Source organism: Streptomyces sp. NPDC029956 (assembly GCF_055574655.1).
Window position 1 is genome coordinate 1 of record NZ_JBVHZJ010000014.1, and the last position, 55,387, is coordinate 55,387.

Annotated in this window: 55 protein-coding genes and 1 pseudogene (1 of these 56 cut by a window edge); 20 read left to right on the forward strand and 36 right to left on the reverse strand. The window is 71.8% G+C overall.

The genetic code is table 11. From position 1 onward, the window contains the following. Positions 1-91: 91 nt before the first annotated feature. Complete coding sequence (locus ACZ4XX_RS13675) at positions 92-769, reverse strand: NADPH-dependent F420 reductase (protein WP_468508118.1); 678 nt, start codon at positions 767-769, stop codon at positions 92-94. A 156-nt stretch (positions 770-925) separates the two neighbouring features. Between ACZ4XX_RS13675 and ACZ4XX_RS13680 the strand changes: the two genes are divergently transcribed. Then, on the forward strand, positions 926-1,435 hold the full coding sequence (locus ACZ4XX_RS13680; RefSeq protein WP_468508119.1) for a GNAT family N-acetyltransferase: 510 nt from the start codon (positions 926-928) through the stop codon (positions 1,433-1,435). Positions 1,436-1,469: 34 nt separating this feature from the next. On the opposite strand, the gene ACZ4XX_RS13685 is transcribed toward ACZ4XX_RS13680, so the two are convergent. Continuing rightward, positions 1,470-2,021 (reverse strand): YdeI/OmpD-associated family protein, encoded by a 552-nt coding sequence (locus ACZ4XX_RS13685; protein ID WP_468508273.1) that lies wholly within the window; start codon positions 2,019-2,021, stop codon positions 1,470-1,472. A 248-nt stretch (positions 2,022-2,269) separates the two neighbouring features. On the opposite strand from ACZ4XX_RS13685, the gene ACZ4XX_RS13690 reads away from it, so the two are divergent. After that, positions 2,270-3,208 carry a carbohydrate kinase family protein gene (locus ACZ4XX_RS13690; RefSeq protein ID WP_468508120.1) on the forward strand — a complete coding sequence of 313 codons (939 nt, stop codon included), beginning with the start codon at positions 2,270-2,272 and terminating at the stop codon, positions 3,206-3,208. Here ACZ4XX_RS13690 and ACZ4XX_RS13695 read toward each other — a convergent pair. The 3 genes from ACZ4XX_RS13695 to ACZ4XX_RS13705 form a co-directional block, all read right to left on the reverse strand. After that, positions 3,186-4,475: an ATP-binding protein gene (locus ACZ4XX_RS13695; protein ID WP_468508121.1), complete on the reverse strand. Its 1,290-nt coding sequence runs from the start codon at positions 4,473-4,475 to the stop codon at positions 3,186-3,188. The two genes, ACZ4XX_RS13690 and ACZ4XX_RS13695, sit on opposite strands and share 23 nt — an antisense overlap. Positions 4,476-4,772: 297 nt before the next feature. Continuing rightward, positions 4,773-5,126, reverse strand: coding sequence for a DUF805 domain-containing protein (locus ACZ4XX_RS13700; RefSeq protein WP_468508122.1), 354 nt, complete (start codon positions 5,124-5,126; stop codon positions 4,773-4,775). 192 nt (positions 5,127-5,318) lie between these two features. Then, entirely contained in the window at positions 5,319-5,678 is a 360-nt protein-coding gene (locus ACZ4XX_RS13705) for an SPW repeat protein (RefSeq protein ID WP_245234433.1), read from the reverse strand. Between the two features lie 371 nt (positions 5,679-6,049). Between ACZ4XX_RS13705 and ACZ4XX_RS13710 the strand changes: the two genes are divergently transcribed. From ACZ4XX_RS13710 to ACZ4XX_RS13720, 3 genes are all read left to right on the forward strand, one after another. Next, positions 6,050-6,418, forward strand: a complete 369-nt coding sequence (locus ACZ4XX_RS13710) for a cupin domain-containing protein (protein ID WP_468508123.1) — start codon at positions 6,050-6,052, stop codon at positions 6,416-6,418. Positions 6,419-6,605: 187 nt separating this feature from the next. Then, positions 6,606-7,115 (forward strand): DinB family protein, encoded by a 510-nt coding sequence (locus tag ACZ4XX_RS13715; protein WP_468508124.1) that lies wholly within the window; start codon positions 6,606-6,608, stop codon positions 7,113-7,115. Positions 7,116-7,120: 5 nt separating this feature from the next. Beyond that, positions 7,121-7,534 (forward strand): nuclear transport factor 2 family protein, encoded by a 414-nt coding sequence (locus ACZ4XX_RS13720; protein WP_468508125.1) that lies wholly within the window; start codon positions 7,121-7,123, stop codon positions 7,532-7,534. Here the strand turns inward: ACZ4XX_RS13720 and ACZ4XX_RS13725 are convergent. Continuing rightward, positions 7,525-7,887 carry a hypothetical protein gene (locus ACZ4XX_RS13725; protein WP_468508126.1) on the reverse strand — a complete coding sequence of 121 codons (363 nt, stop codon included), beginning with the start codon at positions 7,885-7,887 and terminating at the stop codon, positions 7,525-7,527. The two genes, ACZ4XX_RS13720 and ACZ4XX_RS13725, sit on opposite strands and share 10 nt — an antisense overlap. Positions 7,888-7,935: 48 nt before the next feature. After that, positions 7,936-8,910, reverse strand: a complete 975-nt coding sequence (locus ACZ4XX_RS13730; protein ID WP_468508127.1) for a LysR family transcriptional regulator — start codon at positions 8,908-8,910, stop codon at positions 7,936-7,938. Positions 8,911-9,045: 135 nt separating this feature from the next. Here ACZ4XX_RS13730 and ACZ4XX_RS13735 point away from each other — a divergent pair, with 135 nt between their 5' ends. From ACZ4XX_RS13735 to ACZ4XX_RS13745, 3 genes are all read left to right on the forward strand, one after another. Then, positions 9,046-10,281: an MFS transporter gene (locus ACZ4XX_RS13735; RefSeq protein WP_468508128.1), complete on the forward strand. Its 1,236-nt coding sequence runs from the start codon at positions 9,046-9,048 to the stop codon at positions 10,279-10,281. A gap of 58 nt (positions 10,282-10,339) precedes the next feature. Further along, positions 10,340-11,956 (forward strand): carboxylesterase/lipase family protein, encoded by a 1,617-nt coding sequence (locus tag ACZ4XX_RS13740; protein WP_468508129.1) that lies wholly within the window; start codon positions 10,340-10,342, stop codon positions 11,954-11,956. A gap of 539 nt (positions 11,957-12,495) precedes the next feature. Continuing rightward, on the forward strand, positions 12,496-14,586 hold the full coding sequence (locus ACZ4XX_RS13745; protein ID WP_468508130.1) for a sulfatase-like hydrolase/transferase: 2,091 nt from the start codon (positions 12,496-12,498) through the stop codon (positions 14,584-14,586). Positions 14,587-14,706: 120 nt separating this feature from the next. Here the strand turns inward: ACZ4XX_RS13745 and ACZ4XX_RS13750 are convergent, their stop codons facing one another. Both ACZ4XX_RS13750 and ACZ4XX_RS13755 read right to left on the reverse strand, forming a co-directional pair. Next, positions 14,707-15,135, reverse strand: coding sequence for a universal stress protein (locus ACZ4XX_RS13750; protein WP_468508131.1), 429 nt, complete (start codon positions 15,133-15,135; stop codon positions 14,707-14,709). A 1-nt stretch (position 15,136) separates the two neighbouring features. Beyond that, a complete protein-coding gene (locus ACZ4XX_RS13755) occupies positions 15,137-16,636 on the reverse strand; it encodes an APC family permease (RefSeq protein ID WP_468508132.1) in 1,500 nt (499 codons plus the stop codon). Positions 16,637-16,945: 309 nt separating this feature from the next. On the opposite strand from ACZ4XX_RS13755, the gene ACZ4XX_RS13760 reads away from it, so the two are divergent. Further along, positions 16,946-17,647, forward strand: a complete 702-nt coding sequence (locus ACZ4XX_RS13760) for an RraA family protein (protein WP_468508133.1) — start codon at positions 16,946-16,948, stop codon at positions 17,645-17,647. A gap of 33 nt (positions 17,648-17,680) precedes the next feature. Here ACZ4XX_RS13760 and ACZ4XX_RS13765 read toward each other — a convergent pair whose 3' ends face one another. Next, positions 17,681-18,118: an OsmC family protein gene (locus ACZ4XX_RS13765; RefSeq protein WP_468508134.1), complete on the reverse strand. Its 438-nt coding sequence runs from the start codon at positions 18,116-18,118 to the stop codon at positions 17,681-17,683. 154 nt (positions 18,119-18,272) lie between these two features. Between ACZ4XX_RS13765 and ACZ4XX_RS13770 the strand changes: the two genes are divergently transcribed. Beyond that, complete coding sequence (locus ACZ4XX_RS13770) at positions 18,273-19,331, forward strand: phosphotransferase (RefSeq protein ID WP_468508135.1); 1,059 nt, start codon at positions 18,273-18,275, stop codon at positions 19,329-19,331. A gap of 206 nt (positions 19,332-19,537) precedes the next feature. Next, a complete protein-coding gene (locus ACZ4XX_RS13775) occupies positions 19,538-20,137 on the forward strand; it encodes a hypothetical protein (protein ID WP_468508136.1) in 600 nt (199 codons plus the stop codon). A 132-nt stretch (positions 20,138-20,269) separates the two neighbouring features. Here ACZ4XX_RS13775 and ACZ4XX_RS13780 read toward each other — a convergent pair whose 3' ends face one another. Further along, positions 20,270-22,357: a pentapeptide repeat-containing protein gene (locus ACZ4XX_RS13780; RefSeq protein WP_468508137.1), complete on the reverse strand. Its 2,088-nt coding sequence runs from the start codon at positions 22,355-22,357 to the stop codon at positions 20,270-20,272. A 441-nt stretch (positions 22,358-22,798) separates the two neighbouring features. On the opposite strand from ACZ4XX_RS13780, the gene ACZ4XX_RS13785 reads away from it, so the two are divergent. Then, entirely contained in the window at positions 22,799-23,293 is a 495-nt protein-coding gene (locus tag ACZ4XX_RS13785) for a hypothetical protein (RefSeq protein ID WP_468508138.1), read from the forward strand. A gap of 304 nt (positions 23,294-23,597) precedes the next feature. On the opposite strand, the gene ACZ4XX_RS13790 is transcribed toward ACZ4XX_RS13785, so the two are convergent. Next, positions 23,598-24,170, reverse strand: a complete 573-nt coding sequence (locus ACZ4XX_RS13790) for a hypothetical protein (RefSeq protein WP_468508139.1) — start codon at positions 24,168-24,170, stop codon at positions 23,598-23,600. Between the two features lie 556 nt (positions 24,171-24,726). Continuing rightward, a complete protein-coding gene (locus tag ACZ4XX_RS13795; protein WP_468508140.1) occupies positions 24,727-25,194 on the reverse strand; it encodes a hypothetical protein in 468 nt (155 codons plus the stop codon). 67 nt (positions 25,195-25,261) lie between these two features. On the opposite strand from ACZ4XX_RS13795, the gene ACZ4XX_RS13800 reads away from it, so the two are divergent. After that, positions 25,262-26,113, forward strand: a complete 852-nt coding sequence (locus ACZ4XX_RS13800) for a hypothetical protein (protein WP_468508141.1) — start codon at positions 25,262-25,264, stop codon at positions 26,111-26,113. On the opposite strand, the gene ACZ4XX_RS13805 is transcribed toward ACZ4XX_RS13800, so the two are convergent. The 3 genes from ACZ4XX_RS13805 to ACZ4XX_RS13815 are packed head-to-tail and all read right to left on the reverse strand — an operon-like array spanning position 26,110 to position 27,163. Beyond that, a complete protein-coding gene (locus ACZ4XX_RS13805; RefSeq protein ID WP_468508142.1) occupies positions 26,110-26,628 on the reverse strand; it encodes a structural protein in 519 nt (172 codons plus the stop codon). The two genes, ACZ4XX_RS13800 and ACZ4XX_RS13805, sit on opposite strands and share 4 nt — an antisense overlap. Continuing rightward, positions 26,628-26,960 carry a hypothetical protein gene (locus tag ACZ4XX_RS13810; RefSeq protein ID WP_468508143.1) on the reverse strand — a complete coding sequence of 111 codons (333 nt, stop codon included), beginning with the start codon at positions 26,958-26,960 and terminating at the stop codon, positions 26,628-26,630. The genes ACZ4XX_RS13805 and ACZ4XX_RS13810 overlap by 1 nt, the downstream gene beginning before the upstream one ends. A 14-nt stretch (positions 26,961-26,974) precedes the next feature. Then, positions 26,975-27,163: a hypothetical protein gene (locus ACZ4XX_RS13815; RefSeq protein ID WP_468508144.1), complete on the reverse strand. Its 189-nt coding sequence runs from the start codon at positions 27,161-27,163 to the stop codon at positions 26,975-26,977. A 562-nt stretch (positions 27,164-27,725) separates the two neighbouring features. On the opposite strand from ACZ4XX_RS13815, the gene ACZ4XX_RS13820 reads away from it, so the two are divergent. After that, entirely contained in the window at positions 27,726-28,970 is a 1,245-nt protein-coding gene (locus tag ACZ4XX_RS13820) for a hypothetical protein (RefSeq protein WP_468508145.1), read from the forward strand. 498 nt (positions 28,971-29,468) lie between these two features. On the opposite strand, the gene ACZ4XX_RS13825 is transcribed toward ACZ4XX_RS13820, so the two are convergent. The 4 genes and pseudogenes from ACZ4XX_RS13825 to ACZ4XX_RS13840 all read right to left on the reverse strand — a co-directional run bounded on the left by ACZ4XX_RS13825 (position 29,469) and on the right by ACZ4XX_RS13840 (position 34,036). Next, positions 29,469-30,623, reverse strand: coding sequence for a hypothetical protein (locus ACZ4XX_RS13825; RefSeq protein ID WP_468508146.1), 1,155 nt, complete (start codon positions 30,621-30,623; stop codon positions 29,469-29,471). A gap of 484 nt (positions 30,624-31,107) precedes the next feature. After that, positions 31,108-31,844, reverse strand: a pseudogene (locus ACZ4XX_RS13830) (IS5 family transposase); the annotation flags it as partial. Positions 31,845-31,977: 133 nt separating this feature from the next. Beyond that, the gene (locus tag ACZ4XX_RS13835) at positions 31,978-32,862 is read right to left on the reverse strand and encodes a type 1 glutamine amidotransferase (protein ID WP_468508147.1); all 885 of its coding nucleotides are present in this window, start codon (positions 32,860-32,862) and stop codon (positions 31,978-31,980) included. A gap of 520 nt (positions 32,863-33,382) precedes the next feature. Then, positions 33,383-34,036 (reverse strand): class I SAM-dependent DNA methyltransferase, encoded by a 654-nt coding sequence (locus ACZ4XX_RS13840; RefSeq protein WP_468508148.1) that lies wholly within the window; start codon positions 34,034-34,036, stop codon positions 33,383-33,385. Between the two features lie 258 nt (positions 34,037-34,294). On the opposite strand from ACZ4XX_RS13840, the gene ACZ4XX_RS13845 reads away from it, so the two are divergent. Beyond that, a complete protein-coding gene (locus ACZ4XX_RS13845; protein ID WP_468508149.1) occupies positions 34,295-36,694 on the forward strand; it encodes a molybdopterin cofactor-binding domain-containing protein in 2,400 nt (799 codons plus the stop codon). 17 nt (positions 36,695-36,711) lie between these two features. Next, entirely contained in the window at positions 36,712-37,191 is a 480-nt protein-coding gene (locus tag ACZ4XX_RS13850) for a (2Fe-2S)-binding protein (protein ID WP_055599959.1), read from the forward strand. Between the two features lie 63 nt (positions 37,192-37,254). Here ACZ4XX_RS13850 and ACZ4XX_RS13855 read toward each other — a convergent pair whose 3' ends face one another. Beyond that, complete coding sequence (locus tag ACZ4XX_RS13855; RefSeq protein WP_468508150.1) at positions 37,255-37,743, reverse strand: MerR family transcriptional regulator; 489 nt, start codon at positions 37,741-37,743, stop codon at positions 37,255-37,257. 62 nt (positions 37,744-37,805) lie between these two features. Between ACZ4XX_RS13855 and ACZ4XX_RS13860 the strand changes: the two genes are divergently transcribed. Continuing rightward, positions 37,806-39,068, forward strand: a complete 1,263-nt coding sequence (locus ACZ4XX_RS13860; protein ID WP_468508151.1) for an MFS transporter — start codon at positions 37,806-37,808, stop codon at positions 39,066-39,068. Positions 39,069-39,196: 128 nt separating this feature from the next. Here the strand turns inward: ACZ4XX_RS13860 and ACZ4XX_RS13865 are convergent, their stop codons facing one another. The 5 genes from ACZ4XX_RS13865 to ACZ4XX_RS13885 all read right to left on the reverse strand — a co-directional run bounded on the left by ACZ4XX_RS13865 (position 39,197) and on the right by ACZ4XX_RS13885 (position 43,619). Then, a complete protein-coding gene (locus tag ACZ4XX_RS13865; protein ID WP_468508152.1) occupies positions 39,197-40,036 on the reverse strand; it encodes a hypothetical protein in 840 nt (279 codons plus the stop codon). Next, positions 40,036-41,310 carry a VWA domain-containing protein gene (locus tag ACZ4XX_RS13870; RefSeq protein ID WP_468508153.1) on the reverse strand — a complete coding sequence of 425 codons (1,275 nt, stop codon included), beginning with the start codon at positions 41,308-41,310 and terminating at the stop codon, positions 40,036-40,038. The genes ACZ4XX_RS13865 and ACZ4XX_RS13870 overlap by 1 nt, the downstream gene beginning before the upstream one ends. A 114-nt stretch (positions 41,311-41,424) precedes the next feature. Beyond that, positions 41,425-42,150: a flavodoxin family protein gene (locus ACZ4XX_RS13875; RefSeq protein WP_468508154.1), complete on the reverse strand. Its 726-nt coding sequence runs from the start codon at positions 42,148-42,150 to the stop codon at positions 41,425-41,427. A 129-nt stretch (positions 42,151-42,279) separates the two neighbouring features. Beyond that, a complete protein-coding gene (locus ACZ4XX_RS13880; RefSeq protein WP_468508155.1) occupies positions 42,280-43,083 on the reverse strand; it encodes an N-formylglutamate amidohydrolase in 804 nt (267 codons plus the stop codon). A gap of 110 nt (positions 43,084-43,193) precedes the next feature. Next, positions 43,194-43,619 (reverse strand): ATP-binding protein, encoded by a 426-nt coding sequence (locus tag ACZ4XX_RS13885; protein WP_468508156.1) that lies wholly within the window; start codon positions 43,617-43,619, stop codon positions 43,194-43,196. Between the two features lie 184 nt (positions 43,620-43,803). Between ACZ4XX_RS13885 and ACZ4XX_RS13890 the strand changes: the two genes are divergently transcribed. Beyond that, complete coding sequence (locus ACZ4XX_RS13890) at positions 43,804-44,700, forward strand: RNA polymerase sigma factor SigF (protein WP_468508157.1); 897 nt, start codon at positions 43,804-43,806, stop codon at positions 44,698-44,700. A gap of 173 nt (positions 44,701-44,873) precedes the next feature. On the opposite strand, the gene ehuA is transcribed toward ACZ4XX_RS13890, so the two are convergent. The 10 genes from ehuA to ACZ4XX_RS13940 form a co-directional block, all read right to left on the reverse strand. Beyond that, a complete protein-coding gene (gene ehuA / locus ACZ4XX_RS13895; RefSeq protein ID WP_468508274.1) occupies positions 44,874-45,719 on the reverse strand; it encodes an ectoine/hydroxyectoine ABC transporter ATP-binding protein EhuA in 846 nt (281 codons plus the stop codon). After that, positions 45,715-46,350: an ectoine/hydroxyectoine ABC transporter permease subunit EhuD gene (ehuD, locus tag ACZ4XX_RS13900; protein WP_468508158.1), complete on the reverse strand. Its 636-nt coding sequence runs from the start codon at positions 46,348-46,350 to the stop codon at positions 45,715-45,717. Before ehuD ends, ehuA begins: the two co-directional genes overlap by 5 nt. Further along, on the reverse strand, positions 46,350-47,024 hold the full coding sequence (gene ehuC / locus ACZ4XX_RS13905; protein ID WP_468508159.1) for an ectoine/hydroxyectoine ABC transporter permease subunit EhuC: 675 nt from the start codon (positions 47,022-47,024) through the stop codon (positions 46,350-46,352). Before ehuC ends, ehuD begins: the two co-directional genes overlap by 1 nt. Positions 47,025-47,036: 12 nt before the next feature. Continuing rightward, on the reverse strand, positions 47,037-47,954 hold the full coding sequence (gene ehuB, locus ACZ4XX_RS13910) for an ectoine/hydroxyectoine ABC transporter substrate-binding protein EhuB (protein ID WP_468508160.1): 918 nt from the start codon (positions 47,952-47,954) through the stop codon (positions 47,037-47,039). Further along, complete coding sequence (thpD, locus tag ACZ4XX_RS13915; RefSeq protein ID WP_468508161.1) at positions 47,951-48,847, reverse strand: ectoine hydroxylase; 897 nt, start codon at positions 48,845-48,847, stop codon at positions 47,951-47,953. The genes ehuB and thpD overlap by 4 nt, the downstream gene beginning before the upstream one ends. 48 nt (positions 48,848-48,895) lie before the next feature. Then, complete coding sequence (locus ACZ4XX_RS13920; RefSeq protein WP_468508162.1) at positions 48,896-49,312, reverse strand: ectoine synthase; 417 nt, start codon at positions 49,310-49,312, stop codon at positions 48,896-48,898. Between the two features lie 108 nt (positions 49,313-49,420). Next, complete coding sequence (gene ectB / locus ACZ4XX_RS13925) at positions 49,421-50,692, reverse strand: diaminobutyrate--2-oxoglutarate transaminase (RefSeq protein WP_468508163.1); 1,272 nt, start codon at positions 50,690-50,692, stop codon at positions 49,421-49,423. Between the two features lie 51 nt (positions 50,693-50,743). Beyond that, positions 50,744-51,265: a diaminobutyrate acetyltransferase gene (gene ectA / locus ACZ4XX_RS13930; RefSeq protein ID WP_468508164.1), complete on the reverse strand. Its 522-nt coding sequence runs from the start codon at positions 51,263-51,265 to the stop codon at positions 50,744-50,746. Between the two features lie 408 nt (positions 51,266-51,673). Beyond that, positions 51,674-52,477, reverse strand: a complete 804-nt coding sequence (locus ACZ4XX_RS13935; protein WP_468508165.1) for an endonuclease I family protein — start codon at positions 52,475-52,477, stop codon at positions 51,674-51,676. 221 nt (positions 52,478-52,698) lie between these two features. Continuing rightward, positions 52,699-53,163 (reverse strand): Lrp/AsnC family transcriptional regulator, encoded by a 465-nt coding sequence (locus ACZ4XX_RS13940; RefSeq protein WP_468508166.1) that lies wholly within the window; start codon positions 53,161-53,163, stop codon positions 52,699-52,701. Positions 53,164-53,281: 118 nt separating this feature from the next. On the opposite strand from ACZ4XX_RS13940, the gene ACZ4XX_RS13945 reads away from it, so the two are divergent. Then, a complete protein-coding gene (locus tag ACZ4XX_RS13945) occupies positions 53,282-54,397 on the forward strand; it encodes an asparaginase (protein WP_468508167.1) in 1,116 nt (371 codons plus the stop codon). A 343-nt stretch (positions 54,398-54,740) separates the two neighbouring features. Next, positions 54,741-55,387, forward strand: partial view of an aspartate ammonia-lyase gene (locus tag ACZ4XX_RS13950; RefSeq protein ID WP_468508168.1) — the beginning only. 787 nt of this gene lie beyond the right edge of the window; the window shows 647 of its 1,434 coding nt (coding positions 1-647); it begins with the start codon at positions 54,741-54,743; the stop codon falls past the right edge of the window.

The window sequence follows — 55,387 nt, forward strand, 5'->3', positions numbered from 1 at the left end:
GGCTGCACACCTACAATCACCACCGCGGACACACCGCACTCGCAGGCAAACCACCCGCCAGCCGCGTCCACAACCTCACTGGGCAATACACCTAGTGCTCGGGGCCGTTCCCGCCCGAGGTGGGGAGGACGACCCGGACGCCGAACTCGTAGGTGCCGGTCGCCCCCGCGATCCCGATGAACAGCAGGGCGAAGTGCTCCTGGCCCCGTGCCGTCGCGATCCCGCCCAGGTCGAGCAGCGCGTCGTCCGACCAGCCGAGGTCGCCGACCAGACCGCGCACCACCTTCTTCGCCTCCGCGTCCTCGCCGGAGAGGAACACCGTGGCCGGGCCCGCCAGGGAGTCAGGCGCGATCATCACCTTCCGGTCGACGGTGCAGAGCGTCTTCACCACCCGTGTCTCCGGGAAGGCCTGCTGGATCTCCTCGCCCAGGCTGACGCCGGGATGCGAGAGCGATCCGTCCTCCAGGAAGCCCACCCCGACGTCAAGAACGATCTTGTCGGCGAGCGCCTCCGTGCCGATCGTGCGCAGCAGCGCGACGGAGTCCGTGCCCGGGGTGGCGTTCACCAGGACCTCCGCGTGCGCCGCCGCTCCCGCCGAGCTGTCGACCCGTAATCCCGACGCGGTGAGTTCCTTCAGCCCCGCGAGGAGTCCAGGGTCCTCCGGCCGACGTGATCCGAGGACCACGTCGTGGCCGGCCCGCGCCCACGCCGAGGCGAGTGCCTGTCCTACATTTCCTGTACCGAGAATTCCGATTCGCATGAACGCCATCCTTGCGCCGCCGCCCCCGTGCGCACCTCGGCCTGAGGACCCCACCCGTGTCCGCCCCTCGTCCTAGGCCGAATCGACGACCGACCGGACCGACCGGGCCGAGGCGACGGCCGGTCCGACGACAGACCGGGTGCCCGGGCTGAGATGATCGGAGGTATGGCCACCTCGTCGATCTCAGCCCCGACACCGGGAACCACCACCCTCGCCACGGAGCGGCTCCTGCTGCGCCCCGTACGCGCCGGCGACGTCCCGGCGGTCACCCGGCTGTGGACGGACCCCGAGGTCAGGCGTCATCTGGGCGGGCCGGTCACCGAGCAGGTCGTACGGATCCGGCAGCGGCGGGTCGTCGGGGCGCCCGGTGTGTACACGGTGGTGCGGACGGCCGACGAGGTCCTGCTCGGTCTGGTCACGGTGGAGCCCGCGGCACGGGATGGGGAGACGGAGGTCTCGTACCAGTTCCTGCCCGAGCACTGGGGGCACGGCTACGCGCGCGAGGCCGTCGCCGCCGTCGTCGAGGCCACGCTCCTCGGCACCCCGAGCGTGGTCGCGCTGACCCAGGAGGCGAACCAGCGCTCCCGGCGGCTCCTGGAGGCCGTCGGCATGACCCACGTCTCCTCGTTCGTCGAGTACGACGCCCACCAGGTCCTCTACCGCCGCAGCCGCTGACCGCCCGGGCCCCCCGGAGCTCACCGGGTGCGTGTCACCGGACCTTCTCGCCCGCCGCCAGCTTCGCCACCATGCGCTCGAGGCGCTGCGCGCGGCCCTTCTCGGTGCGGGCCTGCCACAGCCGCATGATCACCAGGTACTGATCGGTCTTCCCGAGCCCTTCGAAGAAGGCCCGCGCCTCCTCGTCGGCCGCCAGAGCCGCCGCGAGGTCGTCGGGTACGGTCGCCTCCGCCTGCGACGGGTACGCGGACTCCCACCGGCCGTCCGCCTGCGCGGCCCGCACCTCGGCGAGGCCCGGCTCACGCATCCGGCCCGCCGAGGTGAGCACCGCGACCTTGCGGACGTTCACCTGCGACCAGAGGCTCCGGGACCGCCGCGGCGTGTACTTCTGGAAGTAGTAGGCCCCGTCCCCGCCCTTGCGCTGTCCGTCGATCCAGCCGAAGCACAGCATGCAGTCGAGGATCTCCGGATTCGTCAGCGACTCGCCCCCCTTGCCCTTCTTGGCGATCCTCAGCCAGACCCCGGGCCGGTCGGCATGGTGACTCTCCAGCCACGCCTCCAGCTCCTCGGTCCGCGTGACGGTCATCAGCTCGAGTCCCTCGTACTGCCCTTCGTGCTGCCCTTCGCGCTGCTCCACCGGAGCGGTCCCCCTGTCGTCGCACTGCCCTCGCGGCCCGCTTCGGCCGTCGTCGGCCGTCGTCGGTCGTCGTCGTTCCGCGTCGAACGTCGCTCCCGGACGTCGTACGGGAGCGCTCGTGACCACGATATGACTCCGCACCGCGCTCGCCCGGGTCCCCGCCCCCGGTGCGGCACGGGGCCCGTACCATCTGACCCATGTCCTTCCTGGTGATCGGCGAGTGCGTCGCGGACATCGTCCGCGCCCCGGCCGGTTCCGACGCCGCCGACCGCGTCCACCCGGGCGGCAGCCCCGCCAACGTCGCCTACGGCCTGGGGCGGCTCGGCAGGGACGTCACCCTGCTCACCCAACTCGCCGACGACCCCACCGGCCGGCTCGTCGAGGCCCATCTCAAGGGCGCGGGCGTACGGGTGGAGGTCCGCGACGTGCCCGACCGCACCCCGTCGGCGGTCGTCGGTCTCGACGCACGAGGTCAGGCCTCGTACACCTTCGACATCGCCTGGACGTTGAGGGGCGGGGCGCCGGCCGACCTGGCGCCCCGCCATGTGCACATCGGTTCGATCGCCGCCGTCACCGCGCCCGGCGCGGCCGCCGTCCTCGCCGAGACCGAACGGCTGCGGGAGCGTGCCACCGTCAGCTACGACCCCAACGTGCGGCCCGGGCTGATGGGGGAGCACGGTTCGGCCGTGACCCGTGTCGAGCGCTGTGTCGCCCTCAGTGACCTGGTCAAGGCGAGCGACGAGGACCTGGCCTGGTTGTACCCGGGCGAGGACCCGCGTACGGTCGCCGCCCGGTGGCTCGCCCTCGGTCCGGCCCTCGTCCTCGTCACCCTGGGAGCGGCCGGTTCGTTCGCCGTCACCCGCCGTCGCACGGTCGCCGCCGAGGCGCCGCCGGTCACCGTCGCCGACACGGTCGGCGCGGGCGACGCCTTCATGTCCGCCGTCCTCGACACACTCGCCGGATGCCGGCGGGACGCCCTGGACACACTCGGCGCCGTGCACCTCGCGGAGCTCCTGGGGAGGGCGAGCGCGGCAGCGGCCGTCACCGTCTCCCGGGCCGGCGCCCGGCCGCCCGACCGCGCCGAGCTCGACGCCGCCCGCGAGACGCTCGCCCTCAGATCCGTGCGTGCGTGGTGATGTCCGAGGCGAACTGCTCGACCATCTCCGGTGTGACCGTCGGCCGGCACTCGCCGATGGCGGCCAGATAGTCGGCGGTGCTCGCCCCGGGGACCGGACCGTCGCCGCCCCGCGCGCCGACGGCGAGCAGGTCCCGCTCGAAGGAGGCCTGGGCCGCGATCCGGGCCGCGTGCTCGATGTCGGCCGGGGTGAACAGGTCGCTCGCCAGGACCAGTTCGTCGATGTCGACGTCCGTCCTGCCGTCGGTGTACCGGGCCCAGATCGCCGCGCGCGCGGCCTTGTCCGGCGTACCGATGGGGATGAGGTAGTCGAAGCGACCGGGCCGCAGGAACGCCGGGTCCAGTGAGCGGATCGAGTTGGTGGCGCAGACGAGCAGCCGCTCGTCCCGCTCCCTGAACCCCGGTATCAGCTTGAGGAGTTCGTTCGTCACCCCGTGCATGCCACCGGGCTGCGCGGGCTCCGAGCGTACCGGCGCGATCTCCTCGACCTCGTCGATGAAGACGAGCACCCGCTCCAGCTCCGCGATCCGGGCGAACGCGGACCGCAGGGCGGCGGCGAGGTTCCCCTCGTCGGCGAGGCGGGACGGCAGGATCTCCACGAACGGCCAGCCGAGCCGTGAGGCGATCCCGCGCGCGAACGTGGTCTTGCCGGTGCCCGGCGGACCGAACAGGCAGACCGCGCGCGGCGGCCGCACCCCGTGCCGGCCGGCCCGCTCCGGCTCGGCGAGCGGCAGCACCACCCGACGCTCGATCAGGTCCTTCTCCCGTTCCATGCCGGCGACCTTGGCCCACAGGTCGCCGGGCAGGAGCCGACCGCCGAGATCGTCGAGGAGCCCGGCGGCAGGACCGTGCAGGGGCTCCACCTTCTCGAAGTACGCGACGGCGGGCTGCCGTGTGTACCCGGCGTTGAGGAGGCCCTCGCCGAGGAGGTCCTCCTCCGGCAGGACGTACGCGATCCGCCCGACCCGGGCCGCCACCAGCCGCCGCTCCAGCTCCACGAGGAGCGCGCTGGCGAGACCGCGGCCGCGCCAGGCCGAGGAGATCGCGATCCGCATGACCCACGCCCGCTCGCCGGAGACGGAGGCGAGCGCGGCGCCGATGGGGACACCCTGGTGGACGGCCACCACGGCGGGCTGGCGGGTGGTCAGCGCGCCGATGCACTCGGCCAGCGAGAACACGGACTCCTGACCGAGCTCCGCGGTCGTGTCGATCAGATGGACGACGGCGGCGAGATCGCTCTCGCGGTAGTCGTGGATGTGCCAGTTCACCGGTGGTACCGCCCCTCGTTGGTGCCGTTGCGGTGAGGCTAGGCGGGGCCTTCGGTCCCGGTCGTGCGCCATCCTGCACAAGGCGGCGCGGGCGAACGCGCCGTGGCGTCTCTATGCGGCACCGTGCCGCGCGAGGACGTGACCGGTCGGCACGCGGGAACGTCCTCCGGCATGCGGAAGGCCCCCGGAGGAATCCTCCGGGGGCCTTTCACATGCGCGTACGAGGCCTTCAGCAGGCCGGGACCTTCAGCGGTCCGGGGCCTTCGGCAGGTCGGGACCCGTCGAGGGCCGGGACCGTCAGTAGGCCGGGGCCAGCTTCGGGTTCGGGCCGTGCGCGTTCTCGTGCTGCTCACCCTCGGTGGCCGCGAAGACGATGAGGACGATGAAGCCGACGATCGGCACCAGGCCGATGAGGATCCACCAGCCCGAGCGGCCGGTGTCGTGCAGACGGCGGACGGTCACGCCCAGGGACGGCAGGAAGACGGCCAGCGAGTACAGCGTGCTCAGGAGCGAGAAGTCGAGCGCCACGCCGACGATGGCGAGCACGATCGCGATGATGATGTTGAACAGCTCGAACATCCAGAATTCCTGGCGGCGCGCACGGCCGTTGAAGACCGCGTACTTCTTGATGACGTCGAGGTACCAGTTCACTTTGTCCCCCCAAGGACTGGGTATGCGAGCGGGAGAGCCTGTCCCTGTGGAGCAAGCTTTACGCAGAACTTAGGTGGCTGAAACCACGTGGGTCAATTCGTTACCGGGCGGTGGCCGTTTCAGGGCGGAAAACAGTGAACGGCGGCACCTCCGGGGGTGGAGGGGCCGCCGTTCCGGGAGAGGATCCGAGCGTCACGTCCTTCGCTTGGTCATGAGCAGTCCGCCGGCCGTGAGGGAGAACAGGCAGACGCACGCGCCGGTGATGACGTTGCTGAGGATGGTGCCGGTGTCGGGGCTCGACCCGACCACCCACGGGGCGATGATCAGCCACGCGCCCATCAGCAGGACGACGAAGTTGAGGTCCTGGGACCGCTCGGGAACCATCGACATGCACAGGCCGAGGACCGCAAGGGCGATGCCGACGACCAGGTTGCTGATGGCGAGCGCGGGCTGGGTGGCGGAGAAGTGGACCGTCCACGCGGAGATCGCGGCGTAGATACCGGCGAGGATCACGAGTTCCTCGACCGCCGCGACACCTCGGGTCTGGAGCATACGGGCATAACGGTCCCGCATTTCCGGCGCATCGGGGTGTCCTGCGATATCACCAGGACGGTGAGAGACGTCGGCCATACGACTCGCCTCCTTCTGGCGTCATGCACGTCTGACCGCACTTGCGGCAAATGCTGCCGCTGCTTCATTGTGCTCTTATCTGGCCTTTATGTGTAGGTCTGCCCGATAAGGGATGCGTACAGAATTTGAGCTGCGGATATGCAGGGATCCGCCAAATGGCGCTCCGTTCAACAAAAATTCAATGCACGCGCGAACCGCATGTGGCATGGGTGTGCGAGGTGCCCGCCGGAACGCCGCCGCGTAGCCTGGAAGTGGACTCGGGGATTCCGCCCCTCCATCGCCGGGAGTGCAGCATGACCGGCATCGTCAAGAAGAGCTTCGACGCGGCGGACGAGACCCGCCCCTTCGAGGACGGCAAGGGCAGACTCGACCTCGTCAGCGGCCAGCGCGGCGCGGTCGGCCGCGCCGTGTTCGAGCCGGGCTGGCAGTGGTCCAAGCACGTCAAACCTATCGCCGGCACCGACAGTTGCCAGGCTTCGCACGTGGGGTACATCGTCAGCGGCCGGATGAAGGTCGTGATGGACGACGGCGAGACGACCGAGTACGGCGCCGGGGACTACATGGAGGTCCAGCCCGGCCACGACGCGTGGGTCCTCGGCGACGAGGTCTGCGTGGCGCTGGACTGGACGGGCTTCGCCGACTACGCGAAGCCGTCCGACTGACCGGCCCGACTGACCGGCCCAGCTCACCGGTCGGCGCCTCGGTCGAGCTGACGGGGCGAGCTGACCGGCCGAGCGGACCGGGTCGAGTGGACCGGGACAGTCGAACGTACCGGGACAGTCGAACGGACAGGCTGACCGGACACGAAAATCCCGGGCCGCCGCCGGAGGGCGGCGGCACAATGCCCGCATGACCCTTCAAGATCACCGCACGTCCGTGCCGTACACCGGGGACGAACGCGCCGTCCTCACGGCCATGCTCGACTTCCAGCGCGACACCCTCGCCCTGAAGTGCGAAGGTCTCACCCACGAGCAGTTGCGGACGCGGGCGGTCGACCCGTCGGCACTCTCGCTCCTGGGTCTCGTCCGCCATGCCGCCGAGGTCGAGCGCGGCTGGTTCAGGAACGTCCTCGACGGCGAGCGGAGCACAAGCCCCTGGACGCCGCCGGGCTCCACCGACTGGGCCGACTTCGACGTCGACGAGGCCGATGTCGACGAGGCGTTCGGCATCTGGCGCGAGGAGTGCGCCCGGGCCCGCGCCATCGTGGCCGCGGCCGACTCCCTCGACGTCACCGGAAGCCGCGACGACGAGACGTACTCCGTGCGCTACGTCCTCGCCCATATGATCGAGGAGTACGCACGGCACAACGGTCACGCCGACCTGCTGCGCGAACGCCTCGACGGCACGACGGGGGAGTGACGCCGATGAGCGCCCCTGGAACCCCCGACGACCCCGACATCGCCGAAGCCCTCGCCGGCGAACTGGCCCTTCTGGACCCCGCCGTACGCGTCTCCCGGACACGCGCCGCCGAACTGTTCGACCCCGAGTTCGTCGAGGTCGGTGCCTCCGGCCGGCGCTGGACGTACGACGAGATGCTCGCCGAACTCCCCGAGATGTCCGGCGCGACGGAGGACGGACCGCGGTACGAGCCCGCCGCCTTCTCGGCGACCCTGCTCGCCCCCGGCCTCGTCCACCTCACGTACGAGACGCACCTCCACGGCCACCGGGCCAGACGCAGCTCCCTCTGGCGCCGCGACCCCGACGCGCCGGCCGGAACGGGCCTGCGGATGTACTACCACCAGGGAACACCCGTACCCGAGAGGGACGTTCAGCCGTAGGCGTCCGTGACGCAGTCGACCGCGCAGCGCCAGTGCTCGAACCGGCGGCGCAGCGCGGCCGCCGCGTGCCGCCGCTCCACCCCGGTGTACCCGTAACGCTCCTGCGTCGTGCGCACCACGGCCTCGACGGTGACGATCGCCGGTTCGCCCTCACCGGCGGACCGGCGGGCCAGCGCGATCACATGGTCGGCAGCCCGCTGCAGATCGCGGGCGTACTCCCGCTGGGCCACGGAACGCGCGCGGGACGCGGCGAACGGCCGGACCGCGCGCCCCTTCCACAGCACCCCGGCGGTGATGAGCCCGGCACCGAGCAGGAGGACGAGTGCGCCCCCCACGGCATCATGGATCCACATCACGGGCCGCCTTCCCCTGGACCAGCCCGTCCCCCGGGCGCTCCGAGTCTAAGGCGCGAGACCGTGATCCCGAGGCCGTGCCCAGGCAGGTGTCCAGATGTCGGTCTCCCGCGCCGCCGACGCGGAGGGCCCCGGGGCTTCGGGGGACATGGCGAGGTGCTCGCGAAGGGTGAGCAGGGAGGGGTGCAGGTTGTCCGCGGCCCACAGAAGTGAGTGCGGATAGACCGGAGTCGGCCCGTGTACGGCGACGCGCCGCAGGTCGTGCCCCTGCGGCCAGACGAGGCGGGTGCCCTCCCCGACGAACGTCGCCAGCTCGGGGGAGTCCGCGATGGTGTCGAACAGCGCCTCGGGACCGAAGTCCGGGCCCGTCACCTCGATGGTGAGCCCGAACCGGGCGGCCAGGTCCGCGTAGTAGGCCGCCCACTCGGTCCCGCCGACGATGCCGGGAATCCAGATCCGGTGGCCGGCGAGCCGCGCGAGCGGGACGGAGCGCGCGCCCGCGAGCGCGTGCCCGGGCCCCGTGAGGAGCTGCAGCGGCTCGTCCAGGACCGGCAGCGCCCGGATGTCCTCCGGGAGCCGCCGACCGGGCATGGTGACTGCCCGGAAGGACGCGTCGATCGTGCCGGCCCCGAGTGCGGCGACGGCCGCGTCGGCGTCGAAGAGCGTCACGACGTCCAGCTCGACCTCGGGATGGACCCGGTGGAACCCCCGAAGCAGCCCCGCGGTCGCCAGCCGCCGGCCGATCACGTCCACGCGCAGCGCCCGCCGCTCGGGCCGGACGGAGGCCATCGCCCGCGCCTCGGCGTGCAGCAGGGCGCGCGCGTGCGGCAGGAACGCCTGCCCGTCGATCGTCACCTCCGCCCCGCGTGCGGTGCGGGCGAGCAGCCGCACGCCGAGCTCCTTCTCCAGTGCGGCGACCCTCTTGGAGACGGCCTGCTGGGTGACCGCCAGCTCGGCGGCGGCCTCCCGGAACCGGCCCGAGTCCACCACGGCCAGGAAGGTACGTACGGCATCGAGATCCACGCCTGCAGCCTAGACCGACAACCACGGGTTGTGTCGTGTGGGCTCCCCGGTTGTTTGATCTGCGGGTCCGTGGCTCGCTTTGATGACGACCGACGGTCCGTGGTTGTGCGGCCGGTCGGCGAGAGGGGTACGGGCATGGCGGGCGGGGTGTCCCTCGGAAGGGACTTCGGGTGGCTGTGGGCGGCGTACGCGGCGGGCACTCTGGGCACCTGGGTCGCCTTCAACGCCTTCCCGCTGCTCGCCGTCACCGTGCTCCACGAGGGCTCAGCCGAGGTGGCCGCGCTGGCCGCGGTGGGGGCGGCCGTCGGAGCGGCGGTCGCGCTGCCGCTCGGCCCCTGGGTGGAGTTCCGCCGCAAGCGGCCCGTGATGATCGCCATGGACCTCGTGCGGTGCGCGGCGATGCTGAGCGTCGCCGCCGCGTACGCGCTGGACCGCCTCGGCTTCGTCCAGCTGCTCGTCGTCTCCGTGGTCGTCGCGTCCGCCGACATCACCTTCGGAGCGGCCTCCGGTGCCTGCCTCAAGGCGCTCGTACCGGCGGAGGGCCGGCTCGTCGCGCAGGCCCGGCTCGAATCCACGACCTGGACCGCGACCGTCCTCGGACCGCCGATCGGCGGCGCTCTGGTCACCCTCGTCGGCCCGGTGGCGACCGTACTGGTCGACGCCCTGAGCTATCTGCTCTCGGCGGCGGGCATCCGCGCGATCAAGGGGCGCGAGCCCCGGCCCGCACACCGAGTCGGGTCCGGGATGAGGGCCGGCGACCTTCTCGAAGGGTGGCGGCACGTCCTCGCCCAGCCCGTCCTGCGCCCGCTGTTCCTCAACTCCGTCCTGGTCAACGGCCTCGTCATGGCGACCGCGCCCCTCCTCGCCGTCCTGATGCTCGGTCCGCTCGGCTTCGCCCCCTGGCAGTACGGGCTCGCCTTCGCCGTGCCCTGCGTCGGCGGGCTCGTCGGCTCCCGGCTCTCCCGGCCGCTCGTCGCGCGGTACGGCCGGCACCGGGTCCTGTGGACCGCGGGCGTGCTCCGCGCGTGCTGGCCCGTCGGCCTCGCCCTCGTCCACCCCGGTGTCAGCGGTCTTGCGCTGGTGATGGCGGTCGAGCTGGCGCTGATCACCTGCGCCGGTGTGTTCAGCCCGGTGCTCGCCACCCTCCGCCTCGACCTGACGTCGACCGACCGGGTGGCCCGTACCCTCACCGCCTGGTCCGTCACCGCGAAGGCCTCCGTCGCGGCTCTGACCGCGCTCTGGGGGCTGCTCGCTGCCGCCGTCGGACCCCGTGCGGCGATCGGCCTGGCGGGCGTCCTGCTGCTCGTGACGCCGCTGCTGCTGCCCAGGAAGGAGACGCGTGCGATGGTGGGCGTTGACACGTGTAACTAACCGGTGGCAGGCTCCCGTCCCGGGCTTCGTGTGCCCCCGCGGAGAAGGAGCAGCACCCATGAGCACCACCGGAAGTACCGGCAGCACCGGCGCCACCACGACCACTGGAGACGCAGCGGCCCCCGGCGGCACCGGGCCCACCGGCACCACCGGGCCCACCGGCACCACCGGCGCTGCAGACGCCACTGTGACCACCGACGCCGCAGACGCCACCGTGATCACCGGCCGCGGTCCCGTCCGTGGCGAGCGCCGTGCCGATGGCAGCCTGCGCTTCCTCGGCATCCCGTACGCGCAGCCGCCCGTCGGCGACCTGCGGTTCGCCGCGCCCGTGCCGCCGGAGCCGTGGACGGAGCCGCTGGACGCCACCTCGTACGGGCCGACGGCACAGCGCCGCCCCTTCGCCGAGATCACCACCATTCCCGAGCCCTCCGTCCCGGGCGCCGGAATCCTCAACCTGAACGTCTTCACCCCGGCCGCCGACCCCGCTGCCGCGCTGCCCGTCCTCGTCTGGATCCACGGCGGCGGCTACGTCGCCGGCTCGGCGGCCAGCCCCTGGTACGACGGAGCCGCCTTCAACCGCGACGGCGTCGTCCTCGTCTCGGTCGGCTACCGCCTCGGCATCGAGGGCTTCCTGCACCTCGAGGACGCCCCCGACAACCGTGGGGTACGCGACTGGATCGCCGCCCTGGAATGGGTACGGGACAACATCACGGCCTTCGGCGGCGACCCCGCCAAGGTCACCGTCGCCGGGCAGTCGGCGGGCGGCGGAGCCGTCCAGACCCTGCTCGCCGTCCCCGCCGCCCAGGGCCTGTTCCGTGGCGCGCTCTCCGTCTCGGGCGCCGTCCCGCGGCCCGACGGCCCGGACGCCGCCCGCGCCGCCGCCCGGCTCCTCACCGCCCGCACCGGCGTACCGGCCACCGCCGCCGCCCTCCGTGACCTGGGCGACGACGAGATCCTCGCCCTCCAGGACCGCATGAACGAGCCGGGCCCCGACCGCGAGGGCCTCCCGCCGATGCTGTCCTTCGCCCCCTTCGCCGACGGCGAGCTCGTCCCGCTGCCGGTCCTCGACGCCCTCACGACGGGCGGGGCGGGCGCGGACGTGCCCCTGATGCTCGGCTTCACCGAGCACGAGTTCGCGATGTTCCCCGCGCCCGGCACGGAGGGTCCGCCGTTGCCCGTCCTCCTCGGCGGCCTCGGGCTCGACCCGGCGCGGGCCGACGCCCTCACGGCGGCGTACGCGGACGCCGGCCCGGAGCGGCTCTTCGGCCAGGCACTCACCGACGCGACCTTCCGCGCCCCGAACCTCGCCGTCGCCGACGCCCGCGCCGCCCACGAACGGCCCACCTGGCTCTACGAGTTCGCCTGGCGCTCACCTGCCACGGACCTCGCCGTCCACTGCGTCGACCTGCCCTTCGCCTTCGACCTCCTCGACGCAGAGGGAGCCCCGGCCGTCACCGGGGACGCACCGCCGCGCGCGCTCGCCGGCGCCGTGCACCGGGCCTGGGTCGCCTTCGTGACCGACCAGGACCCGGGCGCCGACTGGCCCCGCTACACGGCCGAGGGACGCGCCACGATGATCTGGGACACGGAACCCCGCGTCGCCGCGGACCCGCTCCACCTGGTCCGCGAACTCTGGCTCGACCGAGCGCCGGGTGGGGACGGACGCCAGGACTGAGCGGCGACGGCGGCGGGGGCCGCGTGGCGGCCGAGCCGCGTGGCGGGGGCCGTGTGGCGGCCGAGCCGGGGATGCGCGCGGCGGTCGTTCCGGGACGCGCGTGGCGACCGACTCGGTGCGCGCGGCGCCGGTTCCGGGGACGAGTGCGCGGCGGCCGTTCCGGGAGGTGGGCCTCGACAAGCGTGTGTCACACGCTTTTCATGCGCCGTGCATGGCCCACCGGGGCGGGTGCGGCCATGCTCGGCTGGATGCCAGGGGCGGACGACAGGCCCTTGCCCGCCTCTGGCATCCAGCCGCTCCGACATGCCCGTGCGCGCCGCGTCCGACCCCGCCCAAGGAAGCCCCACCGTGTCCAGCCGCCGCCGCTTCCTCGCCGGCTCAGCCGCCACGCTCGGCCTCGGCGCCCTGCCCGCGACCGCCGCCGACGCCCAGGCGGCACATGCACCGGCACAGTCGTCGGAACCGGCACCGGCATCGGATCAGGCCGCGGCCGGGGCCGGGAGCGCGGCGGCACCACCCGCCCACCGAACCTCGTCGTCGTGCTCGCCGACGACCTCGGGTACGGCGAACTCGGCGCATACGGCCAGAAGCTCATCACCACCCCACGCCTCGACGGACTCGCCGCGGAGGGGCTGCGCTTCACGGACGCGTACTCGACGGCGGCCGTCTGCGCCCCCTCCCGCTGCTCGCTCCTCACCGGTCTGCACACCGGGCACGCCACCGTCCGGGCCAACCCGGCCGGGGCGCAGGGCTCCCTCACCGCCGCCGACACCGCCTTCGCCCAGGTGCTCAGGGCCCGCGGCTACCGGACCGGGCTGATCGGCAAGTGGGGCTTCGGGCCGGAGAGCGCCGACCAGGACAGCCACCCCAACGCCCGCGGTTTCGAGGAGTTCCACGGCTACATCGACCACGGTCACGCCCACCAGTACCACCCCGCCTACCTCTGGCACAACGGCGTCAAGGAGCCGATCGCCGCCAACGCGGGCGGTGCCAAGGGCACCTACGCCCCCGACCTGCTGCGGCAGCGGGCGCTCGACTTCCTCGACCGCCACGCGGCCGAACCGTTCCTGCTGCTGTTGACGCCGACCGTGCCCCACGCCCCCAGCGACATCCCCGACCACGGCGCGTACGCCTCCCGGACGTGGAGCGCCGCCGACAGGGGGCACGCCGCCCAGGTGAGCCTCTTCGACGCCCTCGTAGGCGACGTCGTCGACCGGCTGAGCGCCCTCGGCCTCGCGGACGACACGATCGTCCTGGTCACCAGCGACAACGGCCCCCACGAGGAGGGCGGCGTCAACCCCGACCTCTTCGACTCCAACGGACCGCTGCGCGGCTACAAGCGCAATCTGTACGAGGGCGGTGTCCGCGTCCCCCTCGTCGCCTGGGGCCCCGGCCGGGTCCGTACCGGCACGAGCGACCGCCCGACCCCGCTCACCGATCTCCTCCCCACCCTCGCCGAACTCGGCGGCGCGCCCGCGCCCCCGGACGTCGACGGACTCTCCGTCGCGCCGCTGCTCGCCGGGGGCACGGAAGTGGCCCTCCACGACCACCTGTACTGGTTCCGGGACGAGCGGGGCGTCACCTCGCGCGCCACTGCTCAGGACAGGCAGCGCGCCACCTGGCTCGCCGAGGCGCTCCGCAAGGACCGGTGGAAGGCCGTCAGGTTCGCCCCCGTCCGCGACCACGCACTGCCGGACGACCAGTGGCAGGTGGAGCTGTACGACCTGGCCGCCGACGTCGGCGAGAGGTCCGACCTCGCGTCCCGCCACCCCGCCCGGGCCGCCGAACTCGTCGCGCTGATGCGATCCTCCTGGCAGGACACCCACCCTCGCGCCGAGTTCGGCACGACCCTCACCGTGCCGTCCCTCGCCGTCCCGGGCCAGGCCTTCACCGTCACCACCGCGCTCGCCAACGGCTCGTCCAGGCCCTGGAGCTCCGCAGCCCTCGCCCTGCGTGCGCCGGCGGGCTGGACCGTACAGGCCATCACGACCACCACCGCAGGGCAGCTCGCGCCCGGCGCCCGGCTCACCGTCGGCTGGCAGGTCACCCCGCGCGCCGGTGCCCCCGCCGCCACGCCGTGGACTCTCACCGCCGAAGGCACCGCCCTCGCTCCGGGAGGTCCCGTGCGGTACGAGGACGCGGGCCTCGTCACCACTCCGCCCTCGGCACCCACCCGGGACAGCCACCTCTCCGACCTCACCTGGATCCACGCCGTCAACGGCTGGGGCCCCGTGGAACGCGACAGGTCCAACGGCGAGAACGCCGGGGGCGACGGCACGCCGATCGCCTTCGGCGGCACCACCTACGCCAAGGGCCTCGGCGTCCACGCCCACAGCGACGTCGCCTCCCATCTGGGCGGCGACGGGGACCGGTTCACCGCCCTGGTGGGCATCGACGACTTCTCGGCCCGCCAGAGCTCCGTCGGCGCCACGCGCGCCACGGTGTACGGCGACGACCGCGCCCTGTTCACCAGCCCCGTCCTGACCGCCGCGGGCGGCCCCGTCCCGGTGGACGTCGACGTGCGGGGCGTCAGGGTCCTGCGCCTGGAGGTGACCGACGCGAACGCCAGGACCTCCTTCGACCACACCTCCTGGGCCCTGGCGCGCGTCACGGTCCTCCCGGGGACATGAGTGGCGGCAGACGTGTCACCGTCGTGTGTGGCGTGGCGAGGCGGGTGAGGCGCGGTCAGCCCCCGGGGGCCGTTCCGCTCGTGGTCACACCTGCCGCGGGCACACCATCCGCGCTGCCCCTCAGCCCGGGGTTCGTACCTCCGGCGGTACGCACAGCACCGGCACGGTCGACATGTGGAGCAGCTTGTGGGGCGTGGAGCCCAGCAGCGCGCCGCGCATCGGGCTCTCCCCCCAGCTGCCGACCACGATGACACGTGCCGCGTGGCGGGTCGCCGCGTCGATGAGGGCCTGGGCCGGGTTCTTGTCGAGCACCTCGACGACGGTCGGCACGCCCGCCCGGTCGGCCTCCGTGACCGCGTGCTCGAGGCCGGCGCGGCCGGTCTGGCGGATGGCCTCGTAGTGGGACCGGTACTCCTCGCCCAGCGGGCCGGGCGCCGCCGCGCCGTAGACCAGCACCAGACGCTCGTCGAACGCGGCGGCCACCTCGACCGCGATGCGCAGTGCGCGGGCCGCGCCGGGGGATTCGTCGTAACCGAGCACGACCGACATCTCAGCGCTCCTTGCCGTGCACCAGGTCGGGGTCGGCCACGCTCGGCCGCTCCTCCCAGAAGGCGGGCGACCGCAGCCGCCAGACGATCATGACGACCACCCCGGTGAGGGCGATGCCGATACCGATGACGAGCGGCGGCCCGAGGCCGAACCACGAGGTGCCGCTGTACGAGTTCGCGGGATCGGACATGTCGGAGACCGACCTCACCAGGAGCCAGGTGAGGAGCCCGGCGCCGACGAGCGGGCCGAGCCCGATCAGCAGGAAGTTGTGGACGCTCTCGAAGAGATGACGCCGGTAGTAGACGGCGCAGGCGATTCCGGTGAGCGCGTAGTAGAAGGCGATCAGGAGCGACAGCGCGGTCAGCGAGTCGAAGAGGGCGTTGGTGCTGATCTGGTTCACCACCAGGTACCAGCCGATGGCGATGCCGGCCACCCACCACGTACTCACGTCGGGGGTACGGAAGCGGGGGCTGATGTGCCCGTAGTGTGCGGGCAGCGCGCGCCGCCGGGCCATGGAGAGCGCCGTCCGGGAGGCCGGGATGATGGTCGTCTGGGTGGAGGCGATGGCGGACGTGGAGACGGCCAGGAGCAGGACCCAGTCCCAGCCTCCCAGCACGTCGGTGGCGAGCTGGGCGAAGATGAACTCCTCCTCGCCCGCGTTCTCCGCGAGGAACGCGGGACCGGCGTACGCGACGACCGCGAACCCCACCGACACGTACGTGACCAGCAGGATGACGGTCGACCAGAGGCCGGCCTTGCCGGGGGCGGTCGCGGAGTCCTTGACCTCCTCGGTGAGGTTGACCGCCGACTCCCAGCCCCAGTAGATGAACACGCCGAGCAGCAGCCCGCCGGTCAGCGCCGCGCCTCCGGCGCCGAAGGGGTTCAGCCAGCTGAGGGCGGGTTCGACGGAGTCGTACGCGCTGGTGCCGTTGTACACCTTGTACAGCGCCACACCGACGAAGATCAGCAGGAAGGCGACCTGCGCCAGGATGAGGACGTTCTGCACCTTGGCCGACAGCTCGGTGCCGATGACGCAGACGGCCGTCATCACCAGGATCAGGAGCACGGTGAGGGACTGCCGTACGAAGGCGTTGTCCACCCAGCTGTCGAGTCCGAAGGAGAGCAGCGCGAAGCTCACGGCCACGTCCGCGAGCGAGCCGACGACCAGGACGCCGGTCATCGCGATGGCCCAGCCACCGAGCCATCCGGCCCACGGGCCCATCGCGCGCGTGACCCAGGAGAACGTCGTCCCGCAGTCCTGGTCCACCTTGTTCAGGTAGTAGAACGCGGACGCGATGAGCAGCATCGGGACGAAGGACGCGAACATCACGCCGGGCGCGTAGATCCCGGCGAGCGCGACGATCGGACCGATGACGGCGGCCAGGGAGTACGCGGGGGAGGTGGAGTTGAGTCCGATGACGAGGGCGTCGACGAACCCGATCGCATTGGCCTTCAGGCCCGCGGGACGTTCTGCGGGTGAGGCGGCATCCTCTGCGGCCATGGTGCCTCGCTCTGGAGAGGTATGCCTTCATCGTAGGGAGGCCGGGCCGGGGCTGCACGCCAGGAGCACCCGACGGACGTCGGCCGGGTGCGCGAGACGGGCCGCACGGCGTCGGCCGACCGTACGACGCGGACCGGCGCACGCCGGTCGGCCGACCGTGAGGCGGGGACCGGCGTACACCAGTCGGCCGCACGCCGTCGGCCGGTCACACGGGAGCGGCCGGTCACACGGAGGCAGCCGGTCGTACACGGTCACCCGATAGCATCGCGCAGCCCGCCGTACCGTACTCGTCACCGAACGGAACGCCTGATGCCGAAGGACTTGGCCGACTTCGCGGAACTCTCCACGCCTCTCGTCGCCGACGCCTGCGTGCGCCTCGGGGAACCGCTGCGGGCCGCGCCCGCCGGGATCCTGCCCGTCGCCGCCGGGCAGCGGGTCGCCGGGCGGGCGCTGCCCGTACGCCACTACGGCAGCGTCGACGTCTTCCTGGAGGCGTTCACCCGGGCCCTGCCCGGTGACGTCCTCGTCATCGACAACGCGGGCCGTCGCGACGAGGCCTGTATCGGCGACCTCGCCGTCCTGGAGGCGGAAGCGGCGGGCGTCGCCGGGGTCGTCGTCTGGGGCCTGCACCGGGACACGCCGGACCTCGTCGAGATCGGGCTGCCCGTCTTCTCGTACGGACGACTCGCCCCCGGCCCCGTACGGGTCGACCCCCGGGACCCCGACGCGCTGACCACGGCCCGGTTCGGCGAGCACGCGGTGACCGCCGCCGATGTCGTCCTCGCCGACGACGACGGTGTGCTCTTCGTGCCGGCCGCCCGGGTGGACGCCGTCCTCGATGTGGCCCGCACGCTGTTCCGCACGGAGCGCGAACAGGCCCGTCGCATCAGGGCCGGGGACACGCTCCGCTCCCAGACCCGGTTCGACGCCTATCTGGCGGCCCGGGCCGAGGACCCCGCGTACACCTTCCGGCAGCATCTGCGCCGGATCGGCGGCGCGATCGAGGAGTGAGCCGGGGCGGGCAGCGGGAGGTGAGCCGGGGGATCAGCCCTCGAAGCCGACCGTGCCGTCCGGCAGGACGGCCTCCACGCGCGCTCCGTGCTCGACGGTGCGGCTCACCGTGCAGAACTTCTCGTGCGTCAGACGCACCCCGCGGGCGAACACCTCGGCCGCCTTGGGGTTGTTGTCCGGCAGTTCGAACTCGTAGCTGACCCGGATACGGCCCACCCGGCCGTCGTCCTCGGGCCCGGAGACCGACTCCACGACGATCTTCAGGTCGTCGTGGTCCACGGCTCGTGCGGTCCGGTCCACGACGAGCCCGCCGCAGCCGCCCATCGCCGCGAGCAGCAACTCGACCGGGGTGAACGAGGGCTGGGCGTCGGCGTCGTCGGCGGCGGCCATCCGGACCTCCGCGCCCCGGTCGTTCCGGGCGGTCCAGTTCCGGTACCCGGTGCGGACGGTCTCGATCCGGTAGTCGGCCATGGCGGCGGTCTCCTTCGTTCTGGGGTGCGTGCTCGTACGGTACGGCGCCCGGGGGTCCTGAAGGGCAGGCACCGCCGGGCACAGTCCTCTAGGGGCATCCGGCCAGGCCAGGGCGCTCGCTCGTGCGTGCGAAGCTATGGCTACGCTCGTCGACATGCTGAACCGCGTGCCGTTCGACGAGTCGCTGCTCTCCGCCGTGGGCGCCCCCGCGCAGGCCGACCTCCTGGACAGCAGTCCGCGGTCACGGGTGTGGCGGGTGCGGCTTGCCGACCGGCGGCTGGTGATCGTCAAGCAGATCACCGGCGACGGGGACGCGGGCGCCGACGCGGACACGCGCTTCGCGCGGGAGGTCGCCGGGCTGCGCCTTGCGGGGCGGTCCTCCGGGCCCGCCGTGGCCCCCGCGGTGCTCGCCACGGACCCCTCCTCGCGGGTGATGGTCCTGGAACACCTGGACGACCTCGGCAGGACGGACGACTGGATGCCGGGGTACGCCGAGTCGCTCGCCCGGCTGCACGCCCTGACCGGGCCGTCCGACGCGGGCGCTCTCCCGGTCTGGTCCGGGCCCACGGCCGGCGACGCGGAGTCCTTCCTCGCCCTGGCCGGGGCGCTCGACGTGCCCGTACCGCCCGCGGTTCCCGGTGAACTCGCCGATCTGCTGGAGCGGTTGGACCCCGGGCCGCATCACGCGCTGCTGCACGGCGACCCCTGCCCCGGCAACGATCTGCGCACCGCCGACGGCGTCCGGTTCGTCGACTTCGAGCGGGCCTCGCTCGGCAACGGACTGATGGAACTGGCCTACTTCCGCATCGGCTTCCCCACCTGTTGGTGCGCCTTGTCGGTCACGGCGGCCCCGCTCGAGGAGGTCGAAGACGTCTACCGGACCACCTGGCGCGGCCTCACGGGGAAGGACGTCCCGGGTGACCTCGCCGACGCGTGCGCGGGCTGGCTGATCCAGGGCGACGCGCTCGTCGAGCGGGCCGACCGCGGCACGGTCGACCAGCTCGCCCGGGTGCCCGTCGAGGACTTCGAGTGGGGTGACGTGTCGGCCCGTGAGCGGCTCGTCCACCGCCTGGGCGTGGTCGCCGACATGACCCGCGACCACGATCACCTGCACGCCCTCGGCCGCCTCGGCTCCGCCATGGCCGACCGCCTGCTCGTACGCTGGCCGAAACTGCGTCCGCTGCCCACGCCTGACGCCCGCCCTTGGTACTAGGTCCTGTCGTCACACTCCCGTCGTCGCCCGAAGGGCGGCCCCGCGGCGTCAGGTGCGTGCTCTCGGCGCGCCGGGCACAAGTCCTCGTACGGGAGTACTCGGGCTTGCGCCCGGTGCGGCGAGAGCGCGTGCATGGCGTCGCGGGGCAGGCGGGAGTTTCACAACACGCCCTAGTCGACGTTGCCCCGTACGGCAGGATGACGCCCATGGATCAGGGGTGGGCGGCCGTCATAGCGGCCGGAGTGGCAGGTGTCGTAGCGGTGTTCGGAAGCCTCATCGGTGTCCGTCTAGGCCGACGGACAGTACGTGAACAGGCACAGGTCGAGCACGAACAGTGGCTTCGCGGGCAGCGACAGGAGGCGTACACGCGGCTGCTCTCCGCTTGGGACCAGTGCGTTCTCAGCCTGGTTGAGATCATCGAGACCGATCACTCACGGGAACAGATGGCCGAACACCGAGCCATGGTGAACGAGGAGTTTGATCGGCCGTGCGAGGTGTGCGACCTGGTTGACATACATGTCGATGAAGCATGCACTTCCGTAGATACCGAGTTCGAGGCCACGTCACTGCTTGGGCCTGAGCGGATTGACGAGGTGCTTCTGACCATGGAGGAGGCCCTGCGGGTGTACACCACTGCCATGAAGCAGGGCCGGAATGGGGCGGGGTGGATCGACAATGCCGGCCTGATTGCAGCATGGCCGGCTTTGAAGCAGGGGCGGGTCGATTTCCTGACCGCATCGCGCGAGATCATCCGGTCAGCACCGGCTCCTATGGCAGCGACGCGCCGTTTCCGCGCCAGAGGCTGAGCGGTTGCCGGCATGGTGGTGGTCTCGACCGTCAGGCTCGAGACCAACAGCCCCCACCCCGTCGCCAGGTCCTGCCGCTCGTAGGCCTCCAGCTCGGCTTCCAGCCCGGGGCCGGTCCTCCAGACGGGACCGTCAGCGTTTGATGCGTCCGCGGATGGCAAGGACGGCGAGGGCGAGGAGGGCGGGTTCGAGGATGCGGGAGGTCATCTCGATGTAGGTGCCGGCGGTGGTGAGGTCCTGGCCGCTGGAGCGGAAGACGACGGAGTTCAGGGTGACGCTGAGGGCCTTGTCGAAGCGTTTGCTGGTGAACCGGTCCTTCACGGGGTTCTCCGGGTCCTGCTTGTCGATGGTGAAGGTGACTTTCCCTCCGCCGGCCGGGACGGTGCCGGTGGCTTCCTGCTTCGGGGAGGAGGCGGGCAGGCCGAAGGCCATCAGTAGCAGGATCGTGGTGAGCATGGCGGCCGCGAGCCAGCCCAGCGCGCGGGAGGCCCGCAGGCCGTAGCCGGAGAGCGTCCAGTATGCCCACAGCAGGCGGCGTTCGGTCTTGGGGGTGCCGGTGCGGTCGTGGCGGCGCATCTCGCACTCGCCGTAGTAGAAGTCCGCCGCGCCAGGTTCGTTCTTGCCGTCCTCGAACGCCTTGCGGAGCTGCCGGTAGAGGGCGGCGACGTCGTCAGGGTCGGGGGTGCGGGCAGGGTCGGGGTGGTGCGGGCCCGTACGCCACCGGCGGGGCTCGGGCACGGCGCCCGCGGGTGCGGAGGGCTGTCCGGCGCTCTGCGCGCGCCAGTGGTGTTCCTCCGCGAGCGTGCGCCGGCGGGTCCAGCGGATCGGGGCTATGCCGCAGCGGTGGAAGCCGGTGGGGGTGGGGGCGAGGGTGGTGCGGCCTTCCAGGCGGAGCTGGTCGAGGTGGAAGGCGCCGGAGAACAGACAGTCGGACAGGTCGGTGTCGGTCAGCACCAGGTGCGCGGCGTCCACGCCCTGCACCGACGTCACCCGCACCCGGTCGGGACCGGTCAGCAGGCTCTCGTCCACGGTGCCGGTGCCGGTGCCGGTGCCGGTGGCGGTGGTGAAGGGGGCGGGGTGGGCGGTGACTGCGACGGGGGCTGCCAGCACCGCGTAGCCGAGATCCACCTCGGCCCGTCGCACCCTTACCGTCGCCGTCGACTCGAACCGCGTCCGCACACACGACACCGCGCTTGCCGCGATCTCCAGCGTCACCGGCGCCCCGAACACCACACCCGACAGATCCACCCTCCCCCCACACACCAAAGGCCCGCACCAAGCAGCCTCCAAGAACTGCGCCCCGCCGAACACGGCGTCGCCGGAGAACCTCGCCCCACCGAACGCGGCGGTACCGGTGAACTGCGCCCCGACAAACTCAGCGTCGCTGGAAAACTGCGCCCCGACGAAACCGGCGGTACCGGTGAACTGCGCCCTGCCGAACGCGGCGGTGCCCGTGAACTGCGCCCCGCTGAACCAGGCGGTGCCGGTGAACTGGGCCTCGTCGAACGAGGCGGTGCCGGTGAACTGTGCCCCGATAAACCCCGCGTCGGCGGTGAAGTGCGCCCTGCCGAACAGGGCTTCGTCGGAGAACTGCGCCTCGTCGAACCCGGCGGTACCGGTGAACTGCACCCCGAAAAAACCGGCGGTGCTGGTGAACAGTGCTCCGCCGAACACAGCGAAGCGGGTAAACTGCACCCCGTCGAAAGCGGCGGGGCCGGAGAACTGCGCCCTGCCGAACCAGGCGCCGCCGGAGAACTGCGTCCTCGTGAACGAGGCGATGTGGGAGAACTGTGCCCCGCCGAAGCGGGCATCGCCGGAGAACTGCGCCCCGTGGAACATAGCGCCGCCGGAGAACTCGGCCCGGTCGAACCCGGCGGTGCCGGTGAACCGCGCCTGCTCGAACCCGGCGGTGCCGGTGAACAGTGCCCCGTCGAACCTGGCCGTGCCGAGGTGGGGGTTGTGGGTGGTGGGGTCGGTGAGGGCGCTCAGGAGCTGGGTGAGGAGGTCTTCGGTGAAGGGCGTGCCGCGGTGGTCGATGTCGACGCCCGGGGTCAGGCCTGCCAGGTACGAGGTGCGGTCGCCGTTGGTCAAGTGCGCGAGGCAGGCCGTATGGCCGGGGACATGGACGCCGCGGCAGCCGACGGGATCGGAGGCCGGGTCAACGCCGTGAGCGCAGTGCGGCCAGGACGGCGCTGCCGTCGGGGGCTGGGGTGTACTCATGGCGGGACGGCTCCAGGCAGGAGAGGCTCAGTGCCGGCGGTCGCCGGACCGTGACGGACAGGAGGGGTGCGGGTGGTGCCGGGTCAGGTGGGCCCAGGTCGGAACGGGTTGTACGCCGCGTACGGGCCCTGGTCCGCCAGGCAGCCCGACGCACACGAGCCGAACATGCCGCGCCCGCCGAATCCTGGTCAGCCCATGCCCCTTCACCCCGCCTAGCCTGACAGCCCCTCACCGCCCAGCGCGGGCCGTTCAACAGACCGAGCGCCCCAACCGCCACCTTGACCTCGCGCTGACGCCCCTGCCGCGTTCATCCCCGGCTGCCCAGAACGCCATCGCGAACTCATAGGAGTCCCCGGCCCGACTCGTTCTGGTGGTCCTGACCGTCAGGCCCGAGACCACCACGCCGCATTTCCACGTGGCTCCATGGACAGGGTCCGCCGTATGAATGAGTGGGGGATCGCCTTGATCGCCGCTGGAGCGGCGATCCTGGGCAGTGCAGTGACGTGGTTCTTCGCGTGGAGGGCTGGCCACCGGCAAGCCGCGGCAGCCGAGACTGCTGGCCAGGCGCAAGCGAACGCGCTGATCTCGACGGTCCAGGCCACGCTCGACGAGCAGCGCAAGGTTCGCGCAGCCGAGCAGCGTCGCCAGACATATGCGGCGATGCTCGCCGCAGCAACGGAGTGGGAGACAGGCCCCCAGAGTCACGGCCCCGAACTCGCGACGGCTACGCAGCAGGCGCATGCCTTGCTCAGGTTGGACGGGCCGCCGGAAGTAGCGGCGGTAGCGGAGAGGTACATGGCCGCCGTCTTGCGGACCCGTTTTCGGCCGGAAGACGGCGAGGTAGACGAGCTGGGACCCGGAGAGGTATTTGCCAACCTGCTTAGCGCCCGGAACGCATTCATCCAGGCCTCCCAGGACGCCATCAAGAACGCGTAGAGCGTCACGGCCGCGGGGGGGGGGGGGGGGGGGGGGGGGGGGGGCGGGAGGAGAAAAACAAAAAAACGAGCACAACAACCACAGAAGAGGGGGGGGGTCCGTAGGATTGTAGAGTACCTTCCCTCCCCCCCCCCCCCCCCCCCCCCCCCCCCCCCCCCCCCCCCCCCCCCCCGCTACCCGACGCCGGGCGGGTCAGTCTTCCTCACGGTGCCGCGCGACTTCCTCGACACTCCAGCCCCAGCCCACTACCGCGGCTACGTCCTCGTCCGGGGTGCTCGTCAAGCCGAACCAGTCCTGCAACAAGTCATGAGGCTGTCCCCGGGGCCGGGACGGTGCTGGGGCGGCAGTCCACGCGCAGCGTCTCTGTGGCTCCTGCGGTGAAGGGGCGGCCGCAGTCGTCGCACTCGGGGCGGAGGCCAGCCGAGTGGTCTACGACGACCCGCTCCCGCTGCGCCGGGAGGAGCGGAGGCCCGTCCGGAACGCCCCGGTGTTCCTGCGGCACCTCGCGGTTGGCGCGCCGATCCTGCGCGCGGGTCACGCACGCGACGCACGGCTGCTTCATGTGGACGTCGACCCGGTCGTCGCAGCCGAGGTTCCCGCACTCCGCGATGTCCTTCAGCATCGACAGCAGCGGCCCGTACGGCGGCCGCGGCGTCCGGCCCGCATCCCGCTCCGCCTTCCAGGCCGGGAAGAGCTGCTCGGCCCAGTACGTGTTCCACCGCTTCTCCACACGGTGGACAACCAGCTGCTGCGGGGTTCGCTCCCGGGACCGGCCGGCAGCAAGAGCGGCAACGACAGCAGCAGCGATGTTCGGCGGGAGCCGGCCGTCGAGAGCGTTGTAGAGCTGGCGGGGCAGCAGCGCCCGGACAGCCTGCACCTGGTCGCGTTCCTGCTTCGAGAGACGGGGCTGGTTTGTCGCGGGCGCGGCGCAGCCGCCCTCCCTCAGCCCACAACTACCGGTAGAGGCCTGACGGCATCCAGCGGGGCTACGCCCCGAAGGGGCCTGACCAGCGGGACTCGTACCCAGAGTAGGAACCAGAGGGCCTTCGCGTTCCGGTAGGCCAGGCCCCGGTTCCGGGTCGGAATTCCGACCCGCACCCCCCTCGCTCTCACCACCTTCACGGTCCGGGTCGGAATTCCGGCCCGCCTCCCGAGCCACGAGGAAGGCCAGCTTCGCCTCGGCGTTCCTCCACCCTGCGTAGCCCGGCTTGGGCATGTCGTTGATGCGAATTCGGATCGGCCGCCGCGCGGCCACGGCCCTGGAGGACGTCTTCAGAGGCTCGCCATCGGGGGGTCGAGACGAGCCCCACCTTGGAGAGGTTGTCGAGGATCCCGCGCACCCTGGTCAGGCTGCTCGGCTTCCCTTCCTTGCCGCTCGGAATCAGCTCGCACAAGAGCTCCAGCGTCGGCTTCCGAACCGGGTTCTTGAACTTCTATGGCCCAGCGCAGGTCCCGCAGGTCGCCGCCGGCCCGTGGTCGACCCGCAGGTGCGGCCACGGGGCCTCTGCGATTCCGGACACACGGCCGGGGCCGCCGAGCGCGTCGGCGACCTCCGGGTGTGTCTGCAGCCAGGCGAGGATCGCGGAGACCGGACCCGCGTCCGCCAGGGTCGGCTCGCTCATCAGAGCTGCGCGTAGCCCTGCGCCTGCAGGCGGGCGCCCGCCGTACTCCGGATCGACCAGGAGCTCGTCGCCTGGCGAGTAGGTGACGCCGTCGACCTCGTGGTGGTGCGTCAGCCTGATCGTGACCGGATCGACGGCGGGGTTGAGCGTGGGGCCGACACGCCTGGCGAGGGCCGGCGGCCGGACGACCGGGGCCGGCTGGGTGACGATGTCGGCGTCGGTGGACTGCTCCGCGGCGTCGGGCGCGGCGGGCTTCTTGGTGGTGGAGTTCGTAGCCATGGGCCCGCACTGTGCATGCGGCGGCCGCTAGTGTCGCTTCGTTGTGGTGGCGGAGCGAGGGGGAAACGTGGGAAGACGACTGATATCAGCATTGTCGCGATGGCTGGAGATCCCCCGACTGATCCGGCGGATCGTCTGGACGAGCCTGTTCCTGGGTTTGGTGTGCCTCGGGATCGGTCTCTATGGAGACGGGCACGGGTGGTGGGACGACCGAGGATTCGCAACAAACGTCTTCTCGAGCTTCACGGGCCTGCTTATCGGCGTGCCGTTCGCCTTGGTGGTGCTTTCGCACCTGGGATCGATGCAGGCAGAGGCCGCGACCTACAAGGTGGCTGCACGAAGCGGCCGGAACGCGGCACAGGAGTTCCAATGGATTGCCGCCACAGGGTTGGTGCGGCAAGAGCACGTCGATGCGAAGGATGATCTCAACCGTCTCCGTGCCGCCAACCAGCAGTGCCGTGCCGCTGCCGACAGGTGGGAGAAGGATCCGTCCCCCGCGAATTCAGGGGGGCTCTGCCGCGCCTTCGAGCGGAGGCGACCCCTCATCAGCGCGACGTTCATTCCCAAGCCGGTCCACCCCTGGCTGACGATGATCAGCGAGTCGTGGCACCGGCTTGACATGGAGGTTCGCCCCCGCCTTCTGGACGTTGAGGCCCCCTGGATACCTCGAGGCGCGCACGTAGCGCTGAGGACTGCCGTACGGACGCTGGACGGCATCAACGGCAGGCGCCTCCTGAACGACCAGCCCAGAGCGTTCAGAAGCCTGGAGCGCCACGGACAAGGGGAGAGTGTTGACGATCTCGCCCTCGTGAAGCTGGTCGAGCACCTCCGCGAGGATGCAGACAGCGCGCACGACGCGATTGCCGCACTGCTGTCGATCTGCGAGAGGTTGCCAGCTCTGGACAGCCTCGGGGGTTAGCGGCGAGCCGCAACAATGGCGGCCGCGCGGGACATAAAGAACGTGCCGTCGGAGCGGAGGTTGCCGGGGTAGACGATGCCTACTTCGGCCTCGACGACCAGGTGTGCCTGGACGGAGACGGTGACGGTGACCTTCTTCCCGGCGACGACCGGCTGGCCGGTGGTGATGTGCTGGGCGATGCCGTCGGGGTCCCGGTGGACGGTGCAGCGGCAGTTCCTGGAGGACTCGTCCTTGGGCCGGATCATGTAAGTGTGGGCGCCGACACCGCGGTGCTTGATGTCCCACCCCATGGAGTCAAGCTTGAACCGGAGGTTGTCCGGCACCTCCTGCCCGTTCGCCTCGACGTGAGTGGGGCGGACCTTGTCGTCGCCCATGGTCACCCACTTCTTGACGGGCGGCGCCAGGCGCTTCGCCTCGATCTCGGCCTTGCGGGCGATGCCCTGCACGTCGGGTGCGATCAGGCGCGCGAGCTGTTCCTCGAGGCCTCGAGCCGGGGTGAACTTCGCGCGGGCCATCACGGCACCACGGGCGGGTTGAGGGTGGCGGAGGTCTGGACGTAATCGACGTCCGGGCATCCGGACGCGGCGTGCTTGCGGGTGCTCGTCAGCGTCCAGGACCGGCCGGTCTCGTCGGTGATGGTGTCGCTCTCCTTGACCGGCCAGGCTCGCGGGTCGAGCCGCACGGTCCATGAGCCGTCGGGCTGCTCCAGGACCGACCCGGGCCAGGTGCCGCGCGGCGCGGGCTTCTGGTTGGGGTTCGGCGGTACGGGCACGCCGTTGGCGTCGTGCTCCCAGGGGTGAGCGAGCACATGCACCGTGAGTGTGGCGTTGGGCAGCACGACGGCCATGGGGTTCCTTCTGGTCAGCGGCCGCGACCGCGGCCGAGGGCGGACGAGTACGGCCACGGGGCGCGGGCGGGCCGGTTCAGCGGCTGGTACAGGCGGCGCTTCCACCGGGCCAGGATGTCCAGGGTCGGCAGCGCTCCGGCCTGGCCGGCGGCCGGTGCGGACTCGTAGGACACGGCCTGGCCTTCCGCGCTGACGGAGGACACGCGTCGGCCCTGCGCGCCGACGCCGCCGGGGCGCAGCCGCTCGGACTCTGCGGCGTGGGTGCTGGCGCATTGCGTGCGAGACTCGAATGGCGCGGCTGGATCCTCGTTCGAAGCCGATGCCGGTCGGGCGCTTCTCGTCTCGGCTCGCCCGACGCCGCAGGCCGCCCGTTCCATCGGCAGCCGCCCGGGCTGTGGAGTGAGCGGTCACACCGTCACGGTGGTGCTGCCGAATCGTCTACCTCATGGGCTCACGGGGCTCTGTGAGATGAGCGCGATGGCGATGCCGACTACGAGTACGCCGACTGTGCGGAGCAGGGCGGCACAGTGCCTCAGAGTCAATCGGAGCCTCAGGGAAACGGCGAGCACGGGAAACTCGGCCTGGTCAGAAGTCGGTTGGTGTAGGGGCATGCTGATTTGTTCCTTCCCTTGACAGCCCAATTCAGCGGGCTGCGTTGTCGTGCTGGTCAGGCTCAGACAACCGCCTTGTCCGGGAGTTCGGCGAACTTCTCGGACGGATTCCGGAAAAACCCGGACAGCGCCCCGCAGCCGGATCCAGAATCCGGTGAGCACACTGAACTGGAAGGCTGTCCGTCAGATGGATGCGTCAAGAACCGTGATCATCCGGTTTGCCAAGGAGTTGCAGCGGCTCCGCCTCCAGGTGGGCCAGCCCTCGCTCCGAGAGATCGTGGAAAGATCACAGCACTTCGGGAAACATCGTCTGACCCGTTCCACCGTGGATGACAAGCTCAAGGGCCGGACCAAGCCCGACATGGACTTCGTCCGCCGCTTCCACGCAGTTCTCTTGGCCTACGGCGATGACTACGGCTACTCCATCGCTCCGAGTGATCGAGAGATACGATCATGGCAGCACCTGTGGCGCGAGATGAACCGGGAACTGGTTGAGGCCAGGACGGCGCAGCGGAGGTCCGTACGGGCTCGTGCCGACCTTCGCGTGCATCCGGACCTCACCGCATTGTCCCAGCAGTCGGCGGGTGCCGTCGTCGCGCAACTCGAAGCCTTCTCCGCAACCCGGAACGGGGAATGGTCTGCGTCGGAACTACTCGAAAGGGCCGCAACCCATCGGTCCCTGCGCGGCACCATGGCCCTCCTGGGGGCCCTCCGGAAGGCTGGCCTGGAGGAACACCTGGACGAGTACCTGCGCTGCCTAACCGTTCAGAGGACATGGGGTCTGCGGCACTGTACCTTCTGGACCTACGAGGAGGCGCTCCGGAGGCGAGGCTGGCATGCGGAAGCAGATGATCTCCTTGTGAAAGCGTTGAACGACTCCACGCTCAGCACTGCTGTCCAGGTGCTCAAGGCAATCCGTTGTCGAGCCGCCGAGGAGGTATGGGAGCAGGCCCTGTTCGTCTTCGCTGGCCGCGAGGTGGCCGAAACGACTGTGCTGATCGGATACCTCGCCTGCTCGGGCCAACGGGACGTCGCTGAGGGCATTCTCACCGCCTGTACATGGGCGGCCGACGTCTCAGTCACCGCAGACCTCCTCACAGCTCTTGTGGAGTTCGGGCTTCTCCTTGAGGCCGAACGGCTTGCCAGCGTGTTCGTCGATCAGCGCGCCCACACGCCCCGCGACATCGCCGCTCTCATGGCGTTGCTCCACCAGCGGAAAATGCTGGACCAGCTCACCGGGCTCGTGGGAGCCGCAGAGCGCCTAGGCACAGCTCCCCTGGCGGTGGTGGTGGATGCTCTGCGACAGGAGGAGCGGGCAGACGAACTGGAGCCCTGGACCGCTCAGCTTGTGTTGGTCCTGGAGGGCAGGTTGAGCGAGTCTGGCAGCAGCGCCCACTAGTCTGCGGACGAGGTCGTGCCGTACGGCGCCCCGAGATCGCGATTCTCGGCACCGGCGCGGGCGCCCGCCAGCACGCCGCCCGCCTGTCCCCTCGGCCACCAGGTCTCATCGTCGGCACCTGCGACCCCGAGGCCACCCTCGCCCGGACGGAGCCCCACAGGATGGGCCGCTTCAGCCGGCCTGGCATCTACGGACCCTGATGCAGGGGTGGGACCCGATGGATGACAGGCATACCCAGGTCGATGGTCAGCCGGCCAGGGTTGGGTCGGACATCCAGCTGGGCGAGCTTCTCTTGAGCTCCGGCGAGGCTGACGCGGCCCTCGATCTCGCCGAGCCATCCTTCGCGCTCGGCCTCCATGATGCAGGCGCGGAGGTTTTTGGCGATTTCCGCAAGTCGGGGGCGCTGGGCCGGGTCCGGTCCAGGAGCGAGCAGCGCACCAGAGTTGTGGTGTCAGGGGCCGGTGACGAGGACGCGGAGTTCTGGCTACGCCCCGCTCTTCAGTCATCCCGCTGGGCTGCACGGAATCGGCCAGGAAGGGTCAGGCTCTCGTCCCACGCACGATGTCGTCGAGTTACCGCGCGAGTGCTTTCGAGCCGGGCACGTACCGGTTCTGTCGCTCGATGACGTGCCGAGGGCCCCGCTCCGCTGGTCGTCTCGCACCTTGCCCCGGCGCATGGAATGCCCCGAGTACCGCGGCCGCGCTCGCCGCAGAGCGCGCCGCGCGAGCCGCCGGCGGACCTTGAGGGCCTTCCGCCCGTCGTCGGTGAGGACCAGGGCGTCGAGTTCCCCCTGTTCCGCAACGGTCGACATGACAACCCGCTCCGCAGAGTCCAGCGGCCGGGTGAGGCCCGCCGCGAGCGCGGCGGCCGCGATGATGTTGCGGACCGTCCGGTCGCCGATCCCGCCCGCCCGGGTGGGATCGGCGGTCGGCCCGCCGTCGTCAGCATCCCCGCCTTGACCCGCCGCAACAGTGGACCGGACGTCACCCCTGCACTGGCGAGGACCGCCGCCCAGGCCCGGTACGCGTCCACCGGACAGGTGTCGTCGTCCTGCGCCGCGATCCGGATCACGTCGGCGGTCTTGCCGTACGCGTTCGTCTTGCTCAGCCGGAGCGTGGACAGCTCGACGAGCTCGCCAGTGTCCGGATCCACGAGCCGGATCGATTCCTCCACCACGTCCCGCAGGTTGAGGCTCGCCGGCTCCGAGGCGCGGCCCGCCATGTACCAGTCCAGGGACAGCACAAGAGCGTCCCGAATGCCCTCCACCGCGGTGCGGTCGAGGGTAGCCAGCATCGCGGCCAGGTCCCCGCGGGTGCACTCGGTGGTATGGAGAACATCCCCTTGGCCGCCGTCGTCGCGTGCCTCTTCCTGCGCGCGCTGGGAGACGATCGCCCGGATCAACGCACGCTCGGACTCGAGGACAGTCGTGCCGGCGGCGGCGAGACGCTCCGCGATCGTCGAGGTGTAGACGGCGATCGTCTCGGCCGGATGCCGCCGACCAGCGAGCGCGGCCGCGTAGTCCGCCAGCGTGCCCGCGTCGGTGTGGAGCCGGCCGCGCTCCTGACACCACGAGACGTAGGCCGCGGTACGAGAGTCCCGCGACCTTCGGGTGTTGTCCGGAGTCGAGGCGAGCGCCCGCTGCAGGGTCTCCACGTCGACCGCGTACCCGTCCGGAGTCAGGACCCGCCCGTCGGGCAGCGGGGTGTAGCCCCCGCCACCCGACAGCACGGTGCTCCCCGTCACGAGCTCCGGCGTCATCGCCGGCTCCCCACAGAGGAGTTGCTTCGGCGCCGGGCTGTGTCCCGCGCCATCACGGCGAACGCGGCGGACGTGCCGAGAGCGACAACCGCCACGAACCCGGACCACCGAGCCCAGCTCAGACCGTCGATGTCCCACGCTGCCACCGTCACCGCAGTGGCCAGCAGGCCGATCAACCCGAAACCGGTGCGCATATCCGCCGTGCTCATCCTCTGCCCTCTGCTTCGTACTCGATGACGGTCAGGCCGTCGGGCGATGCAGACGTATGCACCAGTCGACACGGCTGCGCAGCTCGAACCGGCCGGAATTCCGCCTGCGACAGGGTCACCCAGGCCGTCTCACCCCTGATCGTCGGACGAGGAGAGGCCCGGGAACCTCATCACAGCCGCTGGTGGATCGCCGCGACGTGAACGGCGGCCTCGAACCGAACCGAGAGCTTGTCATAGCGAGTGGCGACCGCCCGATGCTGCTTCAACGGCCGATCCCGCACTCCACCGCATGGCGGGCCTTGTAGTCCTGCCAGTCGACGGCAGGCGGGCGGCCGCCCGTACGGCCACGACCCTTGAGGTTGCGCACCTGGCCGGTCGGCTCGGGAACCGTGCTCCTGATCCCACGCCTGCGCAGGTAAGCACGGTTCGCGCGAGAGGAGTACGCCCTGTCTCCCCGCACCCGCAGCGGGCGAGTCCGTGGCCGGCCACCACCGGGCCTGGGAACCCGGATCGCGTTCAGAACCGGTTCGAACTGAGGGCTGTCGCCCCGCTGGCCTGCCGTGACCAGCAGCGACAACGGGTTCTGTCCCTGCTCGCACGCCAGACGGATCTTCGTGGTGAACCCGCCCCGGGACCTGCCCAGTCCGTGGTCGTCCGGCTCATGCCCCACTCCGCCGGGCGGCTCCTCCTGCCCGACGCCGTTCCGGCGGGCACCAGCCGCGTGCTGGTGGGCACGGCAGACCGTGGAGTCGACGTTGATCTCCCAGGTGATCAGCCCGGCCGCATCGGCCCGTGCCTGCAGCAACGTCAGCAACCGGGCCCACATACCCTGCCGTTGCCATCTGCGGAGCAGTCCGTAGACGGTTTGCCAGGGCCCGTACTCACGCGGCAAGTCACGCCATGGGACGATCCCGAGTTCTCGCCGTGTGCGGACCAGGGGGAGGCGAGCCGGCGCGTCGGAGCCGTAGTGCCGGTAGCCCGCGGCGGTCGGTAGCGAATGCCGAGCCGCATGCGGCCCGAGGGAATGCCGAGCGTGGCCGCTATCGTCGTCGCCTCGCGTCCGCGTGGGTGCGGACCACCGCGCCCCAGGCAGCCGCCACCGCGCCCCAGACCGTGCGGAGTCCGGGCTCGGCTGCCCGTACCGCGGCCACCACGGTCTCCGGGTCGGTGTCCGCCTCCCGTAGCAGCTCGCCGTCCTCGGCCGCCCACTCCGCGACCGTGTTCCCGGTGGCCTCCGGATGGAACTGCACCGCCCAACCCGCCCTCCCGAGCCGGAACGCCTGGTGCGGGCAGTCGTCGCCCGTGAGCAACGGGACCGCGCCGGGGGGCAGTCGGTCCATGTCGTCCCCGTGCCACTGCGCCGCGAGGGCGCCGTCCGGCACCCCTCCGAGCACCGGATCGTCCGTCGCCGCCGGCAGCCTCCTGAGCGGCACGGCGCCGAGCTCCGGTCCCTGGGGACGTGTCGTGACCGAACCGCCCAGGGCGTGGGCGACGATCTGACCGCCCAGACAGATCCCGAGCAGCGGTATCTCCGCGGCCACCGCCTCCCGTACGAGCGCCCGGACCTGCGGCAGCCAGGGAGCGGCCTCGTCGTCCTCGCAGTTCACGGACCCGCCGAGGACCAACAGCCCCGCATGGCCACCCAGGTCGGCCGGGAGCGTCGCGCCCTCCCAGGCGCGCACCACGTCGAGCCGGAGGCCGTCGCGTACCAGGCGCTCACCGACGAGCCCGGCGCCCGCTCCCTCCTCGTGCTGCACCACGAGTACGGCGGCGGGCAGGTGCGCGGTTCCGGCCGGGGCCCGGCCCGCGGCGGCCGCCGCCGCCACCCCCGCTGTCCGCGCGACCTCCGTCGTCCCTGCCGTCCGCGCCGCCCCCGCTGTCGCCGTCCCCGCAGCTCGCGTCGTCCCTGTCGTCTCCGTCGTCACGGTCGGTCCGCCTCCCAAGGTCCGCCCGGGAACGCCTCGTCACGTTCGCCGACCCCGGGGATCGCCGAAGAGTCGTTCGCGCGGGACCCCCGGGGGGCTCGTGCACGATCACGCCTGAGTAGCCGCCCGCGCCCGTCTGAGTACCTGGACCGATACGGGGTCGCCCGCGCGCTGCTGGAATGTGACCATGACCTTCGACGTCCGGCGACGCACCCGCCCCCTCCAGCACGTCACCGCCACCGGCACGGCCCTCGCCGTGGCCCTCGGTCCGGTGGTCGTCGGTGCGTTGCTCGCCCGGTCGGTGGGCGGCGACCCGATGGCGTCCGTCAACGCCCTGATCGCGGGCGGCGGCCAGCGCACCAGGATCTCGTCCGCCCAGCTCCGCTCCTCCGCCCTGCGCCGCTCGGGCGTGCGACTCCGCTCCCGGGCGACGCGAGGGGCCGTCCGCCCGCCCCGCGGCACCCGTACCGCACCGGTTCGCCGCCTCTCCCGTGCGGTTCCGCTGCCGCGCCGGGGCGGATCAGCCGCGCGGTTTGCGCGCCAGGAGGAAGCACTGCGGCGTCTTCTCCTCGGGGTGCGGCTCACGCACCAGACGGACCGACTCGACGAGACCGGCCGCCGCCAGGTGTCCCGCGACGCGGTCCGGTGACCAGCGGTACACGTCGAGCCTGACCTCATGGCCGTACGCCCGGTCGAGGCGTACGTGCCCGCTCCCCACCTTGAAGGCGACCAGGACATGGCCGCCGGGCGCCAGGACCCGTTGGAACTCGGTGAAGGACGCGACGATTTCCTCCTCCGGCATGTGCACCGTCGAGTACCAGGACAGGACCCCGCCGAGCGAGGCGTCCGGGAGGTCGAGCGCGGTCATCGACCCCACCTCGAAGCGCAGCCCCGGGTAGGTGTCCCGGGCGACCTCGATCATCCCCGGTGAAAGATCGACACCGAAGGCGTCGGCGCCGATGTCCCGCAGGTACGCCGCCACCCGCCCCGTACCGCAGCCGAGGTCTCCCACGGCGCGGGGCCCTTCTCCCGTCTCCACCGCTCTCACGAACTCCGCGAGCATCGCCCGGTCGAGCGGCACTTCCGCCAACTGGTCGGTGAGCAGTCGCTCGTAGTCGACGGCGACGGTGTCGTACGAGCGTCGGGTGGCGGTGATGTGCGCGGCTTCGGTCATGGCGGCACCTTAGGGATCCGGCCTCATCGACACGACACCCCCGGGGGCCGGACACGGTCCCGGTCCTCCGGCCGTGACCGGGGCCAGGGCCCGACGCGTGACGGCGGTGGCGGCGGTGGCGGCGGCGAGGGGGCTTGACGGTGGTCTGACATTCGCCATGTCGAACGGCTCCCGAGGGCCACTCGGATGAGCGATGATCACCACATCCGAGGAGGCACCCGGGAGTCAGCTTCGGGGCCATGACGAAGGGCACACCGAATGGCGAGGCGGCACCCCGTGCGGGACGACCACCCCACGAGCGGCGGCGTGGACGGAACCGCGCGTTCCGAGGGTGTGGACGGTGGCGACGCGACGCGTGGCACCAGTCGGCGCCGGTTCCTCGGGTACGTCCTCGCCGCCCCCACCCTCACCGTCGCCGCACAACTCGGAGCCGAGGCCCTCGCGCCCCGGCAGGCCGCCGCCGCGGCCCCGGCGCTCGTCCCCTCGCTCCCCGGACCCGCCGAACTCCTCGACCTCAACGAACTGCTCACCCTCGCGGCCCTCCCCACCAGCCACCTCATCACCATCCGCCTCGACGAGGACGGCACCGCCCACTTCGCGCTGCCCCGCGCCGAGGTCGGCCAGGGCATCACCACCTCCAGCGCCATGATCGTCGCCGAGGAACTCGACCTGCCCCTGGACAAGGTCGTGGTCACGCTCGCCGACGCGCGGCCCGAGCTGCTCTTCAACCAGCTGACCGGCGGCTCCAACACCACGTACTCCACCTACCACCCCCTGCGCGTCGCCGCCGCCGTCGCCCGCGGCCGGCTCCTGCACGCCGCCTCCCTCGTCCTCGGCGAGGCCCTCGGCACCCTCACCACCAAGGCCGGTGCCGTCCTCTCCCCGACCGGCGCACTGCTCGGCTACGGCGAGCTCGCCGTGCCGGCCGCCGCCGTGTCCGACACCGCCGTCGAGGTCACCCTCAAGGACCCCGACCGCTTCCGGCTCATCGGCACCGGACAGCGCCGCGTCGACGCCCTCGAAGCGGTCACCGGCCGCAAGAAGTTCGCGATGGACCTCCAGGTCCCCGACGCCCTGCCCACCATGGTCTGCCGCCCGCCCACCATCAACGGCACGGTCCGCTCCGTCGCCAACCTCGCCGAGGTACGGGCCCTTCCCGGGATCACCGACGTCGTCACCGTCTCCACCGGCGTCGCCGTCCGCGGCCGCACCTTCGGCCAGTGCATCGACGCCGTGCGCGCCCTCCGGGTCGAGTGGGGGCCGGGCACCGCCGAGGGCGCCTCCGACGCGACCGTCCTCGCGAAGCTCCGCCGGGCCGAACTCCCCCTGGTCGTACCGCCCCTGCCGCTGCTCACCAAGGCCGTCGACGCCCGTTTCACCTTCCACTTCGCCAGCAACGCGGCGCTGGAGACCAACTGCGCGATCGCCGACGTCCGGGAGGACTCCGCCGAGATCTGGGGCTCGCTCAAGGCGCCGATCGTCGCCCAGGAACAGATCGCCCTGAAGCTCGGTCTGCCGGTCTCCGCGGTCCGCGTCCATGTCACCGAGGGCGGCGGCTCCTTCGGCCGCAAGCTCTTCCACGACGCCGCCGACGAGGCCGCCGAGATCTCCCGCGCCATGGGCAAGCCCGTCAAGCTGATGTGGCACCGGACCGACGACTTCCGCCAGGGCCGCACGCACCCGATGTCCACCTCACGGGTCCGTGCCACGTACACCCTCGGCGAGGTCCTCACGTACGAGCAGCGGCACACTTCCGTGGCCACCGACTTCGGGCACGGCATCGGCGAGGTCCTCACGGCCGAGGTCGCCCGGTTGCCCGTCGGCGACCTCGCCTTCTCCGAGACGATGTTCCAGCTCACCCAGATCAGCCCCTACCACCTCGGCGTCACCACCCAGCTGCTCTCCGAGACCGACAAGGGCTTCAACACCGGGTCCATGCGCAACATCTACTCGCCCAACGTCCGCTGTGCGCAGGAACTCGTCATGGACGAACTGGCCCGGTGCATGGGACAGGACGCGTACGCGATGCGCCGCCGTCTCATGAAGGACCCGCGTGCCCGCGCCGTCCTCGACAAGGTCGCCGAAGTGGGGGAGTGGGGCCGCGCCATGCCCGCCGGCACCGCCCAGGGCATCGCCGTCCACACCGAGTACCACTCCGTCGTCGCCATGCTCGTCGAGATCGACTGCCGGCCCGGGACCACCGGGCGGAAGATCCCCGGCGCGGTCACCGGACCCCGGGTGACCAAGGCGGTCTGCGCCGTCGACGTCGGTCTCGCCGTCAACCCGCGCGGCCTGGAGGCCCAGATGATGGGCGGCATCTCGGACGGCATCGCCATCACCCTGACGTCCGGCCTCCACCTGCGCGACGGGCACTTCCTCGAAGGCAGCTGGGACCAGTACTTCTACACCCGGCAGTGGAACACCCCGCCCGAGCTCGAGATCATCGTGATGCCCTCGACCGGCGACAAGCCGGGCGGCGCGGGCGAACTCGCGGTCGCCGGCGCCATGGCCGCCGTCGCCTGCGCCTACGGCCGGGCCACCGGCACCATGCCGACGGTCTTCCCCGTCAACCACGCAGATCCGCTCGCCTTCACGCCCCTGCCGACCGTCCCGCCCGTCCCCGCCTCGCCGACCGACGGCCGCGACCGCGCCCTCTGAGACCTGGAGCAGCATCCGTGCCGCAGCACACCTTCATCCTGAACGGCAAGGCCGTCACCGCCGACGTCGAGGGCGACGTCCGACTCCTCTGGGTCCTCCGGGACGTCCTGGGCGTCACCGGGCCCAAGTACGGCTGCGGAGTCGGCGTCTGCCGGGCCTGTACGAGCCACCTCAACGGCAAGGCGTTCACGCCCTGCGCCGTGCCCGTCGAGGACCTCGCCCCGAGCGACGAGGTCACCACCATCGAGGGGCTCCCCGACACCGTCGGAAGCGACCTCCATCCCATGCAGGAGGCCTGGCTCGACCTCGACGTCGCCCAGTGCGGCTACTGCCAGCCGGGCCAGATCATGACGGCGGTCGCGGAGGTCCGCCGGGCCCGGGAGGCCGGGCGCGAGATCACCGAGGCGGACCTGGACACGATCCGGAACATCTGCCGGTGCGGGACCTACCACCGCATCCGACAGGCCGTCCTTGACGGCGCGCGCAGGATGACCTGACCGAGCCGACCGTCCGACAGCCCCGCGGCCTGCGGGCTTCGGGGCACAGGGACCTTCGGAAGGTCAGGCCCGGGCCGAGGTCCCCGGCGTCGCGCCGGGGACCTTGAGCGGCGAGGACGTGGACTCCGGTTCCGTACCGGCGAGCCGGGCGGCCTCGTTCCCCTCGCCCGACGCCACCGCCGCGGCCGGCGCCGGCCTCTCCCGTACCGCGTCCAGATACTCCGCCACCGCGTCCCGGTTCCGGGTGAGGCAGCGGATCCGCTCGGTCATGCGGTCCCGCTCGTCCTCCAGGGTGGCCAGCATCTCCGGGGTGGCGTCCGGGAAGTGGATGATCCGCGGCTTGTTCAGGCAGGGCAGGATCTGCTTGATGATCCGGGTCGGCAGACCGGCGTCCAGCAGGCCCCGGATCTGCATGACCCGGTCCAGGTTCGACTCGTCGTAGACCCGGTAGCCGTTGGGCAGTCGATCGGCGACGATGAGACCTTGTTCCTCGTAGTAGCGCAACAGCCTGCGCGGTGTTCCGGTGCGCTCCGACAGCTCCCCGATCCGCATGGACGCCCCCTCCGGCGACTCGCTTGACCTTCACATCAATGTGAGGGTTTGAGCATAGATCCATGGCCAACGACACGACAGCGGCGGCCCGTTCCGCCGCGCACGCCGCCTCCACGATCCCCGCTGCCTCCAGGACCCCCACCGCCTCCACCGCTCCCTCCGGCCGGCTGCCGCTCCTCGCGCTGCTCGCCCTCGCCACCGCCGTCTTCGTCACCAGCCTCACCGAGACCCTCCCCGCCGGCGTCCTGCCCGGAATGAGTGCCGACCTCGGTGTCGGCGAGGCCGCCATGGGCCAGTCGGTCACCGTCTACGCCCTCGGCACCGCTCTCACCGCCGTCCCCCTGGCCGCCCGCACCGCCGCATGGCGCCGTAAGCGCCTGCTGCTCACCTCGGTCGCCGGATTCGCCGCCGCCAACACCGTGACGGCCGTCTCCTCCTCGTACGCCCTCACCATGGGCGCCCGGTTTCTCGCCGGAGTCGCCGCGGGCGTCGCATGGGCCCTGCTCGCCGGGTACGCCCGGCGCATCGCGCCGCCGCACCTCCAGGGCCGGGCCGTCGCCGTCGCCATGACCGGCATCCCCCTGGCGCTCTCCCTCGGCGTGCCGGCCGGCACCTTCCTCGGTGAGGCCGTGGGCTGGCGGATCGCCTTCACCGCCATGACCGTCATCGCCGTCGTCCTCCTCGGCTGGATCGCCCTCGCGGTCCCCGACCTGCCGGGCGAGGCGCACGGCGGACGCGCCCCGGTCGCACGGACCCTGAAGGTGCCGGGCGTCCTCCCGGTCCTGGCCGTCACGTTCACCCTCGTCCTGGCCCACACCGTCCTCTACACCTATGTCGCCGCCTACCTCGGGCACCTCGGCATCGGCGGTTCCACCGGTCTCGTCCTGCTGGTCTTCGGCGTCGCCTCGCTCGCCGGGATCTGGCTCACGGGACGGCACATCGACCGCAGGCTCCGGATCCTGACCCTTGCCGGCACGGTCCTCGTCGCCGTGGCGGCCGCGGTGCTCGCCGTCCCGGCCGGCGGCACCGCGCTCGTCCTGACGGCCGCCGCGCTCTGGGGGGCGGGCTGGGGCGGCGCGCCCACCCTCCTCCAGACGGCCGTCGCCGACGCGGGCGGCGAACACGCCGACACCGCCCAGACCCTGCTGGTCAGCCTCTGGAACGCGGCCATGGCGGCGGGCGGCATCGCCGGCGGTGTCCTGCTCGACGCGCTCGGCGCGGGCGCCCTGTCCTGGAGCGTGCTCGTCCTCCTCGTCCCGGTGGTGGCGATCGTGGCGGGGGCCCGCGCCCACGGGTTCCCGGCCCGCCCGGGGCCCCGCCGGTGAACCGGACCGCACACGGCCGGAACGAGGAGCGGACCGCCCGGTCCGGCTCCGCGTCGAGTCCGTGGGGAACGCCCGAAGGCCCCCACCGCATCCACGCGGTGGGGGCCTTCGGGCGTTCTGTCGACGGGTCAGGCGGCCGGCGGGACCCGGGACGGCCGTCCGGCGCCGCGTGTCAGCACGTAGCCGCCGATGCCCGCGAGGGCCGCGAGGATGCCGCCCGCCGCGGTCCAGAGCCAGCGGTCGGACCACCAGCCGGAGGACCAGCCGTCGTCCGGGGCCGCGGCGTCGACGGCGGAGGGCCGGCCGGCCTTCTCGTCGGCCTCCGCCTGGTCGGCCGTGGTCGCCCCGGGCACGAGCGGCGCGGCGAGCGAGCCGTCGGCGGCGTAGGCGCCGCCCTTGTCGACGGTGCTCACCCCGAGCCGGGCCGTGAACGGCTGGCCGAGGTCCTCGTCCGGCAGCGAGGTGGCGGTCAGCCGCACGTAGTAGCTGCCGGGCAGCGGGTCGTTCGACCAGGTGTCGGCCGAGGCGCGCACCGGTCGCAGCACACAGGTGAGCCGCACGGTGGCGGTCTCCTTCGCCGCGGCGCGGGACTGGGTCCCGTACATGCACGGCTGGCGCCGCCGGAGCCCGTCGTACACGTCGACCCGCCAGGTGGCGGGTCCGTGCCGCAGTGCCGCGTCGGGCAGGGTGACGGTGGCGTTCACCGTCGGCCGCTGCCCGGTGTCCGCCGGGAACACCCAGTACAGGTAGTCACCCGTGGCGGCCTGCGCGGTGGCCTCCTGCCCGGGGAGGAACCGGGCGGCCGTACGGAACGTGGTGCCGGCCTCCGTCGGCCCCGCGGTGGAGGCGGTGTCCTCGCCCGGGGCGGTCGAGGGCGAGGGGGAGTCGGCCAGGGCGGCCGGGGCCGCGAGGCCGAGGAGAGCGGCGCCCGCGAGGGCGGCCGTGGCGAGCATGCGTACGGTACGCATCAGTGGGTCCTCCAGACAGCGACGCGCCAGCGGGACAGCCAGCCCCAGAGCAGACCGGCCACGAAGCCGACGAGCACCAGCGCGCCGAGCAGCCACCAGCCGCGGCCGAGGCCGAACGACGCCACGTCCGACGCGGTCGACGGGCCGTCGACGACGTCCACGGTCAGCTCGATGGGCATGCCCGGCGTCGTCTTGACCGACGGGGGAGCGGAGAACGAGTTGCTGATCTGGAGACAGACCGTCTCCGCGGCCGGCTTGCCGTCCTCGGGCTCGTCGTCGAGCTCCGGCTTCGGGTAGCGCAGGCCCGTCGAGATGACGTCGGTGCGTCCGTCGCCGGCCTCGGAGCCGCGGACGATCTCCCTGCCGTGGCGGGTCACGGCGCGCAGCAGCACGCCGTAGTCGTTGTTGACGGCACGGTCGGCCGACACGCTGACGGAGGCGCGGAGTTCCTGACCGGGCAGCAGGTCCACCCGGTACCAGCGGTGCTGGCCGAAGGCCTCGCGGTCGGTGTACAGGCCGGGCTTGAGCTGGGGCGCGTCGGCGCAGCGCAGCGTGCCCTCGGTGGCCACCGGAGTGACGACCGGGTCGGCGGCACGGTCGACCAGCTGCCGGACCCGGCGGGAGAGCTCCTCGGTTCGGTGGACGGAGGTGTAGGTGCCTCCGGTGGCCTCCGCGATGCAGATGAGCTGCTGCCGGGTCTTGGCGTCCGGCACCAGACCCAGGGTGTCGATGACGAGATGGATGCCCTTCGCCGCGATCTCGCGCGCCACCTGGCACGGGTCGAGAGGGGCGCAGGTGTCCTCGCCGTCCGTGATGAGCACGATCCGCCGGGTGGCCTCACCGCCCTCCAGGTCCTCGGCCGCACCGAGCAGCGCCGGACCGATCGGGGTCCAGCCGGTCGGGGCCAGGGTGGCCACGGCGGTCTTGGCCTCGGTCCGGTCGAGCGGGCCCACCGGGTAGAGCTGGCGGGTGTCCTTGCAGCCCCGCTTGCGGTCCTGCCCGGGGTAGTCGGCGCCGAGGGTGCGGATGCCCAGCTGGACCTCCGAGGGCACCGCGTCGAGGACCTCGTTGAAGGCCTGCTTGGCCGCGGCCATCCGGGACTTGCCGTCGATGTCCTTGGCCCGCATGGAGCCGCTCACGTCGAGGACCAGCTCGACCTTGGGGGATTCCTTCGCCACCGGCGCGTCCGCGGTCGCGCCTGTCGGCAGGAGCGCGACGCTCAGGGCGGCGAGCAGCGCGCAGGCCCCGGTCGCCAGCCGTTTTCTCGTGATCATCGCCGGATCGTATTGATGATCCTCCGACAATCCAAAACGAGGGTGGGCGCCGGGGCCTGAGATGCGGTCAGAACGGGGGAGACCGCGCGGCTCGCCGCGGCGGTCTCCCGGGGGTCAGCGGTGCTCGGGGTTCGGGAAGTCCGGCTTGCAGCCCGCGTCCCATGCCGAGCGCTGGTTGCCGTGCGCCGGGATGCCGCCCGTCCGCTTGAGGAGTCCGGCGACATGCATCAGGTTCCAGGCCATGAACGTGGTGTTGCGGTTGGTGAAGTCGTTCTCGGGGCCGCCCGATCCCGGGTCCAGATAGGAGGGGCCGGGGCCGGCCGCGCCGATCCAGCCCGCGTCCGCCTGCGGCGGCACCGTGTACCCCAGATGCTGGAGGCTGTAGAGGACGTTCATCGCACAGTGCTTCACGCCGTCCTCGTTGCCGGTGATCAGACAGCCGCCGGCCCGGCCGTAGTACGCGTACTGCCCGGCGCTGTTGAGGAGGCTCGAGCAGGCGTAGAGCCGCTCGATCACCCGCTTCATCACGGAACTGTTGTCGCCGAGCCAGATCGGCCCGCACAGCACGAGGATGTCGGCGGCCATCACCTGCTCGTACAGCGCCGGCCACGCGTCCGACTCCCAGCCGTGCCCCGTCATGTCCGGCCATACCCCGGTCGCGATGTCCAGGTCGACGGCCCGCACCAGGGAGGTCGTCACGCCCTGCGCCTCCATGACGGACCGGCTGCGCTCGATCAGCCCCTCGGTGTTGCTGACCTCGGGGGAGCGCTTGAGCGTGCAGTTCAGGTAGAGCGCGCTGAGGTCGTCGTACCGGTACTGGGCGGGATCGGGGGCGGTCATCGACGGTCTCCTCACGGGACGGGGGCGGCCCCTCCCGGGACCACCCCCCAGCCTGCGCACGTCCTCGCTCCCGGGCCACCGGGCCGCGACCGAACGCATGAGCAGCCGTCAGGGACCGCGATGTCGTCCCTACGCCGACGGGTGCGGCGGCACGGCGTCGACGAGTGCCGCAAGGGCGGCTCCGAGCCCCTGCGCCCCCGGTCCCGCCGCGCCGCCCGGCTCACTCATGTAGACATCGCGCCGGATCTCGATCATGAGCGCGCTGACCCGGGGATCCTTGCCGTAGTACGACAGCGGTACGTACGTCCCCGCGAAGGGCGTGTCCGTCGCAAGACCCCCGAACCCGGCGAACGCCTCCCGTGCCGCGTCCAGCAGCGCCGGCGGCGTGTGGAAGGCGTCGGTGCCGAGGCAGACCGGCGGGCGGGGCCCCTCGCCGTGCAGCTCGTACGGCAGCGGCCCGGTCGGGTACGAGTGGACGTCGACGATCACGGCCCGCCCCGTCGCCTCCAGCCGCCCGGCCACGGCGGCGGCCATGCCCTCGGCGTACGGCGTGAAGTACCGGTCGATCAGCGGCGCCGGGTCGAACCCGGCGGGGCGGAGCGCGGCCCGGTGCGTCGTCCGCGTGTACACCGCGCCCATCCCGACGGCCAGCATCTCCTCGCGCTCGTCGGGGAAGCGCTCGGGGTCGACGACCAGGCGGGACAGCCGGTTGACGAACTGCCAGGGAGTCGCGCCGGCGGCGGCCGCGGCCACGGCGGCGATCTCCGCCGTGTGGGCGTCGGTGATGTGGTCGAGCTCGCGGTCCAGTTCGCCGTCGTCGAGCAGGATGCCCTCGCGCACGTCCGGGGGTATCACCCGGGAGGAGTGCGGGACATGGAGGAGGACGGGGGAGTCCGGGGCGCCGGCGAGGACGTCGTACGAGCGTGAGGTCATCGGCTCACCCTTCCACAGGTCGGGCCCGCCGTGGAGTGTGCCCGGCGCGCGCCGTACGCCCCGCCGGCACTGCTGGTTCAGGACCCCTGTCGGCCGTCACCGGTCGGCCGTCACCGGTCGACCGTCACCGCCGCATGGATGGTCTTCCCGTCCGGCCTCGCGTCCACGGTCACCTCACGGCACAGCCGGAGCACGATCGGCCAGCCGTAGCCGCCGAGGCGGAGCCCCTCGCGGCGCTCGTACAGCGGGGCCTCACCGCTGGCGTCGGACACGGACACCGTCACCCGGTCGTGCCCGACCCCGATTCCGAACCCCGTGACACCGCCGGCATGCCGGTGCGCGTTCGTGACCAGCTCCGAGGTGACGAGCAGCAGGTCCTCGACCTGGCAGGGCCGCAGGGGCCCGAGCGCGGCGAGGGCGTCGCGGACGACCGTGCGCGCCTGGGCCGGGGTACGGACCGGGGGTGAACCTGCGTTCCCGGCGTCGCACGGATCCGCCCCCGGGGCCGGGGACAGGGTGTCGCTCCAGGTGTTCATCACGGATCCCTTTCTTCCTGTCCGATATCTCAGCAGCTGATGCGTTTCGTCTGCCCGTTCGAACCGGGGTGATGCCTTCCGCTCGGCCGGAATCGGCCGGGAGCGGAGGGGGAGTGCCTGCCGGAAGCGGGGGTACGAGAACCAGGAACGCTGAACGGACCGCGAGCCAGAGGAGGTTGTCCCTGTGCGGACCGATCCGGGCGAGGCGACGAAGACGAACGCGACGAAGACGAACGCGACGAACGGCGTGGGCGAGGAACTGCCCTTTCCCGAGGTCCCGCACGCGGTTCCACCCCGGGACGCGCGTGCCCTGTCGAAGGTGTTCTTCCGTGAGCTGGCGGCGCGGGAGGAGGGCACCGCGGGGCACCAGTACGTCCGCAACACCCTCATAGAGATGAACATGTCACTGGTGGTGTACGCGGCGGGGCGGTTCCGGGCGCGTGGCGACGAGCGGGAGGACATCCTCCAGGTCGGCATGGTCGGCCTGATCAAGGCGATCGACCGCTTCGACCTGTCGCGCGAGGTGGAGTTCGCCACCTTCGCCGTGCCGTACATCCTGGGCGAGATCAAGCGCTTCTTCCGCGACACCACCTGGGCCGTGCACGTCCCGCGCCGCCTCCAGGAGGCGCGGGTGGAGCTGGCCAAGGCCACCGACGAGCTGAGCTCACGGCTCGGCCGGGCCCCGCGCATCTCCGAGCTCGCGCCGGTCATGGACCTGTCCGAGGACGAGGTCGTCGAGGCCCAGGTCGCCGCCAACGGCTACCACTCCACGTCCCTGGACGCCGCGCTCGCCGGCGGCGACAACGAGGACGAGGACGCCGCGTTGGCCGACCTCATCGGCGAGGAGGACCCGGCGCTCGCACTCTTCGAGGAGTTCCACACCCTCGCGCCGCTCGTCGAGGCCCTCGCGCCGCGCGACCGGCTGCTGCTGCACCTCCGCTTCGTGGAGGAACTCACCCAGACCCAGATCGGCGAGCGGATCGGTGTCTCCCAGATGCACGTCTCACGGCTGCTCGCCCGCAGCCTGGACCGGCTGCGGGACGGCATGATCGAGGACGGTGGTGACGCCCGAGAGGGCTGAGTGCCGGACCCGCCTGTCCCAGCGGCCCCCCGCCCTGTCGGACCCCCCCTGTCCCAGCGGCCCCCCGCCCTGCCGGACCCGCCTGTCCCAGCGGCCCCCCGCCCTGTCGGACCCCCTGTTCCAGCGGAGCTACGCGCCCTACCGGACCCACCCGGCCGACTGAATCCTCGCCGTCAGCGGACCGAGCTCAGGAACGCGCGGGTGCGCTCCTCCGCGGGCGCGTCCAGGAGCTGGTCGGCCGGACCCGACTCGACGATCCGGCCGCCGTCGAACATCAGGATCCGGTCCGAGACGTCCCGGGCGAAGCCCATCTCGTGCGTCACGCAGAGCAGGGTGATGTCGGTCCGCCGGGCGACGTCCCGCAGCACGTCCAGCACCTCCGCCACGAGTTCCGGGTCCAGCGCCGAGGTCACCTCGTCCAGAAGCAGGATCTCGGGCCGCATCGCCAGCGCGCGGGCGATGGCCACCCGCTGCTGCTGGCCGCCGGAGAGCCGGGTCGGCCGCGCGTCGACCTTGTCGGAGAGCCCGACCAGGGCGAGCAGGTCCCGGGCCCGGAGCCCGGCTTCCTCCCGGCTCTCGCCGAGCACGTGCACGGGCGCTTCCACGACGTTCTCGAGGACGCTCATGTGGGGGAAGAGGTTGAACTGCTGGAACACCATGCCGATCCGCCGCCGTCGCGCCGCCAGATGACGTTCGCTCGCCGGAACCAGCTTCCCGGCCGTCCGGCCCGGCATGTGGGAGAACGGCTCCCCGTCCACGTGGATGACGCCGTCGGTCACCCGCTCCAGCGTCATCAGCAGCCGGAGGATGGTGGTCTTCCCGGAGCCGCTCGGGCCGATCAGCGTCACGCGCTCCCCGCGGCCGACCTCCAGGTCGAGGCCGTCGAGCACGGTGTGGTCCCCGAACCGCTTCGTGACCCGGTCGAAGCGGACCGCCGGGTGCGTCGTCGGATGCGGGTCCGGGTGCGCCGCCGGATGCGCGGTCGGGTCCTTGGCGAGGTTCTCGGACAGCTCCTCAATGGGCAAGGCGTGTCTCCAGTCGTCGTATCAGCACCGAGGTCGGCCAGCTCGCGAGCAGGAACACGGCGGCGGCGAGGGTGAAGCTCTCCAGATAGGCGAAGTGGGTGCTGCCGAAGGTGTTCGCCTCGTGGACCATCTCGTGCACCGTGATCACCGAGAGCAGGGGCGTCTCCTTGAACATGGAGACCGCGTAGTTGCCCAGCGGCGGCAGCACGTTGCGCACGGCCTGCGGCAGCACCACCGCGCGCCAGACCCGCCGGCGCGGCAGCGACAGCGCCGTGCACGCCTCCCACTGTCCCTTCGGTACGGCGTCGATGCCCGTGCGGTACACCTCGGAGAGGTACGTGGCGTAGTGCACGCCCAGGACCAGGACACCGAGCGTCGGCGCGTCGAGTCCCGGGATCAGTACCCATGCCGCGAACAGCTGCACGAGGAGCGGGGTCGTGCGGACGAACCCGGCCGCCCCGCGCACCGGGAGGGCCAGCCACGCGGGCCCCGCGCGCTGGGCGAGGGCGAGCAGGAGCCCCAGGACCATCGCGACGGCGAAGGCGAGCACCGTTGCGACCAGGGTGACGCCGAAGCCTTCGAGAACGGTCGGCAGAGCGGCCCGGGCCGCCTCTCCGTCCCACATCAGACGCCTCCTTCCTGCCCGAGACGGGCCTTCGCCGCCCGCTCGAGGGCGTTCATGAGGAGGCTCAGGACGACGGCCATGGCGAAGTAGAGCCCGAGGAGCAGCAGGTACGAGGCGGCCGTCGCGCCCGTCGAGGAGCGCAACTGGTCGATCTGGAAGGTGAGATCCGGGACCGTGACCAGGGAGAGCAGCGGCGTCGCCTTGAGCAGTTGGACGAGGAGGTTCTTGAACGGCGCCACCATCAGGGCGTGCGCCTGCGGCAGGACGACCCGCCGCAGCCGCAGCACCGGGCCCATGCCGAGCGCGATCGCGGCCTCGGTCTGGGCGCGGGGGACCGCGGTCACCGCGCCCCGCACGACCTCGGAGCCGTATGCCCCGAAGTTGAGGCCGAGCGCGAGGACGCCGCAGGCCAGCGGCTCCAGCCGGAAGCCGACCATCGGCAGCGCGAAGAACAGCCAGAAGAGCTGCACGTACAGCGAGGTGCCCCGGAAGAACTCCACGACGACCCGCACCGCTCCGCGCACCGGCAGCCGCGCCGACCGGGACGGCAGGCCGAGGGTGTACGCGAGGAGCAGTGCGAGCGCGGCACCGAGCACCGTGGCTTCCACCGTGGTCAGGAGCCCCTCGCCGAGCCGGGGCAGGGCCCGCCGGAGCTCGGGGAGGAACTCAGCCATGCCGGCCGCCCTTCACGCGGCGCACAGGTCGGCGGTCCGCAGGGAACGGGGCGGCACCTCGCGGGCGGTGAAGCCGTAGCGGCCCAGGAGCTCCACGAACCGGTCGGGGGATCCGGTGATCTTGCGGAGCTCCTGGTCGAACGCGTCCCGCAGCCCGGTCGCGCCCGGCCGGAACACGGCTCCGCCCGCGCCGAGCTGCCGCACGCCGTCGACCACCGGCACGAACGCCTCGGTGACCTCCACCGCGGCGTCCCGGTTCGTCCGCGCCAGCCAGCGCAGCGAGATGGCGGTCAGCGCGAACGCGTCGATCCGCCCGGCGAGGAGGGCGTCGAGACCGTCCTGCTGCTTGGCCAGCGTCTTCACCGACCCGTCGGGAACACCTGCGGCCTTGGCGAACGACGCCTCCACCGCGGCCGTCAGCACGCCGACGGTGATCCCCTTCGCCGCGCAGGACGCCAGGTCGCTCAGCCCCTTCGGATTGCCCTTGCGGACCATCAGCGCGGTCGGGGAGACGAACTCCGGCTCGGAGAAGATCACCTTGGCGCAGCGCTCGGGCGTGATCGACATGCCCGCGCTCACGACGTCGAACCGGTCGGCGAGGAGACCGGGGATCAGCGCCCCGAACTCGGTTAGTGTCGGGCGCAGTTCGCGCACCCCGAGCGCCGCGAACACCTCGCGGTGCAGCGTCGGCGCCTCACCGGCCGGCTCGGCGCCGTCCTGGAAGCCGTACGGCGCCTCACCGGCGAACCCGACCCGTACGAAGCCCTGTTTCCGCAGCCGCGCCAGGAGCGCGCCGTCGTCCTCGGGCGCGCCCGAACCGACCTGGGTGCGGGTGCAGGCCGCAAGGAGCCCCGAGGTCAGGGCGAGGCCGCCGAGGAGCGCGGTTCTGCCGAGGAAGCCGCGTCGGTCCAGGCGTGCCGGGCCGGTCACGCGTGGTCCCACGAGGGCGCGGCGATGAACGAGGGCCGCCGGACCGGGGCGGCGAAGGGCGCCTCCGGCTGGTTGTCGACGCTGTTGAAGACGAGGAACACGTTGCTCCGGGGGTACGGGGTGATGTTGTCGCCCGACCCGTGCAGCGCGTTGCAGTCGAACCAGGTGGCGGAGCCGGCCGGACCTGTGAAGTGGCGTATGCCGCAGGCGTCGGCGAACGTGGTCAGCGCCTCGTGGGAGGGCGTACCGGCGTCCTGCATCTGGAGCGACCTCTTGTAGTTGTCCTTCGGCGTGGCACCGGCGCAGCCGAGGAACGTGCGGTGCGAACCCGGCATGATCATCAGGCTGCCGTTGGTGGTGTGGTTCGGCGTGAGCGCGATCGACACCGACACGGTCCGCATCTGCGGCAGCCCGTCCTCCGCGTGCCAGGTCTCGAAGTCCGAGTGCCAGTAGAAGCCGCTGGCCCCGAAGCCCGGCTTGACGTTGACCCGCGACTGGTGGACGTAGACCTCGGAGCCCAGGATCTGGCGGGCGCGCCCGATGATCCGCGGGTCCTCGGCCAGTCGGCCGAAGACCTCGCTCATCCGGTGCACCTCGAAGACGGAACGGATCTCCTGGGAACGGGGCTCGACGACCGCCCGTTCGTCCGCCCGTACGACCGGGTCGGAGACGAGCCGGTCCAGCTCCGCACGGAGCACGTCGACCTCGTCCGGGGTGACGATCTCGTCCACCGTGATGAAGCCGTCGCGGTCGTACTCCTCCAGTTCACGGGCCCAGAACGGGCCCGCCGTGCCGGGCTCGGACCACACGACGGGGTCCTTGCGGCCGATCAGTTCCTCCTTGGGGCCACGGGTGGGGTAGAGGTCGACGGGGCGGGTGGGTGCGGAGGGCATGGGGGAGCGTGCTTCCTTTCGCGTAGGGATGCGGCTGGAGTGCCGGGCTCAGGCGTCGTCGGAGGCGGACGCGGGTTCCGTCAGCAGCGGGTAGACGCCGTTCTCGTCGTGGTCCTCGCGCCCCGTCACGGGCGGGTTGAAGACGCACAGGCAGCGGAAGTCGGCCTTGACCTTGAGGGTGTGGCGCTCGTGCCCGTCGAGCAGATACATCGTTCCGGGCACGATGGTGTACGTGCGGCCCGTCTCGTGGTCGGTGAGTTCGGCCTCACCGGCGGTGCAGACGACGGCCTCGACGTGGTTCGCGTACCACATCGCGGTCTCGGTGCCGGCGTACAGCACCGTCTCGTGGAGGGAGAACCCGACCCGCTCACGGGCCAGGACGATGCGCTTGCTCTCCCAGGTGCCCGAAGCGGCCCTCACGTGCCGCTCGGTGTTCTCCAGCTCGTCGAAGGTACGGACGATCATGGGGTACGACTGCCTTTCGGGTGTTCGGTGTTCGGTGTTCGGTGATCGGTGATCGGGTCATCCGGGTCATCGGACCGTCGGTCGGACGAACGACGGTCGGAAGAGGTGTCAGGCGGTGTGGCGGACGGAGCGGGCCAGGATGCCGAGGCCCTCGTCGAGCTCGTCGTCCGTCGCGGTCAGCGGCGGCAGCAGCTTGACCACCTCGCCGCTCGGGCCCGAGGTCTCCACGAGGAGGCCGGTCTCGAAGGCGCGCCGGCACACGGCGTCGGCGCGCTCCCCGTCGGCGAACTCCAGGCCCCACACCAGTCCGCGGCCGCGGACGGACACACCGGTGCGTCCGTCGCCCCCGCACAGGTCGAGGAGGGCGCGCTCCACCCGGTCCGCCCGCCCCAGGGTGCGCCCGCGCAGGGCGCCGTCGCGCCAGTAGGCGTCGAGGGCGGCGGTGGCGGTGACGAAGGCGGGGTTGTTGCCGCGGAAGGTCCCGTTGTGCTCGCCGGGCTGCCAGACGTCGAGCTCCGGCCGGAACAGGCACAGGGCCATGGGCAGGCCGTAGCCGCTGATGGACTTGGACAGGGTGACGATGTCGGGCGTGATGCCCGCCTCCTCGAAGGAGAAGAAGTCGCCGGTGCGGCCGCAGCCCATCTGGATGTCGTCGACGATGAGGAGCATCTCGTGCCGGCGGCAGAGTTCCGCGAGCGCGCGCAGCCACTCGGCCCGTGCGACGTTGATGCCGCCCTCGCCCTGGACGGTCTCGACGATCACGGCCGCCGGGTGGTCGAGGCCGGAGCCGGCGTCGTTGAGGAGCCGCTCGAACCAGAGGAAGTCGGGGAGCTGACCGTCGAGGTAGTCGTCGAAGGGCATGCGGATGGCGTGGTGCAGCGGGACGCCCGCGCCGGCGCGCTTGGCGGCGTTCCCGGTGACGGCGAGGGAGCCGAGGGACATGCCGTGGAACGCGTTGGTGAAGGAGACGACCGTCTGCCGCCCGGTGACCTTGCGGGCGAGCTTCAGCGCCGCCTCCACGGCGTTGGTGCCGGTGGGGCCCGGGAACATCACCTTGTAGGGCAGGGCGCGGGGCTCCAGGACCGTGCTGCGGAAGGTCTCGAGGAAGTCGCGTTTGGCGGTGGTCGACATGTCGAGGCCGTGGGTGACGCCGTCGTTGCCGAGGTATTCGAGGAGGGCCCGCTTGAGCACGGGATTGTTGTGGCCGTAGTTCAGCGAGCCGGCGCCGGCGAAGAAGTCGAGGTACGGACGCCCGTGCTCGTCGTACAGCCTGCTGCCGGTGGCGCGTTCGAAGACGACGGGCCAGGCGCGGCAGTAGCTGCGGACCTCCGATTCGACGGTCTCGAAGACGGAGGGCGTGGCGATGTCGGTCAGGGTCACGAAGCTCTTCTCCAGAGTGGGTTCGGGGGTGTGGTGTGCGCGGTCGACGGCTCAGGAGACCTGCGGGCCGAGGGGGCCGATGCGGTACAGCACCTCGGACTCGTGGCCCGCCGCGGGGAACGCGGCGGCCGGGAAGAGGACCTCCTGCGTCACCTCCGCGCCGTGCCGGCGTGCGAACGACCGGAAGAGCCGGTCGGAGGCCAGGTTCCCCGGGGTGACGGTCGCCTCGATCCGGTTGATGCCGTGCTCGGCCGCGACCTGCGCGGACAGAGCGTCGAGCAGGGTCCCGGCTACCCCGGTTCCGCGGTGCGAACCCTCGACGGCGATCTGCCAGACGAAGAGGGTCTCCGGCTCGTCGGGGCGCAGATAGCCGGTCACGAAGCCGATCGGGCGTCCGGAGGCGTCACGGGCGACCGTGGTCGTGGCGGCGAAGTCGCGGCACCACAGCAGATAGCTGTACGGCGAGTTGAGGTCGAGTTCCCCCGATCCGCGTGCGATGCGCCAGAGCTCGGCGCCGTCCGCGATCGTCGGGGGAGTCGTGCGGTGGGTCGTGGTCGTAAGGCCAGTGGTCAACGGGGTCATGGGCGCCGAAGCTACCCAGTGGATCTCGGAACTTCCTGGTCCGGACGGGTTGTTGTGGACAGGCAGGCGTGATAAATGAACCGGCGGCTTCCGGGGCGGAAATGTGCGCCGCGTCGCACGGAATAGACGTCGATACCGGGATGAACTGACCGTTTGTAACGGATGGATAACGTCTCTCGGGTGTATCTGCACTTCGCGCCAAGAGCGTGAGAACATCCGCCATCTGACGTTTGAGGGCTGCTCCAGCGGTCAGGTGTAGAGGTTCCTCCGTGCGCGGTGCCCGACGGGCCCGGTCCGGAACGGGTGCCGGAGCCGGGCCCGAGCCGCCCCGGAACGTGCCGGAGCCGGGCCGGGTACGACGACCCCGGCCCGGCTCCTCTCACCGCTGCGGTGCTCGGACTACCAGATCGCCTCGACCCACTCCGGGTGGTCGATGAAGGGGTTCCGGTTGCCCTGGTAGGTGGTGTGGATGATGTCGTTGCGGCGCTCCTCGAAGGCGCTCGGCGGATCCTGCTCGTTCCACTGCTTCAGGATCGAGAGGCGGCCGTGGAAGCGGACGCTGCCGTTGGTGGTCGACTCGTTGGGCTCCAGGTCGGCCCAGGCGTCGTCGCCCTCGTAGCGGACGGCCATGTAGAGGATCATTCGGGCCACGTCGCCCTTGTCGGCGTCGCGCGGCTCGAACGAGTTGCTGTCCGTGTAGCTGCCGGGGGCGCCGCTGACGGCGCTGCCGCCGTTGTCGAAGTCCTTGTTGCCGCGGATGCCGTTGACCTGGACGTCCGCCGCACGCAGGTGGTGCAGATCGGTGCCGGGGCCGGCCGAGGTGCCGAAGTTTCCGTGCGACTGGGCCCAGGTGTGTTCGCGGTTCCAGTCCCCGACGTCGCCGCCGTTGAGGCTCTTGCTCCGCGAGGTCCCGCTGTAGAGCAGGATGACGTTGTTGGTGTTGCCGGGGTCCTGATCGGTGACCTTCAGCGCGTTCCAGACCGCGTCGTACGAGATCCTGCTCTGGCTGCTGATGATGGTGTGCAGCGAGGACTTGAGGCTCGTTCCGGTCTTGCCGATCGCGTTCTTGTAGTACGTGCTGTCGTACGCGGTGGTGGTGGCGCCGGCGGGGGTAGCGGCGACCGTGGGGAGCGTGACGCCGACGAGGGTGGCGGCGACGGCCGCTGCCCACACCTTCCATCTGCCGATCCGCACAACGGACATGGGGGGCCCTTTCCCGGGGACGGTACGCGTCGGACGGCGGGCGTCGGCTCAACGATTCCGCTGTCTACGCGTGTTGACTTCGTGTCATCGGGAGAGTGGCACACGACAGGTACCTGTCATGTAACGGGGAGGAGGCTGTTCCATGACGAGTTCGCATATGGCGGGACCGGGAGGGCCTTCCCGTGCCCGTCCTCGTCGGGTGCGGCCGGGGCCCGGTGTCCTCAGACGCCCCGGACGTCCACCGGCATCCCCTTCGGCTCCTTGATGCGCTTCATGATGATCTGCGAGTTGACCTCGGTGACGCCGGTGAGGGTCGTCAGCCGCTCGATCCACAGCCGCTCGTACGCCGCCAGGTCGGCGACCGCGATCCGCAGCAGACAGCCGGGGCTCCCGAACAGCCGGTACGCCTCGATGACGTCCGGCACGTCCTGGAGCGCCTCCTCGAAGGCCTCCACCGTCTCCCGGTCCCGCCGCACCTCCACCGAGACGAGCACCTCGAAGCCCCGCCCCACGGCCTCCGGATCGATGATCGCCCGGTATCCCCGGATCACCCCGTCCTGCTCCAGCTGGCGGACCCGGCGCAGACAGGGCGACGGACTGAGCCCCACCCGCTGGGCCAGCTCCTGGTTGCTCAGCCGGCCGTCGTTCTGAAGCTCGCGCAAGATGTGGAGATCGATTCGGTCCATGACGCAATCATCTACCACGACGAAACGATACAGCGGCTGATTTCGCAATCGCCTTGCGCGGCTTCTGCCCTATCGTTGCGACGCAGGGCGATTTCGGTACGGAGTAAGGACGGCAGGCATGAAGCGGACGAACGACGGGGGAGCGCGCCGGATCGTCGTCATCAGCACGGGCGGCACGATCGCCAGCCGCTGGCAGGGCACCGGCTACGCCGCCGACGCCTCCGGCAACGACGTGCTGGCCACCGCCCCGCTTCCCGAGGGCGTCACCGTCGAGGTCGTCGACCTCTTCAACGTCAACAGTTCCCGCGTGACCGCGGCACACCAGCTCGCTCTGCTCAGGACGGTCCACGAGACCCTCGCCGATCCCGGCGTCGACGGCATCGTGATCACCCACGGCACCGACACCCTCGAAGAGACCGCCTTCTTCCTGGACCTCCACCACACCGATGCCCGCCCGGTCGTCCTCACCGGCGCCCAGCGCCCCTTCGGCACCGGCGACGGGGACGGCCCCGGCAACCTCTACGACGCGCTCCAGGTGGCCTCCTCCGTCAGCGACCTCGGTGTTCTCGTCGTCTTCGACGGCCGCGTCCACGCCGCCCGCGGCACCGTCAAGACCCAGACGCTCGCCGCCGACGCCTTCTCCGACCCCTCGGCCGAGCGTCTGGGCCGCGTCGGCTTCTCCCGTGTCGACATCGAGCGGCAGCCGGAGCGTCCGACGCCGCTGCCGTTGCCCGCCGCCGCGGACAAGGCGGACCCCGACGTCCCCGACGCCGTCCCGGTGCCCCGGGTCGCCATCGTCACGCACCACTCCGACGGTGATCCCTTCCTCCTGAACGCGGCCGTCGGCGCCGGCGCCCGGGGCATCGTCCTCGTCGCCACCGGCGCGGGCAACGCCACCCCCGAGATCGCCGCCGCCGTGGCCGACGCGGTCGCCCAGGGCGTCCTGGTCGCCGTGACCACCCGCGTCCCCGCCGGGCCGCTCGCCGAGATCTACACCGGCGGCGGGGCCGTCGACCTCGTCGCCGCCGGAGCGCTGCTCACCGGCACGCTCCGCGCCGCGCAGGCACGGATCGCGGTCCTCGCGACGCTCCTCGCCGACGGCGGCACCGGCGCGGGCGACCCCGTCCGCAGCACCGCCCTGCTGCGCCGCCTCCTCGACGGGCCCGTCCGCGCGGAACCGGCCCTCGCCACCGGCGGCTCCCGCTCGGCCTCGGCCGTCGCCGCCCGCGCCTGACCGGCGCACCCCAGAACCCCGGCTCGCGGGCGGCGCACCCCCCCGCCCGTCCGCGAGCCGGAGCCACCCTTCGGGACGCCTCTCCCGGGCTGTGACCGTACGGCCCCGAGGCGGCCCGTCACCCTCGCCGCTCGCCCGTCAGCGATGCCCGCACCCGCCCCGCGTACCCCTGGCAGGGCCGTGACGCGCCCGCGTGCCTCCGGGCGCGGCTCCCACGCGTGCGCGTGCACCCGGTCAGGCCCCCGGCACGCCCTCGCCGACACCCTTCCGTGCCCGCCCCGGCACTTCGGCGCCCGCCACCCGCGACGCCCACCTCCACCCTTCCCACCCTCAAGGACACCCCATGGTTCCCGCACCGGCCCCGCACCCCGTTCCCGTCCGTCGCGAACACGATCTGCTCGGGGACCGGGACGTTCCCGCCGACGCCTACTGGGGTGTCCACACCCTGCGCGCCACCGAGAACTTCACCGTCACCGGCACGCCCATCTCCGTCTACCCGCTCCTGATCGACGCGCTCGCCGCGGTCAAGGAGGCCGCCGCCCGCGCCAACGAGGAACTGGGGCTGCTGCCCGCGGACAAGGCCGCCGCCATCGCCGGCGCCTGCCGGGAGATCCGTACGGGCCGGCTCCACGACCAGTTCGTCGTGGACGTCGTCCAGGGCGGCGCCGGCACCTCCACCAACATGAACGCCAACGAGGTCGTCGCCAACCGCGCCCTGGAACTCCTCGGCCACACCAAGGGCGACTACGACCGCCTCCACCCCAACGAGGACGTCAACCTCGGCCAGTCCACCAACGACGTCTACCCGACCGCCATCCGCATCGCGGCGATCGGCGCCGCCCGCGAACTCCTCCTCGCCATGGCCGTGCTCCAGGACGCCTTCGCCGCCAAGGCCCTGGAGTTCCGCGACGTCGTCAAGATGGGCCGCACCCAGCTCCAGGACGCGGTGCCCATGACGCTGGGCCAGGAGTTCTCCACGTACGCCGTGAT

What these genes read in the sequence shown, in the direction of transcription:
- ACZ4XX_RS13725 (WP_468508126.1), bottom strand. Translation starts at nt 7,887, where the DNA reads ATGTGGATCCATGATGCCGTGGGGGGCGCACTCGTCCTCCTGCTCGGT.
- ACZ4XX_RS13765 (WP_468508134.1), bottom strand. Translation starts at nt 18,118, where the DNA reads ATGGCCGACTACCGGATCGAGACCGTCCGCACCGGGTACCGGAACTGG.
- ehuD (WP_468508158.1), bottom strand. Translation starts at nt 46,350, where the DNA reads ATGTGGGACGGAGAGGCGGCCCGGGCCGCTCTGCCGACCGTTCTCGAA.
- ACZ4XX_RS13845 (WP_468508149.1), top strand. Translation starts at nt 34,295, where the DNA reads ATGGCGAGGCGGCACCCCGTGCGGGACGACCACCCCACGAGCGGCGGC.
- ACZ4XX_RS13840 (WP_468508148.1), bottom strand. Translation starts at nt 34,036, where the DNA reads ATGACCGAAGCCGCGCACATCACCGCCACCCGACGCTCGTACGACACC.
- ACZ4XX_RS13780 (WP_468508137.1), bottom strand. Translation starts at nt 22,357, where the DNA reads ATGAGTACACCCCAGCCCCCGACGGCAGCGCCGTCCTGGCCGCACTGC.
- ACZ4XX_RS13860 (WP_468508151.1), top strand. Translation starts at nt 37,806, where the DNA reads ATGGCCAACGACACGACAGCGGCGGCCCGTTCCGCCGCGCACGCCGCC.
- ACZ4XX_RS13680 (WP_468508119.1), top strand. Translation starts at nt 926, where the DNA reads ATGGCCACCTCGTCGATCTCAGCCCCGACACCGGGAACCACCACCCTC.
- ACZ4XX_RS13755 (WP_468508132.1), bottom strand. Translation starts at nt 16,636, where the DNA reads ATGGCCGCAGAGGATGCCGCCTCACCCGCAGAACGTCCCGCGGGCCTG.
- ACZ4XX_RS13865 (WP_468508152.1), bottom strand. Translation starts at nt 40,036, where the DNA reads ATGCGTACCGTACGCATGCTCGCCACGGCCGCCCTCGCGGGCGCCGCT.
- ACZ4XX_RS13760 (WP_468508133.1), top strand. Translation starts at nt 16,946, where the DNA reads ATGCCGAAGGACTTGGCCGACTTCGCGGAACTCTCCACGCCTCTCGTC.
- ACZ4XX_RS13795 (WP_468508140.1), bottom strand. Translation starts at nt 25,194, where the DNA reads ATGGCTACGAACTCCACCACCAAGAAGCCCGCCGCGCCCGACGCCGCG.
- ACZ4XX_RS13750 (WP_468508131.1), bottom strand. Translation starts at nt 15,135, where the DNA reads ATGTCGGTCGTGCTCGGTTACGACGAATCCCCCGGCGCGGCCCGCGCA.
- thpD (WP_468508161.1), bottom strand. Translation starts at nt 48,847, where the DNA reads ATGCCCTCCGCACCCACCCGCCCCGTCGACCTCTACCCCACCCGTGGC.
- ACZ4XX_RS13885 (WP_468508156.1), bottom strand. Translation starts at nt 43,619, where the DNA reads ATGAACACCTGGAGCGACACCCTGTCCCCGGCCCCGGGGGCGGATCCG.
- ACZ4XX_RS13940 (WP_468508166.1), bottom strand. Translation starts at nt 53,163, where the DNA reads ATGGACCGAATCGATCTCCACATCTTGCGCGAGCTTCAGAACGACGGC.
- ACZ4XX_RS13710 (WP_468508123.1), top strand. Translation starts at nt 6,050, where the DNA reads ATGACCGGCATCGTCAAGAAGAGCTTCGACGCGGCGGACGAGACCCGC.
- ACZ4XX_RS13785 (WP_468508138.1), top strand. Translation starts at nt 22,799, where the DNA reads ATGAATGAGTGGGGGATCGCCTTGATCGCCGCTGGAGCGGCGATCCTG.
- ACZ4XX_RS13875 (WP_468508154.1), bottom strand. Translation starts at nt 42,150, where the DNA reads ATGACCGCCCCCGATCCCGCCCAGTACCGGTACGACGACCTCAGCGCG.
- ACZ4XX_RS13690 (WP_468508120.1), top strand. Translation starts at nt 2,270, where the DNA reads ATGTCCTTCCTGGTGATCGGCGAGTGCGTCGCGGACATCGTCCGCGCC.
- ACZ4XX_RS13715 (WP_468508124.1), top strand. Translation starts at nt 6,606, where the DNA reads ATGACCCTTCAAGATCACCGCACGTCCGTGCCGTACACCGGGGACGAA.
- ehuC (WP_468508159.1), bottom strand. Translation starts at nt 47,024, where the DNA reads ATGGCTGAGTTCCTCCCCGAGCTCCGGCGGGCCCTGCCCCGGCTCGGC.
- ACZ4XX_RS13770 (WP_468508135.1), top strand. Translation starts at nt 18,273, where the DNA reads ATGCTGAACCGCGTGCCGTTCGACGAGTCGCTGCTCTCCGCCGTGGGC.
- ACZ4XX_RS13880 (WP_468508155.1), bottom strand. Translation starts at nt 43,083, where the DNA reads ATGACCTCACGCTCGTACGACGTCCTCGCCGGCGCCCCGGACTCCCCC.
- ACZ4XX_RS13920 (WP_468508162.1), bottom strand. Translation starts at nt 49,312, where the DNA reads ATGATCGTCCGTACCTTCGACGAGCTGGAGAACACCGAGCGGCACGTG.
- ACZ4XX_RS13775 (WP_468508136.1), top strand. Translation starts at nt 19,538, where the DNA reads ATGGATCAGGGGTGGGCGGCCGTCATAGCGGCCGGAGTGGCAGGTGTC.
- ACZ4XX_RS13870 (WP_468508153.1), bottom strand. Translation starts at nt 41,310, where the DNA reads ATGATCACGAGAAAACGGCTGGCGACCGGGGCCTGCGCGCTGCTCGCC.
- ACZ4XX_RS13740 (WP_468508129.1), top strand. Translation starts at nt 10,340, where the DNA reads ATGAGCACCACCGGAAGTACCGGCAGCACCGGCGCCACCACGACCACT.
- ACZ4XX_RS13675 (WP_468508118.1), bottom strand. Translation starts at nt 769, where the DNA reads ATGGCGTTCATGCGAATCGGAATTCTCGGTACAGGAAATGTAGGACAG.
- ACZ4XX_RS13705 (WP_245234433.1), bottom strand. Translation starts at nt 5,678, where the DNA reads ATGCTCCAGACCCGAGGTGTCGCGGCGGTCGAGGAACTCGTGATCCTC.
- ACZ4XX_RS13810 (WP_468508143.1), bottom strand. Translation starts at nt 26,960, where the DNA reads ATGGCCGTCGTGCTGCCCAACGCCACACTCACGGTGCATGTGCTCGCT.
- ACZ4XX_RS13855 (WP_468508150.1), bottom strand. Translation starts at nt 37,743, where the DNA reads ATGCGGATCGGGGAGCTGTCGGAGCGCACCGGAACACCGCGCAGGCTG.
- ACZ4XX_RS13805 (WP_468508142.1), bottom strand. Translation starts at nt 26,628, where the DNA reads ATGGCCCGCGCGAAGTTCACCCCGGCTCGAGGCCTCGAGGAACAGCTC.
- ACZ4XX_RS13935 (WP_468508165.1), bottom strand. Translation starts at nt 52,477, where the DNA reads ATGTCCGTTGTGCGGATCGGCAGATGGAAGGTGTGGGCAGCGGCCGTC.
- ACZ4XX_RS13735 (WP_468508128.1), top strand. Translation starts at nt 9,046, where the DNA reads ATGGCGGGCGGGGTGTCCCTCGGAAGGGACTTCGGGTGGCTGTGGGCG.
- ACZ4XX_RS13945 (WP_468508167.1), top strand. Translation starts at nt 53,282, where the DNA reads ATGAAGCGGACGAACGACGGGGGAGCGCGCCGGATCGTCGTCATCAGC.
- ACZ4XX_RS13720 (WP_468508125.1), top strand. Translation starts at nt 7,121, where the DNA reads ATGAGCGCCCCTGGAACCCCCGACGACCCCGACATCGCCGAAGCCCTC.
- ACZ4XX_RS13685 (WP_468508273.1), bottom strand. Translation starts at nt 2,021, where the DNA reads ATGACCGTCACGCGGACCGAGGAGCTGGAGGCGTGGCTGGAGAGTCAC.